This window comes from Mesorhizobium sp. M00.F.Ca.ET.216.01.1.1 (assembly GCF_004010325.2).
Classification (GTDB): domain Bacteria; phylum Pseudomonadota; class Alphaproteobacteria; order Rhizobiales; family Rhizobiaceae; genus Mesorhizobium.
On sequence record NZ_SADR02000018.1, the window covers coordinates 1 to 56459 of the forward strand.

Below are 56459 nucleotides of genomic sequence, written 5' to 3' on the forward strand. Positions count from 1 at the left end.
CAAGACGGATTACGGAAGTGCGGTAGCCAACCCGCGAATAAGAGCATGATCGACCGTCGTCTCAAGGGCTCATCCCGTCCCCGTGCTGTCCATCAACGGCAAACATCCTGTGGCAAAGACATGGGGCGGAAAAGTTCATCTACCACGCTTGACCACGGTCATAAGAGCTATGTGGCTGGGCAACGGCCCAACGCCCGACTCTAGACAAGGATAGCCCAAGACGGATTACGGAAGTGCGGTAGCCAACCCGCGAATAAGAGCATGATCGACCGTCGTCTCAAGGGCTCATCCCGTCCCCGTGCTGTCCATCAACGGCAAACATCCTGTGGCAAAGACATGGGGCAGAAAAGTTCATCTACCACGCTTGACCACGGTCATAAGAGCTAGCAGCGTCATGCCTCGCAGTGTCGACGATTGACAACCGCCGGCTTCAGTTCATCCTCTGCGACCATCTCTTGGGGGAGATTCGGGGCATGTGGGATTTCCAGATCGGCCGGTCGGTGTCCATCATGGTGCGGACATGGCCCTTTATCGTCTTTCGCATGATCGTCTATTTCGGCATCACCCTGGCCTACATCGTGGCGACCGGCACCGGCGCCAGCGTCGGTTATGGCGTCGGCCATATTTCCACCGATCCCGACGGCCCGTTGTCGTTTGCCCTGTGGGGCGGCGTGGTCGGAGTCGGCATCGTGTCGATCGCCGTCTACTGGATCCGCGAATATATCCTCTACATCGTCAAGGCCGGCCATATCGCGGTGATGGTCCATCTGATCGACGGCCAAGACGTTCCCGGCGGCCAGGACCAGATCTCCTACGCCAGGGATGTCGTGACCCAGCGTTTCGCTGAGGCCAACATCCTTTTCGTCGTAGACCAGTTGGTCAAGGGCGCCATCCGCGCCATCACCGGCCTGATCGGCGGCATTGCGGCGTTCCTGCCCATTCCCGGGCTCAGCGGCCTTGTCAGCTTCATCAACACGGTGATCCGCCTATCGCTGACCTATGTCGACGAGATCATTCTCGGCTACAACATCCGCATCAATTCGGCTTCGCCGTTCGAGACGGCGCGGCAGGGCGTCGTGCTCTACGCACAGAACGGCAAGACCATGGTCAAGAACGCCGTCTGGCTGGCGCTCATCATGTGGGGCGTGTCCTTCGTCATCTTCCTGCTGATGCTCGCGCCTGCCGGCGCCATCCTGTATGTCATGCCGGGGCAGCTCGGCGGCTGGGCCTTCGTGCTGGCCATCGTCTTCGCCTGGGCCTTCAAGGCGGCCTTCATCGAACCCTTCGCCATTGCTTCGCTGATGCAGGTCTATTTCAAGACCATCGAGGGCCAAGTGCCGGATCCGGACTGGGACCGGCGGCTGGCGGAGGCATCCTCGAAGTTCCGGGATCTCAGGGACAAGGCGCTGACCTCGCTCGGTGGCTCGCGCTGGACCCAGCCTTCGCCCAGCACCTGACTAAACCCTGTTGAACATCATGCGAGCGAGGCGTGAAAATATGGTCAAAGCGGCCGGGTGCGCCTATATCGGGGCATGGTCACAAGGCTTTACACCCATCCGATCTTCTTGGAGCACATAACCCCGCCCGGTCATCCGGAGCGGCCCGACCGCTTGCGCGCCATCGAACGAGCGCTCGACGACGAGGCCTTTGCGGGCCTCGATCGGGTCAAGGCACCGCAGGGTGACGAGGCGACCATTCTCTACGCACACCCGCAGGAATTCGTCGCGCATGTCCGCGCCGCTATTCCCGAGACTGGCATCGTCAGCATCGATGCCGACACCAGCGCCAGCCCGAAAAGCTGGCAGGCAGCTCTGACGGCGATCGGCGCCGCCAATGCCGCCGTCGACGACGTCTTCGATGGCCGCGCCGACAACGTCTTCGTTGCCGCCCGTCCGCCCGGCCATCATGCCGAAAAGACCACGGCGATGGGCTTCTGCCTCTTCAATACCGCTGCGATCGCGGCGCGCTACGCGCAACGGAAGCATCAGGCCGAGCGCGTCGCCATCGTCGACTGGGACGTGCATCACGGCAACGGCACGCAGGACATCTTCTGGGAAGATCCGTCGGTGCTCTACTGCTCGACGCATCAGATGCCGCTCTATCCCGGCACCGGAGCTGTGGGCGAAACCGGCGCCGGCAACATCGTCAACGCGCCGCTGGCGCCGCAGACCGGCAGCAAGGTCTTCCGCGACGCCTTTCTGTCGCGCGTCTTGCCGGCGATCGACAATTTCGTGCCCGACCTCATCATCATTTCCGCCGGCTTCGACGCGCACCACCGGGATCCGTTGGCCCAAATCAACCTGACCGAGGACGATTTCGACTGGGCCACCGGCCAGCTGTTGCAGCGTGCCGGGCGCCACAGCGACAACCGGGTCGTCAGCCTGCTCGAGGGCGGCTACGATCTGCAGGGATTGGCATTTTCAGTCGCCGCCCATGTCGGGCGGCTGATGAAAGGATAGACGATGGCTGGCGAATTGAACGAAGACGTCAAGGCGATGAGCTTCGAGCAGGCGCTCGACGCGCTGGAGAAGATCGTCGATGATCTGGAGCGCGGCGACGTACCGCTCGATCAGTCGATCCGCATCTACGAGCGCGGCGAGGCGCTGAAGGCGCATTGCGACCGGCTGCTGAAGGCGGCCGAGGACAAGGTCGAGAAGATCAGGCTGTCGCGTGACGGCAAGCCGGTGGGGACAGAGCCGCTGGACGCGGAATAAAATTAAGCCAAGCGCGTAAAAGGCGAGATAAGGAGGCTCGGAAGCGATGTGCCGAAACATCAAGACCCTGTTCAATTTTGATCCGCCGGCAACTGATGAGGAGATCCGCGACGCGGCGCTTCAATTCGTCCGCAAGCTGAGCGGATCGACCCGGCCCTCGAAGCGAAATCAGGAGCCATTCGACCGCGCCGTCGATGCCATTGCTGCATCGGCGCGCGAACTTCTCGATTCCCTCGAAACCACGCATCATCCGCGCAATCGCGAGGAAGTGGCGGCCAGGGCGCGTGAAAAAGCGGCGATCCGCTTCGCCTGATGCCCGGTTCGTGTCGTCTGCTGCCCGATCCGCTTGCCTGATGCGACGCGCGTTGCCCATTGACAAGGAGATCCCTTGAGCTTCTTCCCCGGAAACGATCCGCAGATGGGCGATGCCTTCGCCAGCGACCAGATCGAATTGATGGTCATTCCGAACGCCAAGGACATTGGCGGCTTCCAGGTTCGCCGCGCCTTGCCGACCGCCAGGCGCCGGCTGGTCGGACCCTTCATCTTCTTCGACCGCATGGGTCCGGCAATTTTGCGGGCCGGCCAGGCGCTCGATGTGCGGCCGCATCCACATATCGGCCTGTCGACCGTGACCTATTTGTTCGACGGCAAGATCAGGCATCGCGATTCGCTCGGCACCGAAATGGTCATCCAGCCCGGCGACGTGAATTTGATGACCGCCGGCCGCGGCATCGTCCATTCTGAACGCACGCCGGAGGAGTTGCGCGGTGCGCCGATGTCGGTCTCCGGCCTGCAGACATGGCTGGCGCTGCCGGACGGCAAGGAGGAGGTCGATCCGGTCTTCGAGAATACGACGGCCCTGCGTCTGCCCGAAATCGACGCCGAAGGCGTCAGCGGCCGCGTCATCATCGGTGCGTTTTCCGGGTTGCGGTCTCCAGTCGCGACTGCCTCGGAAACGCTTTATGCCGACCTCAGGCTGGCGCCGGGCGCCAGCCTGAAAATCCCGGCTGATGCCGAGGAGCGTGCTATCTATACGCTGGAGGGCGAGGTTTCGATCTCCGGCGACCGCTTTCCGGCAGAGCGGCTGCTGGTGTTCCGGCCCGGCGACGAAATTGTCGTGTCCTCGCAGGCTGGCGCCCATTTCATGCTGTTCGGCGGCGCGTCGCTTGGCTCGAAACGCTATATCTGGTGGAATTTCGTCTCATCGTCGAAGGAACGCATCGAACAGGCGAAAGAAGAATGGAAGACAGGCCGCTTCGATATCGTTCCTGGAGACGAAGATGAATTCATTCCACTGCCGGACAATTAGCGTTAGAACCTACCCGCGTCACTGACACGCATTTACATTCGCCGGCCAGCGGCATATTTCGCACATGAATAATAGGCAGGCCATTCCAACAGTGAACGCAAAGCTCCACACGCCACTTCTCGACAAGGTCCGCATTCCGGCCGACCTCAGGACGCTTGACGAAGGTGATCTGCCACGGCTGGCATCAGAGCTTCGCACCGAGCTGATCGACGCCGTATCCCACACAGGCGGACATCTCGGCGCCGGCCTCGGCGTGGTCGAACTGACCATAGCGCTGCACTACGTCTTCAACACGCCGGATGACCGCCTGATCTGGGATGTTGGCCATCAGGCCTATCCGCACAAGATCCTGACCGGCCGCCGCGACCGCATCCGCACGCTGCGGCAGGAGGGAGGCCTTTCCGGCTTCACCCGGCGCGTCGAGAGCGAATACGATCCGTTCGGCGCCGCACACTCCTCAACCTCGATTTCCGCCGGCCTCGGCATGGCGATGGCGCGCGACCTCTCCGGCGGCCGCAACAATGTCATCGCCGTCATAGGCGACGGCGCCATGTCGGCCGGCATGGCCTATGAGGCGATGAACAATGCCGGCGCGCTCGATGCCCGCCTCATCGTCATCCTCAACGATAACGACATGTCGATTGCCCCGCCGACCGGCGCCATGAGCGCCTACCTGGCGCGTCTGGCCTCAGGCAAGGCCTATCTGGGCCTGCGCGATTTCGGCAAGAAGCTGACCTCCTACCTCGGTGAGCGCGCCGATCGCGCCATCAAGCGGGCGGTTGAGCACGCGCGCGGCTACGTCACCGGCGGCACCTTGTTTGAGGAAATGGGCTTTTACCACATCGGGCCGATCGACGGGCACAATCTCGAGCACCTGATCCCTGTGCTGAAGAACGTCCGCGACAATGCCGACGGCCCGGTGCTGATCCATGTCGTCACCCAGAAGGGCAAGGGCTATGGGCCGGCCGAGGCGGCAGCCGACAAATATCACGGCGTCAACAAGTTCGATGTCATCACCGGCGCACAGGCCAAGGCGCCGGCCAACGCTCCAAGCTACACGAAGGTCTTTGCCGAAAGCCTGATCCAGGAGGCCCGGGAGGACGACCGCATTGTCGCCATCACCGCCGCCATGCCGAGCGGCACCGGCCTCGATCTCTTCGGCGAGGCATTCCCGTCGAGGACCTTCGACGTCGGTATTGCTGAGCAACATGCGGTGACTTTCGCCGCCGGTCTCGCAACGGAAGGCTACAAACCTTTCGCCGCGATCTACTCGACTTTCCTGCAGCGCGCCTATGACCAGGTCGTCCACGACGTGGCGATCCAGAAATTGCCGGTGCGCTTTCCGATCGACCGCGCCGGTTTCGTCGGTGCCGACGGTGCGACCCATTGCGGTGCCTTCGACACCACCTTCCTGGCGACACTGCCCGGCTTTGTCGTGATGGCAGCGGCCGACGAGGCGGAACTGCGCCACATGGTGCGCACGGCGGCAAGCTATGATGACGGCCCCATCGCCTTCCGCTATCCCCGCGGCAACGGCGTCGGCGTCGACATGCCGGCACGCGGCTCGGTGCTCGAGATCGGCAAGGGCCGCATCGTCAGGGAAGGCACCAAGGTCGCGCTGCTTTCCTTCGGCACGCGGCTGCAGGACTGCCTGGTGGCGGCCGAGGAGCTCGGCGCGGCCGGGCTTTCCACCACGGTTGCCGACGCTCGTTTCGCCAAGCCGCTCGACGAGGACCTGATCCGGCGGCTGGCCCGCTCGCATGAGGTACTGGTGACGGTGGAGGAGGGCGCGGTCGGCGGTTTCGCCAGCCACGTGCTGCAGTTCCTGGCCCATGAAGGACTGCTGGAAAACGGCCTGAAGGTACGTCCGCTGGTGCTGCCCGACGCCTTCGTCGATCACGCCAAGCCCGAAAAGATGTATGCCGATGCCGGGCTGGACAGCGCTGGCATCGTAGGCACCGTGTTCGTCGCGCTGGGGCATACAGCACAGGCCCAGCTCGCATAGGCTGAATCAAAAACTCAAGCCTCTGAATCGGTTTATCGCCCGACGGGTCGTAACGCATTGTTTACGTTGCCGTTTGGTGCTTTGCTTACCGTGTCCCTTGGCCGTATTTCAACGCCGCCCTGCTAGAAGCTCGTCCAAGCAGGGAGACAACAGCAATGAGAACGCTTCTGTGTGGCGTGGCCCTTGCGGCCGCCATTGTCGCGCCGGCAGCGGCCGAAACGCGCTACGACCGCAACCTCGAAAAAGCCGTGATGGGCATTGTCGCCGGCAGGATGGGCGATATCCGCGGCGGCTTTTCCTACACACAGGTGCCGCAGTTTGTCGTCTTGCCCGATGCCGTGTCGACGGCGTCTGTTCCCGAGCATCCACACAACGAAGTCTCTGGCGACAGCCGCGATGGTCTGGCGCCGGCCGTCGACCGGGAGGTTTCGCGAACCATCTTCTAAACTCGAAGAGTCCTTGCCTTCATCGCCGGCTTTCGCCAATGAAGGCCGATGAATTCCCCTATGCCAGCCAGCGCACGCCAGCGGCTCGACGAATTGCTCGTCCAGCGCGGTCTGTTCGCCAGCCGTTCTCGCGCTCGCGATGCGATCGAGCGCGGCACGGTGACGGTCGATGGCAACCTCGCCCGCAAGCCTGGCCAGAGCGTCTCGCCCGATTGTCTCATCACCATCGACGATCCAGCGCGAGGCTATGTCTCACGCGCGGCGCTGAAGCTGATCGCCGGGCTTGACCATTTCGGTCTCGATCCCGCCGGCAGCGAAGCGCTCGACATCGGCGCCTCGACCGGCGGCTTCACCCAGGTTTTGCTCGAACGCGGCGCCGCGCATGTCACGGCGATCGACGTCGGGCATGGCCAGATGCATCCGGACATCGCCGGCGATCCGCGCGTCACGGTCATCGAGGGCCTCAACGCACGCGACCTTTCGGCCAGGGATATCGGCCGGCGCACTCCGGATTTCATCGTCTCCGATGTCAGCTTCATTTCGCTTAGACTGGCGCTGCCGCCGGCGCTCGCCATTGCCAGGAGCGGCGCCCGCGCCGTGCTTCTGGTCAAGCCACAATTCGAGGCTGGCCGCGAGGCGATCGGCAAGGGCGGTTTGCTGAAAGACCCCTACGATGCGGCGCGTATCGCCGGCCTGCTGCAGGACTGGCTTGATGGCATCCCTGGCTGGCGCACGCTGGGGCTGCATCTGTCGCCGATCGAGGGCGGCGACGGCAACCGCGAGTTCCTGCTTGCCGGGATCAAGGACGCCGGAGTCGGGCTCCGATGAGCGCGCGTTTCACGATCGCGAGACTAGGCTCGCAGGGTGACGGCATTGCTGAAACCGAAGCTGGCGAGGTTTTCATCCCTTTCACGCTGCCCGGTGAAACCGTCACTGCCGCGCGCGAAAAGGACCGCGCCACGCTGATGTCGGTGCTGGAGGCCTCGCCGTTTCGCATAGATCCGGCCTGCCGGCATTTTGGCGTATGCGGTGGCTGCGCGCTCCAGCATCTCGAGACCGAAGCCTATCGCCAATGGAAGCGCGAGAAAGTGGTCCACGCGCTGAAGATCAAGGGCATCGTGTGCGACATTGGCGCCTTGGTGCCGTGCGCGCCGCAGACGCGCCGCCGTGTCGTGTTCTCCGCCCGTCGGACCGAGGCCGGGATGCAGCTCGGCTTCGTTCGCGCGCTGTCGTCTGAAATCATCCCCATTGAGGAATGCCCGATCTCGCTGCCCGAAATCGTCGCCGCGCTCGGCCGTCTGAAGGCGCTCGCCGGATTGATCTGCGCAACGACCAAATCGTTCCACATGACAGTCACGGTGACCGGCTCCGGCCTCGATGTCGCGGTTCACGAGTCCGGCAAGCTCGGCGAGAACCAGCGCCGCGTCGCCTCCAACTTCGTCATCGCCGAGGGTCTGGCAAGGCTTGCGATCGACGGCGAGATTATCGTCGAGCCGAAGAAGCCGGTGGTGCTGTTCGGCGGCGTCGCCGTCGCGGTGCCGCCGGGCGCCTTCCTGCAGGCGACCGCGGCCGCCGAGCAGGCGATGGCCGACATTGTCGGTCGGCATCTCGCGCGCGCCAAGAAGGTCGCCGATCTCTTCGCCGGCTGCGGCAGCTTTGCGCTGCGCCTGGCGGCGAAGTCGGAAGTCCATGCGGTGGAAGGGGATGCGGCAGCGCTTTCGGCGCTCGACCGGGCGTTCCGTTTTGCCAGCGGCCTGAGGCGGGTGACCAGCGAACGCCGCGACCTGTTCCGGCGGCCGCTCACTTTCAAGGAGTTGAATGCCTTCGATGGCCTTGTCTTCGATCCGCCCCGCGCCGGCGCTGAGGACCAATCCAAGCAGATCGCCCGTTCCGACGTGCCGTTTGTCGCCGCGGTCTCCTGCAATCCGGTGACGCTGGCGCGCGACCTGCGCATCCTCATCGACGGCGGCTATGCCCTGAAAAGCGTGACGCCGATCGACCAGTTCCTGTGGTCGCCGCATGTCGAGGCCGTGGCGCTGCTGGAGAAGCCGAAGCGACGGCGGTAAGGCGAGCCGGCAATTCCGGCTGACATCTCTCGTTGAGCTTGAACTGTGCGCGAAATGAGGACATCTTGGCCGTTCATCGAACTGTCCAAGAGAACGCCATGCGCGCCGAGGAGCAGATGCCTACTTCGGCGGGACAGGTCGCTGAATCCCTAGGCGTCAACCTGACCGAACTGGCGGGGCTGATTGGCGTCGAGCGCAACACGCTTGCCGCCAAGACCGGAGCTCGCGAGGTCGACGCAGCACTTGGCCCGATCTTCCGCATTCTGGCGATGGCGGTCGAAATGGCCGGCAATGAGCAGCGCGCGGCGATCTGGTTCAAGCATGAGCCGATCCCGGCTGGGGAGGAAAGACCGCCTACGATCTCGTCCGCAAGGGCAAGACCAACAAGGTGCTTGCCTATCTAGAGGCCGTCGGTTCCGGCATCTATGCCTGAGGCCAGTCTGATCCTGTGGCAGGCCTTCGTGGTTCGCTGAGCGGCATGAGAAAGTTGGCCGGAAGATCCCTATGCTTCTCGCACGCTGCCATGTCCAGCGGCCTTGGCGGCTTTGATGAACTTACGGTCAAAGGTCGCGAAGCCCTCACAGTGGGCGGACTTGCCCAGATGCAGCGCATCGGCGAAATCCATCCCTTTCTCCGCGAGGTCGAGCGCGGACGACACGATCGCTGCGTCCTCCACCTCCACTGTGGGGAGTCCACCAAACGCCCGCAGCGTACGGGCTATTTCGAGCGGCGCGTAATCATAGGTGCTACGCAACACCCATTCGACCTCTAGGATCACCGTGACGGCGACAAAGACCAGCTGGCCATCGATCAGCGCCCGGGCGCGGGGAGACTGCATTGGGGGATCGCCCGTCAGGTAGCGGACGATCAGGTCGGTATCAATCGCGAGCATGGCGACGCCGTGCTTCGGCGAGCACACCGGCATCCATTTCTTCCAGCGTCTTGGGCCTGCCTTTATGGGGCAGGGACCCAAACACCTCTTCTGGCCGTGTCTCGGCGAAGACCGGCGCTGGCTTCAGCAGCACGCCCTCCGGGGTATCCTCGACCAGAAGGCGCGTGCCTGCGTCCCATCCCCTGCGTTTGCGGATCGCGCTAGGCAGGATGACCTGTCCCTTGGTCGAGACGGTAGTTATGAGTTTTCCTGGGGCAGCCATCACTGCTTGTCCCCTTGATGTAAGACAAACGTAAGATAGATGGAGACCGCGCCGAGTTCAAGACTATGAAGCGAGGTATCCGCTCTTATCAAACCCTGGTGCCGCCGACCGTCATCTGGTTCATCCTGAGATGCGGCTGGCCGACGCCGACAGGCACACCCTGTCCGGCCTTGCCGCACATGCCGATGCCGGTGTCGAGCTTCATGTCGTTGCCGATCATCGAAACGCGATGCAAGGCGTCCGGCCCGTTGCCGATCAGCATGGCGCCCTTGATCGGCTGCGTCACCTTGCCGTTCTCGATCATGTAGGCCTCGGTGCAGCCGAACACGAATTTTCCCGAGGTGATGTCGACCTGGCCGCCGCCGAAGGAAACGGCATAGATGCCGTTCTTGACCGAGGCGATGATCTCGTCCGGCTCCATGTCGCCTGATGTCATATAGGTGTTGGTCATGCGCGGCATCGGCTGGTGCGCGTAGCCTTCGCGCCGCCCGTTGCCGGTAGCCTTCATGCCCATCAGCCGGGCGTTCTGGCGATCCTGCATGTAGCCGACCAGCTTGCCGTCGTCGATCAGCACGTTGCGGGCCGAAGGCGTGCCTTCGTCGTCGACCGTCAGCGAGCCGCGCCGCTCGGTCATGGTGCCGTCGTCGACGACGGTGACTCCCTTCGCCGCCACTTGCTGGCCCATCAGGCCGGCGAAGGCAGAGGTCTTCTTGCGGTTGAAGTCGCCTTCCAGCCCATGGCCGACCGCTTCGTGCAGCATGACGCCCGGCCAGCCGCTGGACAGCACGATGTCGAAGGTGCCGGCGGGCGCCGGAATGGCCTCGAGGTTGACCAGTGCCTGCCGCAGCGCCTCCTCGGCCGCATGCTTCCAGCTCTCCTCTACCAGGAATTCGCCAAAACCCTTGCGTCCGCCCATGCCGTAGGAGCCGCTCTCCTGGCGATCACCATTGCCGACCACCACCTGGACGTTGAGACGAACCAGCGGGCGGATGTCGCGCACCACCTGGCCGTCGGCGCGCACGATCTCGACATGCTGCCAGGAGGCGGCGAGCGAGGCTGTCACCTGGCGCACGCGCGGGTCCCTGGCGCGCAGCCAGGCGTCGATTTCCTGAAGCAGCTTGGCCTTGGTCTCGAAGGAGGGCGAGGGGATGGGGTTTTCGTCGCCATAGAGATAGCGGTTGGTGCGGGCGGGCGCCGCGGCAAGCGTGCCGGAGTAACCGCCCTTGACCGTCGAGACGGCATCGGCCGCACGCAGCAGCGATGCTTCGGAAAGATCGCTGGAATGCGCGTAGCCGCTGGCCTCGCCGGCGACGGCGCGCAGCCCAAAGCCCTGGTCGGTGTTGAAGTTGGCGGTCTTCAGCCGGCCATTGTCGAACATCAGCGCCTCGCTCTCGCTGTATTCGAGGAACAATTCGCCGTCGTCGGCGCCGTTGATGGTCTCGGCGACGATCTGCTTGATGCGATCGTCGGAAATGTCGAATTGGCCGATCAGGCTGTTCATAGCGGGTCCGTCCGTGGCAAAGGTGATTGTCCCTGACGATGTAGGCGCGAAGCCGCGCCCAGACAATCGGCAATGACAATTGTCATCACCGGAGGGCCGATCAACAACCGTTTTCGTTGGAAAGGATTTGGGGTTTGGACGCGGTTTCAGGGCAGGGCGGCGAAACCGTCAGCAAAGCCCTTGAGGTCGACGGGAATGCCGATGCCTTCTTCCGGCGTCTGGAAGACGATGAAGGTGGCCGACGTTCCGGTCTTCAGCGTGTCGAGCAGCGGCTTTTCGAGAATGACCTCGGCGTAGCAGCCGTCCTGGAAGCAGCGCACGAAATAGGCGCGGCCGATGTCCTTGCCGTCGACGTTGAGGCCAAGCCCGTTGGGCAGCAGCACGCCGAGCGGCGCCAGCACGCGCAGGATCTCGGCCTTGTTGTCGGCGGTGCGCAGCACGACGACGGAAAGACCCATCTCGGGACGGTCCTCGGCGACGACATTCTGCATCATCACGCATTGTTCGGACGTGGCGCCGGCCGGCGTATCGCAGATGATCGACCACGCCCCATGCGTCGACTTGACCGTGCCGCTTGGCTGCCCGGCGTTGGACAGGCCGATGCCAGACAAGCCGACACCAAATACGGCGGCCAGAAAGATGACCTTCGCCAAGGGTCTCGAAAGCCAAGAGTTCATGACGGCTCCATTGCGAATCACGGCACTTTAAGCCGCGCCAAAGCCAAGTAAAGGACGAGACCGTCGCCGGTCTGCCCCGACGGCGGCGATAATGCGCTTTTCCGTGTCAAATTCGCCCGAATTGCGACCGCTCGGCGCATTGCGCCACGCATTCGGCTGCGATAGAGCCGTCGCCCGGACTGCGATGATCCTCAAGGACGCGCTCACCGCAAAAGCCGCAACGACGCCTGCGCGCAAAAATGCCGCACGGTTTCCTCCGCTCCTTTCTTGCGGAGGCAAATAGAGTATGGTTTGAACCAGCCTCGGGACTGTCCGGGATTCCCGTCCCGGCTTGGTTCGATATTCTTGCGGTTCGATCGCGAGGAACTGGGAGATGATGAGGGCGATGAGAAAATTCCTAGCAAGCGCCAATTTTCTAGCAGGGGCCGCCGCTACAGTCTTCGCTGGTGGATCCGCCCATGCAGCCCAGCCGGCGCCCTGGGAGATAAACTTCCAGCCTGCCGCGACCGACATCATGCGGCAGATCACGTGGTTCGAGCAATACACGCTGTGGTTCGTCGTGCCGATCACGCTTTTGGTGCTGGTCCTTCTCGCCTATTGCATCTGGAAATTCCGCGCCAGCGTCAACCCGACCCCGTCGCGCACCAGCCACAACACGCTGATCGAGGTGATCTGGACCGTTGGACCGGTCGTCATCCTGCTCTGTCTCGCCATTCCCTCGTTCCAGCTGCTGACCTCGCAATACACGCCGCCGGAAGAGGCCAAGCTGACCATCAAGGCGACCGGCAACCAGTGGAACTGGGACTACGAGTACCAGACCGGCGACACGCTTTCCTTCAATTCGGCGATCCTGCCGGATTCTGACCGCGCAGCAGCCGGCAAGGAAGATCGCGCCGTCTATCCGCGCCTGCTTGCCGTCGACAACGAGATGGTGGTGCCGGTCAACACCATGACCCGCGTGCTGGTAACGGCGACCGACGTGATCCACGCCTTTGCCATGCCGTCCTTCGGCATCAAGACCGATGCGGTCCCGGGCCGCATCAACGAGGTCTGGTTCAAGGCCGAGAAGGAAGGCCTCTATTACGGCCAGTGCTCGGAGTTGTGCGGCAAGGACCACGCCTTCATGCCGATCGCGATCCGCGTCGTCTCCGACGCACAGTACAAGGCCTGGGCGGCGGCAGCCAAGAACGACCTCCCCGGCGCCAACAAAGCGCTGATGGCCGAGGTCGACGGCACAAACAAGGTAGCGGCCGCCGGCAACTGATGCCGCGGCCAACAAAGATCAGGGAACGGAGCGAACATGGCAGACGCTGCAGCTCACGAGGCTCATGACCACAAGCCATATCACGGCTGGGTCCGGTGGGTGTATTCGACCAACCACAAGGACATCGGCACGCTCTATCTGATCTTCGCGATCATCGCAGGCTGCATCGGCGGTGCCCTTTCGGTGGTTATGCGCATGGAATTGCAGGAGCCGGGCATCCAGATATTCACCGGGCTGGCGCAGATGGTCTACGGCATGAACGCCGATGCCGCGCTCGACGGCGGCAAGAGCATGTACAACGCCTTCACCACCGCGCATGCGCTGATCATGATCTTCTTCATGGTCATGCCGGCGCTGATCGGCGGCTTTGCCAATTGGATGGTGCCGATCATGATCGGCGCGCCGGACATGGCCTTCCCGCGCATGAACAACGTCTCGTTCTGGCTGCTGCCTCCGGCCTTCATCCTGCTGATCGCCTCAGCCTTCATGCCGAGCGCGCCCGGCGCCTACGGTGTCGGCGGCGGCTGGACGCTCTATCCGCCGCTATCGACCTCGGGCCAGCCCGGACCGGCTATGGATATGGCGATCCTTTCGGTCCACATCGCCGGCGCGTCCTCGATCCTCGGCGCCATCAACTTCATCACCACCATCTTCAACATGCGCGCGCCCGGCATGACCATGCACAAGATGCCGCTGTTTGCCTGGTCGGTGCTGATCACCGCCTTCCTGCTGCTCCTGTCGCTGCCGGTTCTGGCCGGCGGCATCACCATGCTTTTGACCGACCGCAATTTCGGCACCACCTTCTTCACGCCGGACGGCGGCGGTGATCCGATCCTGTTCCAGCATCTGTTCTGGTTCTTCGGCCATCCGGAAGTCTACATCCTGATCCTGCCGGGCTTCGGCATCATCAGCCACATCGTCTCGACCTTCTCGAAGAAGCCCGTGTTCGGCTATCTCGGCATGGCCTATGCGATGGTTGCCATCGGCGCGGTAGGCTTCATCGTCTGGGCGCACCACATGTACACGACCGGCCTGTCGCTCGACACGCAGCGCTATTTCGTCTTCGCCACCATGGTCATCGCGGTGCCGACGGGCGTGAAGATCTTCTCCTGGATCGCCACCATGTGGGGCGGGTCGATTTCGCTGAAGACCCCGATGCTGTGGGCGATCGGCTTCATCTTCCTGTTCACCGTCGGCGGCGTCACCGGCGTGCAACTCGCCAATGCCGGTCTCGACCGCCCGCTGCACGACACCTATTTCGTGGTGGCGCACTTCCACTACGTGCTGTCGCTGGGCGCGGTCTTCGCCATCTTCGCCGGCTGGTACTACTGGTTCCCGAAGATGACCGGCTACATGTACTCGCCGGTGATCGCTAACACCCACTTCTGGGTCACCTTCGTCGGCGTCAACCTCGTCTTCTTCCCGCAGCATTTCCTTGGCCTCTCCGGCATGCCGCGCCGCTACATCGACTACCCCGATGCCTTTGCCGGCTGGAACATGGTGTCGTCCTATGGTTCGTATATTTCGGCCATCGGCGTCGTGATTTTCCTCTACGGCGTGTTCGAAGCCTTCCAGAAGAAGCGGGTGGCTGGCGCCAATCCATGGGGCGAGGGAGCGACGACGCTCGAATGGCAACTGCCTTCGCCGCCGCCCTTCCACCAGTGGGAAAAGCTGCCGAAGATCAAATAGGCGGCTGCCCGCACGAATACGAAGCCGCCGGCCGTCCGGCGGTTTCGGCCAACGGAATGATGGACTTGAAGTACGCATGGCCCTTGCCGACAACACATTGATTGACGAGCCGCGCTTTCGCATGTCGGAAGCCACGGCGGGCGATTTCTTCGCCCTGCTGAAGCCGCGCGTCATGTCGCTGGTGGTGTTCACCGCCTTTGTCGGCCTGGTGGCGGCGCCGGTGACTATCAATCCGCTGCTGGCGGTGATCGCCGTCCTGGCTATTGCCATAGGTGCTGGCGCCTCCGGCGCGCTCAACATGTGGTATGACGCCGACATCGATGCGGTGATGACCAGAACCGCAAGCCGCCCGGTGCCCGCCGGCCGCATCCTGCCGGGCGAGGCGCTGAGCTTCGGCCTGGTGCTGTCGGTGCTGTCGGTGATGACGCTCGGCGTCCTCGTCAATTGGCTGTCGGCGGCGCTTCTCGCCTTCACCATCTTCTTCTATGCCGTCGTCTATACGATGTGGCTGAAGCGCTGGACGCCGCAGAACATCGTCATCGGCGGCGCCGCCGGCGCCATCCCTCCTGTCATCGGCTGGGCGGCGGTGACCGGATCGGTCAGCCTGGAAAGCCTTGTGCTGTTCCTGATCATCTTCCTGTGGACGCCGCCGCATTTCTGGGCGCTCGCGCTGTTCAAGTCCGACGACTATGCCAGGGCCGGCATCCCGATGATGCCGAATGTCGCCGGCCAGGCTTCGACCAGGCGCCAGATCTTTTCCTATGCGCTGATCCTTGCGCCGGTCGGTGTGCTGCCGTGGGCGCTTGGCTTCACCACGCCAGCCTATGGTGTGGTCGCGCTGCTGCTCGGCACCGGCTTCGTCTGGTATGCGTGGAAGGTGCTGCGGATGGCGGATGACGACCGTGCCATGCAGCCGGCCAAGGCCTTGTTCGGCTATTCGCTGCTCTACCTCTTCGCCATCTTCGCCGCCTACCTCGGCGACTGCGTCGTCGGTCGCGCGCTCGCCATGGGGGGAGCATGATCGTGGCCGACAAGAAGCTTGAACTGGTAACGCTGACGGAACGCCAGCAGAAGGCACGGCGCAATCGTTCGGTCGCTATCGGAGTGGCGCTGGCGGTGCTTGTTGCCATCTTCTATGTCGCCACCATCGTGAAATTCGGTCACAACCTCCCCGGGGCGATGTGAGGCCGACGATGAACCGCGTGACAGTCACCGATCCCACCAAGAAGAACACCAACCGCATCGTCGCTGGCGTCTGCATTGCCTTTTTCGGCGGCATGATCGGCATGGCCTACGCCGCGGTGCCGCTCTACACGATGTTCTGCCAGGCCACCGGCTATGGCGGCACGGTGAAGCGCGCGACGCAGCAATATGCCGACCGCGTGCTCGACCGCGACATCACCATTCGCTTCGATGCCAACACCGCCGGCGTCCCCTGGCAGTTCCAGCCGGCCGCGCGCTCGATCACCATCAAGATCGGCGAGACAGCGCAGGCGCATTACAGCGCGACCAACAAGTTCGACCGCGCCATCACCGGCCGCGCGACCTTCAACGTGCAACCGGAGATGGCCGGCCCATACTTCAACAAGGTCGAGTGCTTCTGCTTCACCGACACCACGCTGAAGCCCGGCGAGACGCTGGACATGCCGGTCGTGTTCTATGTGGATCCCGACATCGTCAACGTGCCGGAACTGAAGGACCTGAAGACGATCACGCTGTCCTACACGATGTTCCCGGTCGAGAACAACAAGCCGGTCGCGTCGTCAGGGCCGGTCAAAGGCAAGAGCAACAAAGTTTCACATACCGAAGGAAGCCTCGGGGGTTGATATGGCAGACGCGCACGCAAAACCACAACATGACTACCATCTCGTCGACCCGAGCCCTTGGCCTTTCCTGGGCTCTGTAGGGGCGCTGGTGACCGCGATCGGCGGCGTCTGCCTAATGCAATATCTAAAGGCCGGCAACGTCCCGATCTTCGGTTTCAACGTCGCCAATCCGTGGCTGTTCTTCATTGGCCTGCTGATCGTCCTCTACACGATGTATGCCTGGTGGTCGGATACCATCAAGGAAGCACATGAGGGCCACCATACCCGCGTCGTGTCGCTGCATCTGCGCTACGGCATGATTATGTTCATCGCCTCCGAGGTGATGTTCTTCGTCGCGTGGTTCTGGGCCTTCTTCGACGCCAGCCTGTTTCCCGGCGAGGCGCAGCAATACGCCCGCACCGCCTTTACCGGCGGCGTCTGGCCGCCGAAGGGCCTCGAGGTTCTCGATCCTTTCCACCTGCCGCTCTACAATACCATTATCCTGCTTCTGTCGGGCACGACGGTCACCTGGGCACACCACTCGCTCATCCACGGCGACCGCAAGGGGCTGGTCAACGGCCTGGTGCTGACCGTCGCCCTCGGCATGCTGTTCACCATGGTGCAGGCCTACGAGTACATGCACGCGCCGTTCGGCTTCAAGGATTCCATCTACGGCGCAACCTTCTTCATGGCGACCGGCTTCCATGGTTTCCATGTCATCATCGGCACCATCTTCCTGCTGGTCTGCCTGGTCCGCGCCATGAAGGGTGATTTCACGCCCAAGCAGCATTTCGGCTTCGAGGCGGCGGCCTGGTACTGGCACTTCGTCGACGTGGTCTGGCTGTTCCTGTTCACGTCGATCTATGTTTGGGCATCGAGCGGCGCGATGATCGAACCGCACTGACGTCAATCCGAGGAAAGCGATGAGGCGGCTGCGGCGACGTGGCCGCCTTATCTTTTGCGGTCAATGGTTCTAAGGTTCCGAAGCATGATCCCGAAAAGTGGGATCCGGTTTTCGGGCAAGATCATGCTTCAAGGGAAATGGTTGCATGAGCGACGACAAGGCGATCTGGCCACCCATCGATCCGATTTCGGCCGGCCTGCACGGGCGCTGCCCGCGCTGCGGCGAGGGACGGCTGTTTTCGGGATTTCTCAGCGTCGGCAACCGCTGCACCAATTGCGGCCTCGACTATTCCTTCGCCGATGCAGGCGATGGACCTGCAGTGTTCGTCATCCTCATCATCGGCTTCATCGTTGTCGGGCTGGCATTGTGGATGGAGGTGACGCTGAACCCGCCGCTTTGGCTGCATCTGGTGCTGTGGATACCACTGACACTGGTGCTGTGCCTGACCGCACTGAGGCTGATCAAGGGCGTGCTTTTGACGCTGCAATACCGCAACAAGGCGGCCGAGGGCAGGCTGGACAGCGGCGAATGAGCGAGGCATCCGGTTTGGTTGCAGGCCGTTCGCGGCCGAAGACGGCATTGATGCTCGGCCTCGGCCTTGTGCTGTTCTTCGTCCTGCTGGGGCTCGGCACCTGGCAGGTCCAGCGCCTTTACTGGAAGGAAGGCCTCCTCCAGACCATCGACCAGCGCACGCATTCCGCGCCGCGGCCGCTGGCCGATGTCGAAAGAGAGTTCACGTCCACCGGCGACGTTGACTACACGCCTGTGACGGTGACCGGCACGTTCCTGCACCGTGGCGAGCGGCATTTCTTCGCCACCTGGGAAGGCGCCTCCGGCTTCGATGTCTTCACGCCGCTGCAGCTGGACGACGGCCGCTTTGTTCTCATTAACCGCGGCTTCGTACCCTACGACCTCAAGGACGCTGCCAGGCGTCCTCAGGGGCAGGTGGCGGGCAAGGTGACGGTGACCGGGCTCGCCCGCAATCCGCTGCCGGCGAAGCCCTCGATGATGCTTCCCGACAATGATGCGCAAAAGAACATCTTCTACTGGAAGGACCGCGACGCGATGGCGACGAGCGCCGGCCTGCCGGCCGGCGCCGGCCTGGTGCCGTTCTTCATCGACGTAAATGCCGCGCCGAACCCCGGCGGTTTGCCGGTCGGCGGCGTCACCGTCATCGACCTGCCGAACAGCCATTTGCAATATGCGATAACCTGGTACGGCCTTGCCGCAGCACTTGCCGGCGTTTTGGTCTTCAGGCTTCGCCGGCCGGCGAAACAGGCATGATCGCCACCACCGCCCTTGACATGGCAGGTGTGCGCACCTCATTTCGGCTTTGATCAACCGGCTCGGAATCATGCTTCATACGACCACGAAGCCACCACTGATGATACGGCTCTGCCAGCCGCGCGGCTTCTGCGCCGGCGTCGACCGCGCCATCCAGATCGTCGTGCTGGCGTTGAAGAAATACGGCGCGCCGGTCTATGTCCGCCACGAGATCGTGCACAACCGCTATGTCGTCGAAGGGCTGCAGAGCCTCGGCGCGGTGTTCATCGAGGAACTGTCCGAGATCCCGGCTGAGCACCGCCAGAGCCCGGTCGTCTTTTCGGCGCATGGCGTGCCGAAATCGGTGCCCGCGGATGCTCAGGCGCGCAATCTCTTTTATCTCGATGCCACCTGTCCGCTGGTCTCGAAGGTCCACAAGCAGGCGATGCGCCATCAGCGGCTCGGCCGTCATGTGCTTTTGATCGGCCATGCCGGCCATCCGGAAGTCATCGGTACGATGGGCCAACTGCCGGACGGCGCGGTCACGCTGATCGAGACCGAAGCCGATGCCGCGACCTTTGTGCCCGCCGACCCGGCAGCGCTCGGCTTCGTCACCCAGACGACGCTGTCGGTCGAGGATACCGCCGGCATCATCCGCGCTTTGCAGGATCGTTTCCCCGAATTGCATGCGCCGGCCGCCGAATCGATCTGCTATGCCACCACCAATCGCCAGGAAGCGGTCAAGGAGACCGCCGCGGGCGCTGATCTCTTCCTGGTCGTCGGCGCCCCCAATTCCTCCAACTCGCGGCGTCTTGTCGAAGTGGCGGAACGCGCCGGCGCCTCGATGTCGCTTCTCGTACAGCGCGCCTCCGAGATTCCATGGAATGATATCGCCGGCATCTCGACGCTCGGCCTGTCGGCGGGCGCGTCGGCGCCGGAAATCATCGTCGACGAGATCGTCGATGCGTTCCGGCAGCGCTTCGACGTGACGATCGAGTTGGCGGTCACGGCGACGGAAACGGAGGATTTTCCGGTCATGCGGGTTCTGCGCGATGTCGAACTGACGGCGGCCGACATGGCCTTCGTCAACGGGGCCGCGTAACGCGCATGGCGGTCTACACCGACGTCAATGAAGGCGAACTCGGCGCGTTCCTGAAGGCCTACCCAGTCGGCGATCTCCTGTCCTACAAGGGCATCGCCGAAGGCACCGAGAACTCGAACTTTCTGCTGCACACCACCAGTGGCGCCTACATACTGACGCTCTATGAAAAGCGCGTCGACAAGGCGGACCTGCCGTTCTTCCTCGGCCTCATGGGCCATCTCGCGAGGAAGGGCATTTCCTGCCCGCTTCCAGTGACCGCGCATGATGGCGGCGTCATCGGCACGCTGGCCGGCCGGCCGGCGGTCATCATCACCTTCCTCGAAGGCCTTTCGCTGCGGCGGCCGACGGCAGCGCATTGCGGTGAGGTCGGCAAGGCGCTGGCGGCACTGCATCTTGCCGGCCAGGACTTTCCGATGACGCGTCCGAACGCCCTCGCCATCGATGGCTGGCGCAAGCTTTGGGACGCGTCGCACGCCCGCGCCGACGAGGTCGAGCCAGGACTGGCGGCCGAGGTCGACGCCGATTTCGCCGATTTCGAGCGGAACTGGCCGAAAGACCTGCCACAAGGCATCATCCATGCCGATCTTTTCCCGGACAATGTCTTCTTCCTCGGCGAAAAACTATCCGGGCTGATCGACTTCTATTTCGCCTGCAACGATCTTTACGCCTATGATGTCGCCACTTGCCTCAACGCCTGGTGCTTCGAGAAGGATTTCTCCTTCAACCTGACCAAGGGCACAGCGCTGCTTGCCGGCTATCAGGGCGTGCGGCCCTTGAGCGGTGACGAGAAGGCAGCGCTGCCGATGCTGGCGCGCGGTTCGGCGCTGCGCTTCATGCTGACCCGGCTCTATGACTGGTTGACCATTCCCGACGGTGGGCTGGTCATGAAACGCGACCCGACCGAATACATCCGCAGGATGCGCTTCCATCGGGCGATCAGATCTCCTTCGGAATACGGGCTGACATGACCAAGCGTGTTGAAATCTTTACTGATGGCGCCTGTTCGGGCAATCCCGGGCCCGGCGGCTGGGGCGCGGTGCTGCGCTTCAACGACGTCATCAAGGAGTTGTCGGGAGGCGAGGCCCATACCACCAACAACCGCATGGAACTGCTGGCCGCCATCTCGGCGCTCAATGCGCTCAAGGAGCCCTGCGCGGTCGATCTTTATACCGACAGCAACTACGTCAAGGACGGCATTTTCGGCTGGATCGACGGCTGGAAGCGCAATGGCTGGAAGACCGCCGCCAAGCAGCCGGTGAAGAATGCCGAGATGTGGCAGGCGCTCGACGAGGCCCGCAATCGCCATCAGGTCACCTGGCACTGGGTCAAGGGCCATGCCGGCCACCCGGAAAACGAGCGCGCCGACGAACTGGCGCGGCTGGGCATGGCGCCGTTCAAGAACAAGCTGGCAAGGCCGGTGCCCGCTGCTGCTGCGGAGGAAGGCGCTCAGGCTCAGGCCAGAAAGCCGGCGTCAAAAGCCGTCCGGCGTTCGACCCAGAGCTATTGACCGGGCTCCACGGTATTCAGCGGATCAGCAAGGCTGTGCCGAAAAGTCCGAGCGCGAACACCGTATGCGATATGAGGTTGAGGGCGCGGATCTGCATGGGATTGGGGCGCTTTGATGCTGCCCAGCCGGCCCCCATGCCGGGCGCCAGCAGAAACCAGCCGGCGCCGACGGTCACCATGCCGAGGATGAAGGCCGGCAGGAAGGTCGGCGCGGCCAGCCACGCCGTTCCCGCCAGTGCTACCAGGATGATGCCGTAGACGATGCCGACGAGATAGTGGAAGGCCCAGCCCAGGGCCGTTTCATGTGCGTAAGGCGTGGCCTCGCCGATGTCTTCATGAAAGATCTTGTTCCTGAGATGCCAGACCCAGCGGCCGACCAGTCCCCAATTCGACCGCGGCTGGGCAAATGCCGCGTTCAGGAAAATCGCCCAGACATCCATCAGCACCGTGGCGCCGATGCCGATCACCACACTGCGCCATAAAATGTCAAACATCATAGAGGTCCAGAAAGAGAGCAGCCCTGCAGAGCCGATGCAAACATGTCATGTCAGGTCAGAGGAATACAACATCCTTGGCCCGCCGCGCCGGCATCGCCAAAATCTAAAGCTGTCCCAGAATGTGGGCGGCGCCGGACTCGTCGACGCCGGGCTTGGTCTCGACGTTGAGCGCGGTCACCTTGCCGTCGTCGACGATCATCGAAAAGCGCTTCGAACGCAGCCCCATACCACCGCTGGAGAAGTCGGCATCGAGGCCGATCGACTTGGCGAAATCGCCATTGCCATCGGCAAGGTAGAGCATCTTGCCCTCACCACCGGTGAAGCGGGCCCACGCTCCCATGACGTGAACATCGTTGACCGAGACGACGGCGATGGTGTCGACGCCGCGCGCCAGGATGGCGTCGTGGTTCTCGAGATAGCTGGGCAGATGGTTGTTGCTGCAGGTCGGCGTGAAAGCGCCGGGAACGCCGAACAGCACGACCTTCTTTCCCGAGAAGATCTCAGCCGTCGTGATCGCCTTTGCGCCGTCGGCGGTCATCGTCTTGAAGGTCGCATCGGGCAGTTTGTCGCCAACGGAAATCGTCATGAAGTTCCTCTCTTTGAAAGAATGGCAGGAAGTATCCTTGCGATAGCGAACCGGGACAGCTCCCGCAACCCGCCGAGACGCCTGGAGCAAAAGGATGTTCGACCTGAACATCCTTTGCTAGGGCATCAAGGGAAAGGCAGCAGGCCTTCGACCGCGCCTTCGGCACTTGTCAGCGTGTAATACAGCCCGCCATCCGTCGGCGTTGTCGACGGCCGGTCGAGGATCGGCACCGTAAAGACCAGCTTGCCGTCCTTTTCGCTGCGAACCGGGGCGCCGAACATGTAGTCCCGTTCGCCGGCAACGAAGAAATCCGCCGCCTCCGGATTGCCCGGAAAGCTTGCCTCGACAACCAGTGTCTCATGGTCGCCGGGCAGGACATTGATGCCGAAATCTGGCTTTGCGGGAGCGGGCAGGGTCGCAAGCGCCGCCTTCACCAGTGCTACGTCCTTGGCATTGTCCGGATCGGAGCCGGGATCCAGGGTCAGCCTGGTCTGCACCGGGATGCAGATCGTCTCGCAGATGCCGAGGAAAATATTGGCGTCGATGACGGCCGGCTCTCCCGGATCCGACAGCGTAAATGTCACCGGCAGCGAAACCGGATGGTCGTAACCGGCCCATTTGCTGTAGCCGTCATCGTGGCGTTGCGGCGCCGGAAACGAAAACGTCGCATCGGAGATGTTGGTGCTGGCCGAGATATCGAGCTGCGGCGGCACGCCGGCGTCGCCCGGGTCGCGCCAATAGGTCTTCCAGCCGGGCTTGAGTGCAATGTCGAGGACGCCGTGGAGGCGTCCGGCCTCGTCGGGCTTACCGCTGGTCACAAGCCGCACCTTGCCACCTTCGCTGTTGTACCAGACCGAGGAGGAGGCTGCGGCGGGAAGGCATGGTCCCAATCCAACAGCGGCGCCGAGCAGCAGGATTTTCAAGCTTTGCATGACGGTGATTTGATCGTCAGTTCATGGCTGTGCAATGATTTCATGGCGTCGCTGGTATCATATTTGCGTGACTTTCGGGCTGTAACCTTGGTCAAATCAAACATAGCGCATCTTTTCGACGCCTTGGAAACGCGTTAGGCTCCCTGTCATGGACTTGCTGCGCCACAAGAAGACGGCTGCCAGACGCGGCTTTCTCGACGACCAGTTCCTGATTGCCATGCCCGGCATGAAGGACGACCGCTTCACGCGCTCCGTCATCTACGTTTGCGCGCATAGCGACGAAGGCGCGATGGGCATCATCATCAACCAGACGCAGCAGATGCTGTTTCCGGACCTGCTTGTGCAACTCGGCATCATGAACGAGCAGGAGGCGATCCGCCTGCCGGCGCAGACCCGCGATTTCGTCGTGCGCAATGGCGGGCCGGTGGATCGCAGCCGCGGCTTTGTCCTGCATTCGGGCGACTACCGAGTGGAATCGTCGCTGAGCGTTTCCGACGACATCTGCCTGACCGCGACCGTCGACATATTGCGCGCCATTTCGTCGGGGCGCGGGCCCCGGCACGCGCTGATGGCGCTCGGCTATTCGGGCTGGGGCGCCGGCCAGCTGGAGAGCGAGATCGCCGAGAACGGCTGGCTGACCTGCCCGGCAACTCCCGAGCTTCTGTTCGACACCGACATCGAGCGCAAATACGACCGCATCCTCGCCTCGATCGGCATCGATCTGGCGCATCTCAGCGTAGCTGCAGGTCACGCCTAGCGCATAACCCCGAAAATCGGAACGATTTTCGGAAAGGATCATGCGCAGAATCAAAATTTTACAGCGTCCTTTGCGCGTCCGAAAGGATGCGCGGCGCTGTAATGCATGTCGCCCAAAGTGCGTAGCGGTTTTGGGACGACGACATGCACAAAATCAAGCCTGAGTCAGCGGATACTGTTCCTTCAGCGTCTTCAATACGTGATCGCCGGGCATCGGCGCGCCGAACATGAAGCTCTGCACGTATTCGCAGCCCATCTGGCGCAGTTCCAGGGCATCGCTTTCGTCGGAGATGCCTTCGGCCACCACCGAGAGACCGAGTTCATGCGCCATGTTGACCATGGATTTGAGCAGCACCGCGCGCTTCGGCGTCGCATCGTCGACGAAACTCTTGTCGATCTTGATGGTGTCGAACGGGAAACGCGTCAAATAGGCCAGCGATGAATAGCCGGTGCCGAAATCGTCCAGCGACAGGCCGATGCCGAGCTGCTTCAGCTTGTTCAGCACATGCGATGTCTGCTCGGGATTGTCCATCACCAGCGATTCGGTGAGCTCCAGCCGGAAGCAGCGCGGCTTCAGATTGGCCCGCGCGATGACCGAGCGAACATCGCTGACCAGATCGCGGCGGATAAGCTGGCGGCTCGACAAATTGACCGAAACCGACAAAGGCGCATCGCCGATCTGCTTTTGCCAAGTTGCGAGGTCTTCGGCGGCCTGCTGCATGGCGAACAGGCCAAGCTGCACGATCAGGCCGCAATTTTCGGCGACCGGGATGAAATCCGCCGGCGGGATCATGCCACGGCGCGGATGGTCCCAGCGCAGCAGCGCCTCGAATCCGGCGACGCTGCCGTCCTCCAGCCGCACGATCGGCTGGTAGGCGAGCGTGAACTCGCGCCGTTCGATGGCGCGACGCAAGTCGGACTCGAACTGCAGTCGATCGGTACCGACGGTGCGGAAGGCGGGCCGGAACGGCTCGATCCTGTCACCGCCGAATCGTTTGGATTGGTGCATGGCAAGCTCGGCGTCCTTGACCATGTCCTCGGCCGAGCTCTGCGCCGTGGTCCAGGTGATCAGCCCAATCGAAGCGGTCAGCACGATCTCGCGCTTGGCGAAGGTGATCGGGTTGTTGATCGCATGCTTGATGGCATCGGCGACTGCCGCGATACGAGCCGGGTCCTGCTCCGACAGAAGCATCAGCGCGAACTGGTCGCCGGCAAAGCGCGACAGCGAATCCTTCGGCTTCAGCAGGCGGTGCAGCCGGCGTGCAATGGTCAAGAGGATGGTGTCGCCGGCCGAGATGCCGAGCCCGTCATTGACCTGCTTGAAGCGGTCGATGTCGATGACGAAGACGGTCGGGCGCACCTTGTCTTCGGTGCGGGCGATCGAGATGATCGCTTCCAGCCGGTTCATGAACAATTCGCGGTTCGGCAGGCCGGTCAGATTGTCGTGCACCGCATCGTGCAGCAATCTTTCCTCTGACTTCTTCTGCTCCGTCACGTCGACCATGGTGCCGACGCAGCGGATGACCTCGCCGTCCGAGCCGATCACCGGCCGCGCGCGCAGCGAGAACCAGTGATAGTGCCCGTCGGCCCCGCGCAGTCGGAAATTCTGCGAGACCCTGCCGCGCCGGTGCTCAAGCACCACGTCGAGCGTGGTGCGGAACGTATCGCGATCGTCAGCATGCAGCACCGGCAGCCAGTTGCGGGCAGCCCCGCCGAGGCTGTTGGGCGCAAGCCCGAGCTGCAGGCTGACATCCGGTCTGGTGACGACGCGGTCGCGCAACACGTCCCAGTCCCACACCGTGTCGCCCGATCCGGCAACGGCCAGCGCCTGCCGTTCGAGGTCAGAGAACAGGCCTTGATGCAGCGCGCCGCCGGCAAAGGCATGCTGCATGACGGTGAAGCCGATCAACAGGATGATGAGGATAAGCCCGCCGCCCAGCGCCGGCTGGGCGATGTCGTTGTCGAGCATGCCGGTGATAGCCATCCACGACCCGCATAGCCACAAAAGCACCATCACCCAACTGGGCACTAGCATGATGGCGCGGTCGTAGCCGCGTATGCCGAGGAAGATGATCAGGCCGAGCCCGGTCAGCGCAGTGGCGGCAAAGGACAGCCGGGCGATGCCGGCTGCAACCGCCGGGTCGATGATGGCGACGCCGGCGATCAGCACCAGCCCCAGGATCCAGACCAGCGCGCCATAGCTGAAATGGCCGTGCCAGCGATTGAGGTTGAGATAGGCGAACAGGAACACCACGAAGGTAGCTGCAAGTGCCACCTCGGTTCCTGCCCGCCACATCTGCTCATTGCCTGGCGATATCTCTATGATCTTGTTGAGAAAGCCGAAATCGACGCAGATATAGGCCAGCACCGCCCAGGCGAGCGCTGCCGTTGCCGGGAACATGGAGGTTCCCTTGACGACGAAAAGGATGGTCAGGAACAGCGCCAGCAGGCCGGCGATGCCGATGACGATGCCGCGAAACAGCGTGTAGGAGTTGACCGAATCCTTGTAGGATTCGGGATCCCACAGATAGACCTGCGGCAGTTTGGGCGAGGCGAGCTCGGCTATGAAGGTGATCACCGTGCCGGGGTTCAGCGTCACCCGGAACACGTCGGCGTCGGGGCTGGTCTGGCGGTCGAGCGCGAAGCCCTCGCTGGGCGTGATCGCCGCGATGCGGGTCGAGCCGAGATCGGGCCAGAACAGGCCGGAGTTCACCAGCCGGAAATGTGGTGCGACGATCAGCCTGTCGAGCTGTTGGTCGGTGGTGTTGGCAAGCGCGAACACCGCCCAGTCGCCGGTCGAGCGCGCGTCATTGGCCTCGACCTCGATGCGCCGCACGATGCCGTCGGGGCCAGGTGCGGTCGACACCTGGAAGTTCTCGCCCTGGTTCCGGTAGATCTCGACGGCGCCAGAAAGGTCGAGCGCCACATCGTCGCGGGCGATCTTGATCGGTTCGACGGCGAAGGCGGACGACGCGGCGCAGAGCGTGACGATTGCCGCCAGGACAAAAGCGAACAGCCACCCGATTCGCAGGAAATTAGTCAAAAATCAGTCCTTCGTTCCAACGCCCGGCGGATCGTCCGCGATCCGGGCGTAGAGGTAGTGATCCTGCCAGATGCCGTTGATCCTGAGATAGGATCGCAGAAGTCCTTCGCGCTGGAATCCGGCTTTTTCAAGCACGCGGATCGACCGGGCGTTGTCGGGAATACAGGCAGCTTCGATCCGGTGCAACCGCAGCGTATCGAAGGCAAATCGCGTCACCACCTTGACCGCGTCGGTCATCAGACCGCGGCCGCTGTAGCGTTCGCCGATCCAGTAGCCGATGTGGCCGCTTTGCGCGACGCCGTGGCGGATGTTGCCAAGCGTTATACCGCCGACAAGCTTGCCGCTGCTTTTTTCGAAGATGAAAAAGGCGATCGCCGTGCCCTGCGCGTAGTCCTCGCGGTAGCGGCTGATGCGATGGCGCCATGCCGTGCGGTCGAGCTCGTCAGGGGTCCAGCGCGGCTCCCAGGGCTCCAGGAAGGCGCGGCTTTCCCCGCGCAGCGCCGACCATTCGCGGTAGTCGTTGGTCAGCGGCACGCGCAGCGTGACCCGGTCGCCCTTCAATGCCGGCAGGTCACGGCGAAAGAAAGGGAGCGCGAACACGGCGCTTTGGTTGATCTAGACGGCGAGCTTTCGGGCCGTGGTCTGCGTGCCCGAAAGCGAGTCGAGGATCGCCTCGTAGGGCGCTAACGTACCCACTGGACCGACGGCGGTGAGCGTCGGCCTGGTCGAAAACAGCCGTGACGACAGGTCCGTCAGCCGCTCGACCGTCAGTGCAGCCAACCGCTCCATCAGCTCTTCCTTGGCGATCGGACGGCCGAACAGCAGCAGTTGGCGGGCGATCTGCGAGGCACGGCTGGCCGGGCTTTCAGCAGACATGATCAGCCCGGCGCGGTACTGCGCGCGTGCCCGGTCGAGTTCGTCCTGCTTGATGCTCTCACCGGCCTTCTGCAGCTCGTCGATGATCACCGGCACAAGTTCGGCGATGTCGCTCTGCCCGGTCGCGGCATGGACGCCGAATATCCCGGTGTCGGAAAAGCCCCAGTGGAAGGCATAGACCGAATAGCACAGCCCGCGCTTTTCGCGGACCTCCTGGAAAAGACGAGACGACATGCCGCCGCCAAGGATCATCGACAGGACCTGCGAGGCGTAAAAATCGCGGACATGGTAGGCGCGGCCTTCGAATCCCAGCACGATCTGCGCGTCCATCAGGTCGCGATCCTCGCGGAAATCGCCGCCGACATACTGCGCATATTGCGGAATGTTGCTCTCCGCCTTGGTGCGGAAGCCGCCGAGATGCTTTTCGACCTCGCGCACGAAATTGTCATGCTTGATGTCGCCGGCGGCGACGATCACCATGCGCTCGGCGCCGTATTGCCGTTCGATGAAATTGTGCAGCTGCTTGGAGGTGAAGGATTTGACCGTATCCGGCGTGCCGAGGATGGAGCGGCCGATCGTCTGGTGGCGAAAGGCCGTCTCGGTGAAACGGTCGAAGACGATATCGTCAGGCGTATCGTGCGCAGCGCCGATCTCCTGCAGGATCACATGCTGCTCGCGCTCCAGCTCCTGCGGGTCGAACTCGGACTCCTGCAGGATATCGGAGAGGATGTCGACCGCCAGCGGCACGTCGTCGCTCAGCACCCTTGCATAGTAAGAGGTCGTCTCGACGCTGGTGGCGGCGTTGATCTCGCCGCCGACATCCTCGATTTCCGAGGCGATCTCGAAGGCGGTTCGCCTTTTGGTTCCCTTGAACGCCATGTGCTCAAGCAGGTGGGCCATTCCGTGCTCTTCGTCACGTTCGTTTCGGGCGCCTGACTTGACCCAGGCACCAAGAGCAACGGATTCGAGGCTTGGAAGGGTTTCGGTGGCGACTGTCAGGCCGTTCGACAGACGGCTTACCTCAACACCCATATAGCTAGTACTCCTCAACGTGCCGCCCGCGTGTGGTGGCTAACATAATCTTCCACCATTTTCAGGTCGGATGGAAGTACCGTGTATTTTTCCTCGGAAGTCATCAACCCGCCTAGCCATGCGGGCAGGGCGGGCAACACGCCGCTGGCGGCCTCGACGGCGGCCGGAAACTTTGCCGGATGGGCAGTGCCCAGCACCACCATCGGTACGGCATCGGCGGCCTTCGAGGCGGCGACATGCATGGCCGCCGCCGTGTGCGGGTCGAGCAGATAGTCGCTGGCTGCGAGCGTCGAGCGGATGGTGGCGGCGACTTCATCCATGGTCGAGCGGCCGGCGTCGAATTCTGAGCGGATCCTTGCGATTTCATCGGCCTCGATGGTGAAGGCGCCGGATTGCTTGAGGCCGCTCATGTAGCGCCGCACGGTCGTCGCATCGCGGCCGGACGTCTCGAACAGCAAGCGTTCGAAATTCGACGACACCTGGATGTCCATTGACGGCGAGGTTGTCGGCAAGACGCCCTTCGTGCGGTATTCGCCGGTCGCCAGCGTGCGCGCCAAAATGTCGTTGTCGTTGGTGGCAATGATCAGCCGCTCGATCGGCAGGCCCATCTTCTTGGCGGCGTAACCAGCAAAGATGTCGCCGAAATTGCCGGTCGGAACGGTGAAGGAAACCGGCCGGTCGGGTGCGCCGAGCGACAGCGCCGACGAAAAATAATAGACGATCTGGGCCATGATGCGGGCCCAGTTGATCGAATTGACGCCGGACAGCGACACTTGGTCGCGAAATCCGTGATCGTTGAACATGTCCTTCACCAGACCCTGGCAATCATCGAAATTGCCTTCGATCGCCAGCGCATGGACGTTGGCGGCGGTGGATGTCGTCATCTGCCGCTGCTGCACCGGCGAGACGCGGCCGTGCGGGAAAAGCACGAAGATGTCGGTGCGGTTGCGCCCGGCAAAGGCATCGATGGCAGCCCCGCCGGTATCGCCGGAGGTGGCGCCGACGATGCTGGCGCGCTGGTCGCGTTCGGCCAGCACATGGTCCATCAGCCGGGCAAGAAGCTGCATCGCCACGTCCTTGAAGGCGAGCGTCGGACCGTGGAAGAGCTCCAGGATGAAGCTGTTCGAGCCGGTCTGCACCAGCGGGCAGACGGCCTCGTGGCGGAAGGTCGCATAGGCTTCACGCACCAGACGCTCGAACACCGGCATTGCGATCTCGCCGCCGACAAACGGTGACAGCAGCCGGATGGCAAGATCGGGATAGGCAAGGCCGCGCATGGCGCGGATCTCGGACGCCGAAAACTGCGGCCAGCTGCTCGGCACGTAAAGTCCGCCGTCGCGCCCCAGTCCCGCCAGTACCGCGTCGGAAAATCCCAGCACGGGCGCTTCCCCGCGGGTACTCACATATTGCATCGTCGCATATCCATTGCTGCCGGGCGTCTTTGTTCGCGGCCAGGTGGTTAATTTCTATGCTTGCCTCAGTCGCATTTTTGCCGCGCGGTTGATATACGTCACCGGCTTTGCGAGAGGGAAGAGCAGTTCATGACGTTTCATTCATTCAAGGGTCGTTTTGTCGCGGGTCTGGCGCTCACTGGCTTTATGCTTGCCGCCGCCGGCTGCCAATCAAGCGACAATGGCATTCTCGGCTTCGGCAAGAAGGACACGACACCGCCACCGCCGCCAGATCCCAAGGTCCTTGCCAGCCAGTTGCAGGCCTATTGTCCGAAAGTGACGCTGCGCGATGGCACAGCCTTCTTCAACACCTATGCCAAGGGCAGCCAGAAGCCCAGGAAAAAGGCCGACGCCGCCCAGGATGCACTGGCCACCCCGGCGGCCCAGCCCGCGCCGAACGGCGCCATCGTCGATCCGGATCGCGACCCGACAAAGATCATCTATCAGGCCTCGATCACCGATGTGACCCGCGATTGCAGCCGCGCCAATGGCCAGCTGGCGATGAAGATCGCAGTCGCCGGCAAGGTCGTGCCGGGACCGATGTTCACCCCCGGCACCATCACCATGCCGATCCGTGTCGCCGTGATGCACGGCACCGAGGTGCTTTACTCGCAGCTTCACTCGTATCAGGTCCAGGTTAGCGACCCTTCGACGGCCACGCAGTTCGTCTTCACCGACTCCAATGTCGCCGTCCCGGAGCCCACTGCGCAGGATTACCAGGCCTTTGCCGGATATGACGAGAGCGCGCCGAAAGGCATGACGGACAAGCCGAGGAAGAAGAAGACCGTCGCGACGAATTAGGCGGGCCAGCATCGAAGCCGTGCATCTGCTCGGAGAACCGCGCCTCAAGCGTCCGCTGACCATTCCGACAGGGCTGCAATCACGCTTTTCAGCTCCGCCCAGCGGCGGATGACGGTTTCGGCGCCGGCTTCGGTCAGCGCATCGGCATGGCCGGGATAGCTGTGTGCCGCGCCGGTGAAGCCGATCACCCGCATGCCGGCCGTCCTGGCGCCGGTAACGCCGTGCACGGAATCCTCGATGACGAAGGTGTTCGCCGGATCTGCCTTGAGCTTTTCCGCGGCAAACAGGAACACGTCGGGCGCCGGCTTGGTTTTGCCGGACGGTGTTTCCAGCGCCGAAAAAATGCGGCCAGCAAAAAACGGCAGCAGCTGCACCTTCTCCAGCATGAATTCGATCCGCTCCGAGCGAGAATTCGAGCAGACACAGCGCGGAGCGGTGACCGCGGCAGCCGCCTCGCGTGCCCCATCGACGACGCGCACGTCGTTGCGCAGCCTGCGGTCGACCAGGCTTTCGGCACGGTCGATCAGCGAGGCCTGGAAGGGGATGCGCGACTTTTCCTCGATCCGCATCATGATGTCCTTGAAGGTCAGCCCGGCATAGGTTTCGAAAATCTCTTCGGCCGATATCTCGTATCCCGCAGAGGTCAAAAGTTCGGCTTCGACGCGTGCGGCGATGATTTCGGAATCGACGAGCACGCCGTCGCAATCGAAGATGACAAGGTCTGGCTGGGGCATGGTGATCCGGAACGTGGGGTGAAAGGATTGGCCAGCAGGACATGGTCCAAAACGGCTCAGGCGGGCGCGACATACACCAACAGCCAGGGCTTCGCAAATTGCAGCGGTTGCGGACCCACGACCTTCACCGAATATTTACGCTGATCGGTAACCATAACGGACAGTAAACAGTAACGCGTGCCTTGGGTGTAACAATGTCTGCCGTGCGTCTTCTCGACGAGCTTTCCCACGCTCCCCAGCAATCCGAGTGGCTGGATACGATCCTGAAGGGCGACTGCGTTGCCGCGCTCGACCGGCTGCCGGAAAAGTCCATCGACGTGATCTTTGCCGACCCGCCCTACAATCTGCAGCTCGACGGCGACCTGCACCGGCCGGACCAGTCCAAGGTCGACGCTGTCGATGACGACTGGGACCAGTTCGAGAGTTTCGAGGCCTACGACGCCTTCACCCGCGCCTGGCTGCTGGCGGCGCGGCGGGTGCTGAAGCCAAACGGCACCATCTGGGTCATCGGTTCCTATCACAACATCTTCAGGGTCGGCGCCAAGATGCAGGATCTCGGCTACTGGATCCTCAACGACGTTGTCTGGCGTAAGACCAACCCGATGCCGAATTTTCGCGGCCGCCGCTTCCAGAACGCCCATGAGACGATGATCTGGGCCTCGCGCGACCAGAAGGGCAAGGGTTACACCTTCAACTACGAGGCACTGAAGGCATCGAACGACGATATCCAGATGCGCTCCGATTGGCTGTTTCCGATCTGCACTGGTGGCGAGCGGCTGAAGAACGACAATGGCGACAAGCTGCATCCGACGCAGAAGCCGGAAGCACTGCTCGCCCGCGTCATGATGGCCTCGACCAGGCCCGGCGACATCGTGCTCGATCCCTTCTTCGGTTCCGGCACCACCGGCGCGGTGGCCAAGCGGCTCGGCCGCCACTTCGTTGGCATCGAGCGCGAGCAGGCCTATATCGACGCCGCCAATGAGCGTATCGATTCGGTCAAGCCGCTGGACGGCGCCGACCTGATAGTGCTTTCGGGCAAGCGCGCCGAGCCGCGCATCGCCTTTGTCAGCCTCATCGATACCGGGCTGATGGTGCCGGGCGCCACGCTTTATGACGCCAAGAAGCGCTGGGCGGCCAAGGTGCGCGCCGACGGCACACTGGCGATCGGCGACAGCGCCGGCTCGATCCACAAGATCGGCGCCGAAGTGCAGGGACTGGACGCCTGCAACGGCTGGACCTTCTGGCACTATGAGCGCAGCGGTGGCCTGACCCCGATCGATGAGCTTCGCCGTATCGCACGGCTCGGCATGGAGCGGGCAGGGGCCTGATCAGGCTTCAGACCACACCTTGATTCCCAGCCGATCGAGATCCGCCTCGAGCGTCTTGGCGCCGGTGAACAGCACGGCTTGCCAGCCGGCCGCTTTGGCACCGTCGACATTCTTCTGGCTATCGTCGATGAACAGCGAAGCCGCCGGATCGAGGCCAAACGACGCGACATGGTGGTCGTAGATTCTGTGATCCGGCTTGATCAGGCCGATCTCGGCGGACACGGTTATGCCGCGCGGACGATCAAGAAACGGAAAACGGCCGCGGGCTTCGCTGAACGTGTCGGCCGCCCAGTTGGTCAGCAGCGTCACGTCGTGGCCCGTGTCGATCAGGCGCTCCATCAGGGCAACGCTGTCATCATAGGCATGCGGTGCCATTTCGTGCCAATGGCGGCGGAAATTGCGAATGTTTTCAGCGTGATCGGGATGCGCCGCGATTGCCAGCGCCTCGGCCTCTTCCCAGGTCCGGCCGCGATCCTGCTCGATGTTCCAGTCATGCGTGCAGACATTGTCGAAGAACCACTTCCGCTCCTCGGCATCGGGAATGAGGCGGCTGAACGGAATGTCCGGGTCGTAGTGGATCAGCACCTTGCCGATGTCGAAAACGATGTGGCGGATTTCAGTCATTTTAGTCCTCATTCAATGCGGGTGCTGCTTCTTCATTGCGCCCGGTATCGCCGCTTCGATTACCTTTTTCATGACAGTCGGCAGCGCTTCCCCGGAAATTTCATGGACCAGCGACCAGAAATACCCCCTCGGCGCATCACCGTTGACATGGGCATGAAAGACGTCGAGTTCGAGCGCGAAATGGGTGAAGACGTGCGCGATCCGCCCGGCGCGCCGCCAGTCGCCCGCCATGGGCGCCGCGGCATCCGTGGTGGCGCCGTCGACACGCGCCGTCCAGCCGGTGGTCGGCACCTCGGTCATGCCGCCGAGCAGGCCTTTTTCCGAGCGCTTGCGCAAAAGAATGGCGCCGTCGCTCCTGACCGCCACAAAAGCAGCGCCGCGCCGCAATGGTTTCTCGCCCTTCGGCAGCCGGACTGGGAAACGCTCGGGATCGCCGGACGCTGTCGCGCTGCAATCCTCGCGCAGCGGGCACAGCATGCAGCGCGGCCGGCGCGGCGTGCAGATCGTCGCGCCGAGATCCATCATCGCCTGGGCGAAGTCGCCCGGCCTTGTCCTGGGAACCACGCGCCCGACCAGAGCGCGTATCTCGCCCTTGGCTTCGCTCAGCGGCGTGGCGACTGAAAACAGCCGTGAGACCACTCGCTCGACATTGCCGTCGACGACCGCGGCGCGCTGGTCGAAGGCGATCGCCGCGATCGCAGCCGCCGTGTAGGTGCCGATGCCCGGCAACTCTTTGAGGCCGGCTTCGGTCTCCGGAAACCTGCCGCCACCAAGTGCGACGAGATCGGCACAGGCCTTGAGATTGCGCGCGCGGGAATAGTAACCAAGCCCGGCCCAGGCCTTCATGACATCTTCGGTTGCTGCCGCAGCCAGCGCCTCGACCGTCGGCCATCTTTCGACAAAGGCGCGAAAATAGGCTTTTACCGCTTCGACTGTCGTCTGCTGCAGCATGACCTCGGAGAGCCAGACACGGTAGGGATCGGGTTTTCCGCCACCAGCCAGCACGCGCGGCGGCATGCGCCACGGCAGGTCGCGGTGATGTGCATCGTACCAGCCAAGCAGGCGGGACCTGATCTCGCCGCTACCGTTATCCCCGGATGCAGCTTTGCTGCTATCCCCGGATGCAGCTCTGCCACTGTCTGTGGATACGGCCTTGCGGGTCTGGTCGTGCAGTGCCATTGATCGAGGACTGGCCTTAATACGTTCGCGGTGACGGTGCTGACTGGAGAACGCACATGGCAGGGAAAAGGCCCTTCGGCAATCCCGTTCCGGTGAGCGATCTCGCAACAGAGATCCTCGATCCGGTGCTGCGCAAGCGAGCCGGGATTTCGATCGGGCTCGTCCAATCGTGGGAAGAGATTGCCGGACCTCGGCTCGCCAGCCACTCGCGCCCTGAAAAGATCCAGTGGCCGCGCCGCATGCATGAGGATGACCCGTTCGAGCCGGCGGTGCTGGTCATCGCCTGTGAAGGCATGGCTGCGCTGCATTTGCAGCACGAGACCGGCGAGATCATCAACCGGGTCAACGCCTTCCTCGGTTTCACCGCCATCGGCCGCATCAGGATCGTGCAGAAGCCGGTGACGAGCGACAAAGGACGGGCCAAACCAAGCTTCAGGCCACTAACCGCGGCCGAGAAGGCAAAACTGTCTGATACCGTCGGGCAGATCGAGGATGAGGGCTTGCGCGCCTCGCTGGAGCGGCTCGGTGCCAGCATTCTTGGCGAAAGGAAGCGGTAATCCTGGTGAAATGGCCGCGCTGATCTCGCGCTTTCGTGATAGCGCCCCTAAATTTGGCGATTGGAATGGGGACGGCAATGCCTTAATTCGCGCCAACTCTCGCCTTTTCTAGCCTTTGCGTTGCAAAATCCAACCATTGTCAGGTGATTCGTATGATCCGTTCGTTGTCTCGCAGAAACCTCCTGTCTTCGCTGGCCGCCATTCCGGCGGTGGCTCTGCTCGCTGCATGCAGCGACTCGGGCGAGGAAGCCAAGGCGGCGAATACAAAGCCGGCGGATACGAAGCCTGCGGCTCCCGCCGATCCTGCGAAGCCGGCCAAGCCGGCCCCCGAGGCACAAGGCACGGTGGATATGGCGGAATTGTTGAAGCCGGGCGCATTGCCCGACAAGCAGCTCGGCAAGGACGACGCCAAGGTCACCATCGTCGAGTATGCCTCGATGACCTGCCCGCATTGTGCACATTTCGCCGCAACTACCTTCCCGGAGCTGAAGACCAAATATATCGACACCGGCAAGGCCCGTTACATCCTGCGCGAATTTCCGTTCGACCCCAGCGCCGAGGCCGGTTTCATGCTGGCGCGCTGCGCCAAGGACAATTACTTCCCGATGGTCGACGTGCTGTTCAAGCAGCAGGCGAACTGGGTCGGCGTCGCAAATACCAAGGATGCGCTGCTACAAATCTCCAAGCTTGCCGGTTTTACACAGGAGTCCTTCGAGGCCTGCTTGACGGACCAGAAACTTCTGGACGATGTGAGATCGGTCCAGAAGCGTGGCGCCGATGAATTCAAGGTCGACTCGACGCCAACTTTCTTCATCAATGGAAAGACCTACAAAGGGGCGATGTCGATTGAGGAAATGTCGGCCATCATCGACCCTCTGCTCTGACGCTCCAGCAGCGCCGAAGCGGCTGCGCTTCGGCGTACGTGCCCGTTTGTCTTGCCGCGGGTTCTTATCGCAAAACCGCGGAACACTTTTGCCGAACCCGCTTGTGGGGTGGCGCGAATGAAGTTCTCGCGCCTTCGCCTGCTCGGTTTCAAGTCCTTCGTCGAACCCGGTGAGTTCGTCATCGAGCGCGGTCTGACCGGCATCGTCGGGCCGAACGGCTGCGGCAAGTCGAACCTGGTCGAGGCGCTGCGCTGGGTTATGGGCGAAAGCTCGTACAAGAACATGCGTGCGTCCGGCATGGACGACGTGATCTTTTCCGGCTCAGGAACGCGTCCGGCCCGCAACACCGCCGAAGTGACACTTTTCCTCGACAACAGCGACCGCTCCGCGCCCGCCGCCTTCAACGACGCCGACGAGTTGCAGGTCTCGCGCCGCATCGAGCGCGAGGCCGGCTCGCTCTACCGCATCAATGGCAAGGAGGCCCGCGCCAAGGACGTGCAGCTGCTTTTCGCCGACCAGTCGACCGGCGCGCGCTCGCCATCGATGGTCGGGCAGGGGCGCATCGGCGAGCTGATCCAGGCAAAGCCGCAGGCCCGACGTGCGCTTTTGGAAGAAGCGGCCGGCATTTCGGGCCTGCACACGCGCCGCCATGAAGCCGAATTGCGCCTCAAGGCTGCCGAACAGAATCTCGAACGGCTGGACGACGTCGTCGGCGAGTTGGAAAGCCAGATCGAAAGCCTGAGGCGCCAGGCGCGCCAGGCGTCGCGCTTCAAGAACCTGTCGGCAGATATCCGCAAGGCCGAAGCGACGCTGCTGCATCTGCGCTGGACGCTGGCCAAGACGCAGGAAGGCGAAGCGCGCTCGGCGCTGGCGGTTGCCACGGCACTAGTCGGCGACCGCGCCGCGGCCCAGATGGCTGCCGCCAGGGAGCAAGGCATCGGCGCCCACCGGCTGCCGGACCTGCGCGACGCGGAAGCCGCCGCCGCCGCCGCTTTCCAGCGCCTGTCGATCGCCAAGGCGCAGATCGAGGAGGAAGCGGGCCGCGTCCGCGCCCGCCAGGCGGAACTTGACCGCCGGCTGCAGCAGCTCGACGGCGACATCGCCCGCGAGGAGCGCATGGTGCGCGACAATGCGGATATCCTCGAACGCCTTGCCGCCGAAGAAGCCGCGCTCAATGCTGAAAATGCCGGCGCCGCCGAGCGCGAAGCTGCCACCCGGGCGGCTTTCGAACAGGCAGCAGCGACGCTGGCCGCGAGCGAAGCCAAGCTGGCCGCGCTGACCGCCGAACGGGCGGAGGCGGCCGCCTCGCGCAACCAGATCGAACGGACGCTGCGCGATACCGCCGAGCGCCGCGACCGTTTCGCCCGCCAGCTTGCCGATGTCGACCGGGAATTGTCCGAGATTGCCTCCAGGGTTGCCGGCCTGCCCGACCCCGCCGAGAAGCGGCTTCTGGTCGAACAGGCGCAGGCGCTGCTTGAGGAGACCGAGGCCGCTGCGATTGCGGCTGAACAGGCGGTCGCCGAGGCGCGTGCGGCGGAAAGTGCCGCTCGCCCGCCGCTCCAGGACGCCAAGGCTGAGCTGGCGCGGATCGAAACCGAGGCTCGCACGCTGGCCAAGATCCTGAACGCGGCCAGTGGTGACCTCTTCCCGTCCGTCCTCGAGCAGATCAGCGTCGAGCGCGGCTATGAGACCGCACTCGGTGCCGCCCTTGGTGAAGACCTCGACGTGCCTCTCGACCGCAGCGCGCCGGTGCATTGGGGCCAGAGCGAAATCCAGCCCGGCGATGCCGCTTTGCCCGAAGGCATCAGAAGCCTTGCCAGCGTAGTACGTGCGCCGGCACAGCTCGCCCGCCGGCTGGCTCAGATCGGCATTGTCGAGAGCGCTGACGGAAGGCGGCTGCAAGCGCTGCTTTCGCCGGGACAACGGCTGGTCGGCCGCGAAGGGGCGCTCTGGCGCTGGGACGGCTTCACCGCCAGTGCCGACGCGCCGACCGCTGCGGCGCAGCGGCTGGCGCAGAAGAACCGGCTGGCCGAGCTCGATGCCGAGGCGGTGCATGCGACGCGGGTCCTGCGCGAAGCCGAAGAGGCACTTGCCCGTGCCGAACAAGCGCTTGCCCGGAGCAGCGAAGCTGAACGCAATGCCCGCCAGGCCGGGCGCGATGCTCAGCATGGGCTGGATGCCGCCCGCAACGCGCTGGCCGAAGCGGAAAAGGCAGGCGGCGAACTGGTAAGCCGGCGCGCCGCGCTCGACGAGGCGCGTGCGCGCATCGTCGACAGCCACGAGGAGACGGCGGCCGCCTTCGCCGAGGCGGAAATGCTGCTGCAAAACGCTCCCGACCTTGGTGATCTGCAATTGCAGCTCGAACAGTCGGCCGCCAATGTTGCCCGCGACCGCGCCACGCTTGCCGATGCACGTGCCGTTCACGACGGTCTGAAGCGGGAAGCCGAGGCGCGGACGCGCCGCCTCGAAGCCATCGGCGTCGAACGCCGCAACTGGCTGGAGCGCGCCGAAAACGCGTCGACGCAGATCGCCGCCCTTGGTGAGCGCAAGGCAGAGGCCGAGGCCGAGCGCGAAAGGCTTGCCGACGCACCCGACGAGATCGACGCCAAGCGGCGGGCGCTGCTGTCGCAGCTTGCCGAAGCGGAAAGCCTGCGCCAGGCGGCGGGCGACCGCCTGCAGGAGGCGGAGAACAGGCAGGCCGAGCTCGACAAGGCTGCGACCGCCGCGATCCAGTTTCTGGCCGAGGCGCGCGAATCGCGCGTCCGCGCCGAAGAGCGGCTGACGGCCGCCGACGAGCGGCGGCTGGAAGTCGAGGCGCGCATCCAGGAGACGTTGAACACGCCGCCGCATCTGGTCATCCGCCATACCGGACTTGAAGCCGACAGCCCGATGCCGGAGATGGCCGAGGTCGAGCGTCAGCTCGACCGTCTGAAGATCGAGCGCGAGCGGCTTGGCGCCGTCAACCTGCGCGCCGAGGAAGAACAGAAGGAACTGTCCGACCGGCTGGAGACCATTGTTTCCGAGCGCGAGGACATCATCGAGGCCATTCGCAAGCTGAGGCAGGCGATCCAGAGCCTGAACCGCGAGGGCCGCGAGCGACTGCTTTCCGCCTTCGACGTGGTCAACGGTCATTTCCAGCGGCTGTTTTCGCATCTGTTCGGCGGCGGCACCGCGGAACTGCAGCTGATCGAATCCGACGATCCGCTCGAAGCCGGACTGGAAATCCTTGCGCGCCCGCCCGGCAAGAAGCCGCAGACCATGACGCTGCTGTCCGGCGGCGAGCAGGCATTGACGGCGATGTCGCTGATCTTCGCCGTGTTCCTGACCAATCCGGCGCCGATCTGCGTGCTCGATGAGGTCGATGCACCGCTCGACGACCACAATGTCGAGCGTTTCTGCAATCTGATGGACGAAATGGCCGCCACCACCGAAACGCGCTTCGTCATCATCACCCACAACCCGATCACCATGGCGCGCATGAACCGGCTGTTCGGGGTGACCATGGCCGAGCAAGGCGTCAGCCAGCTGGTGTCGGTCGACCTGCAGGCGGCCGAGGCGATGCGCGAGGCAAGCTGAAGTCTCGCAAGGTGTGGCCGTTGGCTCGCATTTCGGCTATAGCACGACCTGAAACTGATCGGCTCTGGTTCCTTTCGACAGAGCCCGCTAAGCCTGTGGGGGGCCTCATTGCCTGTACTCGTCACCGGAGCTGCGGGGTTCATCGGCAGCCACGTTTGCCACCACCTCCTCGACAGGGGGGAGGCGGTTGTCGGCGTCGACAACATGAACGACTATTACGACCTGTCGCTTAAAAAAGGCCGGCTCGCCCGCCTTCAACCCCACAAGGATTTTTCATTTCACCAGATCGACATCGCTGAACAGGGTGCGCTCGCCGCCGCTCTGGCCGGGCAAGGCATAAGCAGGATTGTCCACCTCGCCGCGCAGGCGGGCGTACGCCATTCGCTCGACAATCCGCGCGTCTATGTCCGTTCCAATGTGGTGGGCCACCTCGAAGTGCTCGAATTCTGCCGCGCTGAGCCGGCGTTCGAGCATCTGGTCTATGCCTCGTCGAGCTCGGTCTATGGCGGCAACCGCAAAGTGCCGTTCAGCGAGACCGATCAGGTCGACAGGCCTGTTTCTCTCTACGCCGCGACCAAGAAAGCCGATGAATTGATGAGCCATACCTACGCCCATCTGTTCGGCATACCGCAGACAGGCTTGCGATTTTTCACCGTCTACGGTCCATGGGGCCGGCCCGACATGGCCTATTGGATCTTCACCAAGGCGATGCTTGAGGGCAAGCCGATCCGGGTGTTCAACAATGGCGAGATGTGGCGCGATTTCACCTACGTAGACGATGTGGTGAGGGCGGTCGTTGCCGTGCTCGACAAGCCGCCTGCGACCGAGGTTCCGCCCAGCAGGCTTTACAATGTCGGCAACAACCGGCCGGTGCGGCTCGGCGATTTCATCGACACTCTGGAGAAGCTGCTTGGCGTGAAAGCGATCCGCCACAGCGAGCCGATGCAGACCAGCGATGTCGAGCGGACCTATGCCGACATGACGGCGCTGGAGCGGGATTTCGGCTTCAAGCCGAGCGTTTCGACCGAAGATGGGCTGAAGAAATTCGTCGACTGGTACCGGTCGGAATGGTTGGCGGGATCGGGAAGAGGCTGACGACAAAAAAGCGGCTGGTCTTCAGCCGTCGAGCCGACCGGATCCCGGTACGGTCCGTAACCCATGTCTTCGACATGGACCGTTACCCATGTGTCCAGAATGGACCCATCAGCGCTTGGCTGGGGCGCCAGGATTCGAACCTGGGATGTCGGTACCAAAAACCGATGCCTTACCACTTGGCGACGCCCCAACAGCCGGAACGTGCCCGCTGCGCGCGGCCTTATAGGACGCGCCGACGGAAAGCTCAATGCCGAGATTGTGACTATGCGCGACTGATCCACTGGTCAGATACGCGTGTTGTCTGGGACTATCATCTCGATGCGAGGTTGTTTGCGTCTACTCTCCCCAGACCGCAAGCTCGTTGCCGGCCGGGTCGACGAAATGGAAGCGCCTGCCGCCGGGGAATGAAAAGATCGGCTTGACGATCGTGCCGCCGGCGCTCTCGACGGCGGCAAGGGTTTCTTCCAGATCCTCGGAATAAAGCACAGGGAGCGGCTTTGCGGGCGCTTCGCCGGCGTCGGCCTGAAAGCCGCCGTCAAGCCCTTCGGCAAAGGCCGAATAGGTCGGCCCGTAGTCTGTGAATGACCAGGAAAAGGCGGTGCTGTAGAAAGCCTTCAGCCTGTCCAGCGTTCCGCCGGTAGCCGGCATTTCCAGATAATCGAGTTTTCCGGTCAGTCTCATCGCTCTGCCTTACGTTCTTGTTATGTTCTATCCCCGAGATGCCTGGTCCACAAGTCTTTTTGCCATCGCTTTTTCTTAATCGATTGTAGAAGCCGCCCGGCTTTGCCGACGCCTTGCCTTTCGCAGTGCAGCATAATATCGCTCGGGTTAGGCTGGCGAGACCTTGGTTTCACCAATCTTTTCTTCCAATCTCCGACCAACTGGAGAGCAAGCATGATCAAATGGGTCTACACCTTCGGCGACGGTGCTGCGGAAGGCCGCGCCGGCGACAGGAACCTCTTGGGCGGCAAGGGAGCCAACCTGGCTGAGATGTGCAGCCTGGGCCTGCCGGTGCCGCCGGGCTTCACCATCACCACCGAAGTCTGCAACGCCTATTATGCCAACGGCCGCTCCTATCCGGCCTCGCTGGAAGCGGATGTCGTGGTCGCTCTCGACCATATCGGCAAGCTGACCGGGCGCCGTTTCGGCGACCCGTCGAGATTGCTGCTGGTGTCGGTGCGTTCAGGCGCCCGCGCGTCGATGCCCGGCATGATGGACACTGTGCTCAATCTCGGCCTGAACGACGAGACGGTCGAGGCGCTTGCGGCCGATTCAGGCGATGCCCGCTTTGCCTATGACAGCTACCGCCGTTTCATCCAGATGTATTCCGATGTCGTCATGGGCCTCGACCATGAGGTGTTCGAGGAAATCCTCGAGGACCAGAAGGCCGGGCTCGGCCATGAGCTCGACACCGAGCTGACGGCCATCGAGTGGCAGGGCGTGATCGCGCTCTACAAGGCAAAAGTCGAGGAGGAGCTCGGCAAGCCGTTCCCTCAGGATCCCCACGAGCAGCTCTGGGGCGCGATCGGCGCCGTGTTTTCGAGCTGGATGAACAATCGCGCCATCACCTATCGGCGCCTGCACGACATTCCTGAAAGCTGGGGCACGGCGGTCAATGTCCAGGCCATGGTCTTCGGCAATATGGGCGACACCTCGGCCACCGGCGTCGCCTTCACCCGCAATCCGTCGACCGGCGAAAAGCAGCTCTATGGCGAGTTCCTGGTGAACGCGCAGGGCGAGGACGTCGTCGCCGGCATCCGCACGCCGCAAAACATCACCGAGGCGGCGCGCATTGCCGCCGGTTCCGACAAGCCCTCGCTGCAGAAGCTGATGCCGGACGCGTTCCAGGCTTTCGTCACCATCTCCGACCGCCTGGAAACCCACTACCGCGACATGCAGGATCTCGAATTCACCATCGAGCGCGGCAAGTTGTGGATGCTGCAGACCAGGTCCGGCAAGCGCACCGCCAAGGCGGCGCTCAGGATCGCCGTCGAGATGGCGCGGGACAAGCTGATTTCGAAAGAAGAAGCCGTCGCCCGCATCGACCCCGCCTCGCTCGACCAGTTGCTGCATCCGACCATCGATCCGAAGGCAGCGCGCGACGTGATCGGCATCGGCCTGCCGGCCTCTCCCGGAGCAGCCACCGGCGAGATCGTCTTTTCCTCCAACGATGCCGAAGAGGCGAAGACGCAAGGGCGCAAGGCGATCCTCGTGCGCATCGAGACCAGCCCCGAAGACATCCACGGCATGCATGCGGCCGAAGGCATCCTGACGACGCGTGGCGGCATGACCAGCCATGCGGCGGTGGTGGCGCGCGGCATGGGCAAGCCTTGCGTGTCCGGAGCCGGCTCGCTGCGTGTCGACTACAAAGCCGGCACGCTGATGGCGATGGGATCGACGTTTCGTAAGGGCGACATCATTACCATCGATGGCGGCAACGGCCAGGTGCTGAAAGGTGCCGTGCCGATGCTGCAGCCGGAACTCTCGGGCGATTTCGCCGCCATCATGGAATGGGCCGATGCCGCGCGTCGCATGAAGGTGCGCACCAACGCCGAAACGCCGCTCGACGCGCGCATGGCCCGCTCCTTCGGCGCCGAAGGCATCGGGCTTTGCCGCACCGAGCACATGTTCTTCGACGGTGACCGCATCGTTGCGATGCGCGAGATGATCCTGGCCGACACCGAGAAGGACCGGCGCGCCGCTTTGGACAAGCTCTTGCCGATGCAGCGCTCCGATTTCCTCGAACTGTTCGAGATCATGGCCGGCCTGCCGGTGACGATCCGCCTGCTCGATCCGCCGCTGCACGAGTTCCTGCCCAAGACCGAGGAGGAGGTGGCCGAAGTCGCCGCCGCCATGAAGGTGTCGCCGGACAAGCTCAGGCAGCGCACCGAAGCACTGCATGAGTTCAACCCGATGCTCGGCCATCGCGGCTGCCGGCTCGCCATTTCCTATCCCGAAATCGCCGAAATGCAGGCGCGCGCCATTTTCGAGGCCGCCGTCGAGGCCGGCAGGAAAGCCGGTGCGCTGGTGGTTCCCGAGATCATGGTGCCGCTGGTCGGTCTGGTGAAGGAACTCGACTACGTCAAGGCGCGGATCGATGCCGTCGCTAAAAGCGTGATGAAGGAAACCGGCGTCAAGATCAATTATCTGACCGGCACCATGATCGAACTGCCGCGCGCCGCGATCCGCGCCCATGTCATCGCCGAGGCGGCCGAATTCTTCTCTTTCGGCACCAACGACCTGACCCAGACCACCTTCGGCATCTCACGTGACGATGCCGCCTCGTTCCTGGAGAGCTACCGGCAGAAGGGCATCATCGAACAGGATCCGTTCGTGTCGCTCGACATAGAGGGCGTCGGCGAACTGGTGCGGATAGCGGCCGAAAAGGGCAGGGCGACGCGGCCGGACATCAAGCTCGGCATTTGCGGCGAACACGGCGGCGATCCGGCATCGATCCGCTTTTGCGAAGAGGTTGGCCTCGACTACGTGTCGTGCTCGCCCTACCGCGTGCCGATCGCCAGGCTGGCTGCCGCGCAGGCGGCGGTGCAAGTTGCAAGGGCTGCGGCGCCACGCGTCCTGGCGATCGCAAGGGAGGCTGTAGCACTTTGATTTTGCGTTTGCCCGCGACCCTTCCGACCCGAAGGTTCGCGCGCAAAACCGATTCCGGTTTTCGCTGACGCGGACCCTCGGTTCGGGTCTTTGCGCGGTAGCGCGCAGATTTGACGATAGCTCGGCTTCGCAAAAGCCGGGAGCAACGAACGATCCCGTGTGAGTGCCGCCGCTCTGCGTTCACGCGCGAGTTCACGCGAACGTGCTTTGGCACCTCGCAATGTCGACACCGTCCCTTTCCAATTTGCGGCCGCCTCGCAACCCGCCCGATCGCCCAGATGTTGCAGATTTCGCCCGCCCAGTTGCGCTCTATCCTGATCCTTCAGATGAAATTCATCGGCGACATTGTTCTCGCCTCCACACTCGCGAAGAACCTGCAACTCGAATATCCCGGCGTCCGCATCGTGTTCCTCTGCGAGGCTCGTTTCGCCAGTTTCCTGACCGCTCACGGTATCGCCTCGGAGGTTGTCGCGTTCAGGCGTGCCCGCATGCGAGGCAGCCCGCTGGAGCGCGGCAGCGAGCTCTATATGATGGTGCGGACGCTGCGCCGGTTTCGTTTCGATCTGACGATCGACCTGACCGATTCAAAAACCTCGCGGATCATCGTCGGGTTCGTCAATGCCAAGACCCGGGTGGGCTATGATCCTCCCGAGAGGCCGTTGCGCCGGCTAGAGCGTCAGCCCGCCAATGTTCCGGCCAAGCCGTTTGGCTTCGGCGAACGGCACTATCTGTACCGCTATCTTTCGCCGCTCGAGGCGCTCGGCGTGGACCTGCGCGTCAGAGTGCCATCTATTCGGCCGCTGCCGCTTGAAACGGCGAGAGCACTGGCGTTGCTGGACAGGCACCATCTCAGGCGCAAGGCCTTCATCGCCGTGCATGCGGGCGCAAGCTTTCAGGGGAGGCGGTGGCAGCCGGAACGCTTTGCCGCCGTGGTCGACGAGATTTCACGGGAGTCCGGATTGGACTTCGTGCTTGTCGGCGGGCCCGATGAGCACAAGCCGGCCGAGCAGATCCTCGCCAGAGCCGCCTCGCCGGTCGTCGACCTCGTCGGGGCGTTGTCGCTCGAAACGCTGCTGGCGTTCCTGAGACAGGCGCGCCTGTTTCTCGGCAACGAGAGCGGCCCGATGCACATGGCTGCGGCCGCGGGATCTCCGGTTGTCGGGCTCTTCGGGCTGACCAGTCCAATCAATTGGGGGCCGGTGGGCGTACTCAGCGTTGCCCTGCAACCGTTCATGCCTTGCGAGTGCGTGGTAGGGAATCTGTGCCGGTGGCCGGACCCCAGCAAGGCTTGCTGGGTCTGGCGTCTGGCCGTCGAACCCGTCGTTGGCGCGGTGCGCGAAATCCTCTCCAGAACGGAAGTGGGCCTGGAGCACGCTCTCTGATCCGATCGTTTGGCCGAAGCAGAAGGCAAATTGTCGCGGTGAACGCTTTTCGCCTTCGCGCGGTCCCGATTTTCGCCTTGATGACGGCCTTGGGATGACGCGCTTTGACGTGCCGGACGGGGGAAATCAGATATGCGCCTGCTGCAAAAACATCTCTGCGCGATCGCGATGTCGCTATGGGCGGTCTCGGCAGGTCATGCCGCGCCGCTCGTCCAGCCGACGCTGCACATCAAGCCGGATGCAAGCGGCAGCGGCCGCGTTGCGCTGACGCTCGATGCCTGCGGCGGCAAGACCGACACAAGGATACTCTCGGCGCTGGTCGAAAACGGGATTCCCGCCACCATTTTTGTCACCGGCATCTGGCTGAAGCGCAACGCCGACGCCGTTGCCATCATGCTGGCGCATCCCGATTTGTTTGAGCTGGAAAACCATGGCGGCCGTCACGTCCCGGCCGTCGACACGCCGCAAAAGATCTATGGTATCCGCAGCGCCGGCAGCGCGGACGCCGTGCTGGCCGAGGTCGAGTCGGGTGCCGCCGCTCTTGCCGGGACCGGCGAGCCGGCGCCGAAATGGTTTCGCGGCGCGACCGCCGAGTACAGCCCGTCCGCCATCGCCATGATCCGCAAGCTTGGCTTCAAGGTCGCCGGCTTCTCGATAAACGGTGATGGCGGCTCATTGCTGGGCGCCAGGGAGACCGCCCGGCGCATTGCCGCCGCCAAGGACGGTGACGTCATCATCGCTCATATCAATCAGCCGACCCACGCGGCCGGCGAAGGCGTGGTGCAGGGGCTTCTGGCGCTCAAGCAGAAAGGCCTGACCTTCGTGCGCCTCGATGATGTCGATGATGTCGGCGACGACGGCACCACCGACTAGGCCGCCTCGCTGGGTGCCATTTCCAGGGGCATTGTCTTTCCTGCCTATCACCTGAGAAGATTTCTGACCCGCACCGATGATTTCCGCCCGCCTGCGTTGTCCTGATCAATAGGCGCGCCTGGATGGTCCAGCGGCCCGGATAGCGAGGTGGTCCATGGGATCGTTGCAAGGTCAGAATGTCGTCGTCGTCGGAGGCAGCCGTGGTGTCGGCCGCTCAATTGCAGAAGCTGCCCTCGGCGAGGGAGCGACTGTGCTCGCCGTCGCTCGCGGCGAACAGGCGCTGGCGGAATTTGCCTGGGAGACTTCGGGCATAAAGACGTTAGCGGTCGATGCAACTGTGGACTCCGCCCCCGATCAGGTCTTCGCCGCGCTGGAGCCGGACGTCCTGGTGATCTGCGCAGGCGCACTCCCGCCCGCCGCGCCCGTGCATGAACTGAGCTGGGAGGCGTTCTCGGCGAACTGGGAAACGGACGTCAAGGCGTCGTTCCTGTTTTGCAGGGCCGCGCTGCGACGTCCGCTCAAGCCGGGGAGCCGGATCGTTCTGATCTCCAGTGGCGCGGCCTTGAGCGGGGGGCCACCGTTTTGCGGCGGCTATGCCGGCGCAAAACGCATGCAGATGTTCCTGGCAGGCTACAGCCAGAAAGAATCGGATCGGCTTGGACTGGACCTGCGCTTCATGGACCTCGCGCCTATGCGCATCATGCCCGGCACCGGCGTGGGCAAGGCCGGCATCGATGGCTTTGAGAACTATGCAGGCATCCGGCCCGCGGACTTCATCGCGGCCATGACCGACATGCAAACGCCGGCCGATGTGGGAAGAGCGGTGGTCGCACTCGCCACCGGGAAATCACAAGGCAGTTCCTTCATGGTGAGCGGGAGCGGGCTTGCGCCGGCCGCCTGAGGCGCGCGTAATGCAAACCAGACTAAAAGAGCTGCAGATCCGCATGACAAACCCTCAGGCACCTCTCGAGCCAGCACCCCAGCAGGGCCAGCCGATCCTCGACCGGCTGGCCTTCGAGAAGCTCACGGCGGCCCACCGCCGCGAGCTCAAGCTCCACTGCTATCGCATGATGGGCTCGCTGCACGAGGCGGACGACCTCGTCCAGGACACGCTTCTTCGCGCCTGGCGTGCAAGGTCGGAGTTCGACGGGCGGGGTTCGGTCCGCGGTTGGCTCTACACGATCGCCACCAACAGTTGCCTCAACGCCCTCAAGGCGCGGGCCAGGGGACGTCGCATTCTCCAGCAGCCGGGACAGCCTCCCTCCCACGGGCCGGCCACAGGCGGGCCCGAAGCCGAGGTCACCTGGCTTGAGCCTTACCCGGATATGGAGCTTCCAGGCCTCGCTGACAGCGAGCCAGGTCCGGAAGCGCGGTACGAGACCCGCGAAGCCGTCCAGCTCGCCTTCGTCGCCGCGATCCAGGATCTGCCGCCCAGGCAGCGCGCCGCCCTGCTGCTTGCCGACGTCCTCGGGTGGTCGGCTGCCGAGACGGCGCAATTGCTGGGCGGATCGACAGCTTCGATCAACAGCGCATTGCAGCGGGCCCGCGCAACTCTGGCGGCGCGATATCCTCGGGGACGTCCCGCGGGTCGATCGCAGCCCAGCTCCGAACAAGGCCTGCTGCTCGAACGTTACATGCAAGCCTGGCAGGCCGCCAATCTCGACGGCTTGATCGAACTCCTGCGCGAGGACGCCACCTATCGCATGCCGCCCTGGCGTGAATGGTACCAGGGACGCGAGGCGATCCGCGGTTTCTTCGAGACCATCTGGAGCAAATTTGGCGGCTTCCGCACGGTGGCCATCGGGGCCAATGCCCAGCCGGCGGTCGGGGTCTATTCCCGCAGCCATCATGACCTTGGGTGGCGAGCCCATTCCCTGCATGTGATCGAACCCGCCGAGGGTGGGATCGCCGCGCTGACGGTCTATGTGGGGCCGCTCGGCCCCAGCTTGTTTCCGGCCTTCGGCCTGCCGCCAACCTGGCAGGGCGCGTACCTATAAATCTGACTGAAATGGTGCGGGGCCATCGGCGCCGGCCTAGTCCGGCGTGGCTTCGATCGTCACCTTGTTGGGATAGAACGCGCCGTGATTGCGGATTTCCGCCATCTCGTCGAAAGGCTGCTCATAGGCCCACATCGCGTCCTTGCCTGCTTCCGCCGCGGGCAGCACGCTCCAGTAGCTCGCATCGCCCTTGTAGGGGCAATGGGTCGTAAGGTCGGTTTTGCCCAGCTGGCCGAAATCGATGTCTTCGAACGGAATGTAGAATACAGGAGAGTAGGGCGGTTCGGACAACAGCTTTGCTTTCGTCGAGGAAGCGACGACCGTCTCACCGGCGCGCACCACGACGGTGCCGCGATAGGCCTCGACGGTGATCACCTTGTCGGGATTGCGTTGAAAGCCGGGCGAACGGTTTGCGATCTGATCCATGACTGGTTCTCCTTGGTCCGGTACCAGGACGTGCGTCCGCTATAGGTATGTCGGGTATAGGTGTGTCGGACGGGCGCATTGCGCAAGGCCGCCGCCGCAAGCAAAAGCGACCAGACGAGGTTTCGCTGGTCTGGTCGGGCCGTCCCGCCTATCAACAATCAGGCAGCAGTCTGGAACGCGTCCATCAGCCCGGCATAGGCAGCGGCAATGCCAGCCACCGGGTTGGTGCTTCTCGAAGCGGTTTCGACCTTCAGCGCGCCGCCGCCGGTCGGCAACGTCAGCAGCAGGAACTGGCGATTGCCGCCGTCGCCAACGCATGCCGCGGCGACATGCTGGGCTTCGCCTTCGTTTGGAACGCACATCTTGAACAGCAGCGTGCCGCCGACGGCTTCAAGGGCGCCGCCGACGACCTCGACGAATTCATCTTCGGAAACGGTTTTGGTCTCCGGCACCAAATCGGTCAGGCTTTCGGCAAGCGTATTTTCGAGGGTTTTGTCGTCGAGCTGCGCGTCCATGCGAACCTCTTTCATTCGCCAATCGCGCCCCGCCAGCGAACAGATTTCACGCCGACGATGGCCGGATTGTGGCGGCTTTCCCATCATTTCGATCAATACTGGACAATCCGTCGGTTCGCTCCACAATGGAAAGAAAAACCAATGGGAGGAACGACATGCTTGGACTGATGCAGGAATGGCCGCTGCTTTGCCACAAGCTGATCGACAATGCGGAGCGGCAGCATGGCAAACGCGAGATCGTGTCGCGCTCGATCGAGGGGCCGATCGTCCGCACCACTTACGCCGAAATTCACCGCCGCGCCTTGAAGGTCGCCCAGCGGCTCGAACGCGACGGCTTTGGGCTGGGCGACCGCATCGCGACGCTGGCCTGGAATACCGCGCGCCACATCGAGGCCTGGTACGGCATCATGGGGGTTGGCGCGATCTATCATACGCTCAATCCGCGCCTCTTTCCCGAGCAGATCGTCTGGATCATGAACAATGCCGAAGACAAGGCGATCTTCGTCGACCTGACATTCATGCCGCTGCTTGAAAAGATCGCCGGCGCGGTCAAATCGCTGACCAAGGTGATCGTGCTGACCGACAAGGCGCACATGCCGCAAACGGCGCTGCCGAACGTCGTCGCCTATGAAGAATGGCTTGACGAAGCCGATGGCGATTTCGCCTGGATGACGTTCGATGAAAATACCGCCGCCGGCATGTGCTACACATCGGGCACCACAGGCGATCCGAAAGGCGTCGTCTACAGCCATCGATCAAACGTGCTTCATGCCATGATTGCTGCGATGCCCGACGCGATGGGACTGTCGTCGCGCGATACGATACTGCCGGTCGTGCCGATGTTCCACGCCAATGCCTGGGGGCTTGGCCAGAGCGCGCCGATGATCGGCGCCAAGCTGGTCATGCCGGGCTGCAAGATGGACGGCGCCTCGATCTACGAATTGCTCGATACCGAGAAGGTGAGCTTCAGCGCCGCCGTGCCGACGGTGTGGATGATGCTGCTGCAATATCTGGAGGAGACCGGCAAGAAGCTTCCCTATCTGCAGAAAGTCGTCATCGGCGGCTCGTCCTGCCCGCGCGCCATCACCACGAAGTTCCAGGACAATTACGATGTCCAGGTCGTCCATGCCTGGGGCATGACCGAGATGTCGCCGCTCGGCACGCTGTGCACCATGAAACCGGAATATGCCGAACTCAAGGGCGAAGCCCGGCTCGATCTCCAGTGCAAGCAAGGCTATCCACCCTTCGGCGTCGAAATGAAGGTGACCGACGACGACAACAACGAACTGCCTTGGGACGGCAAGACCTTCGGGCGGCTGAAAGTGCGCGGGCCGGCTATCGCCCGCGCCTATTATGGCGGCGTCGGGTCCGAGCAGTTCGATGAAGACGGCTGGTTCGATACCGGTGATGTCGCCCATATCGACCTGGGCGGCTACATGCAGATCACCGATCGCGCCAAGGACGTCATCAAGTCGGGCGGCGAATGGATCTCGACCATCGATCTCGAAAACCTCGCGGTCGGTCATCCCGATGTCGCCGAGGCAGCCGCAATCGGTGTTCCCCATTCGAAATGGGGCGAGCGGCCCTTGCTTGTCGTCGTCCGCAAGCCGGGCAAGGAGCCGACCAAAACCGATATCCTGGCCTTCATGAGCGGCAAGGTGGCGAAGTGGTGGATGCCGGACGATATCGCTTTCGTCGGCGAAATCCCCCACACCGCGACCGGCAAGATCCAGAAGATCACCTTGCGCCAGCAATTCAAGGATTATCGGCTGCCGACGGATTGACGCAGATGGCAAGACTTTTCGCCTTCAAGCCGCCTGCAAAAGGCTCTAAGTGTCGGATCGGGTTGGGGTGGTGCTGAAAATATTGGAAATTTCCGAGCGACAGACGTCGAGGGCGGCCGGCTGGTCGCGGCGGACAGGGGCTTTTTCGGCGGTCCTGCTGCTCACCGTCCTCATCGGCCATCGATACGACCTTGTCGAAACGCCGGCCTTCCTGTGGGTGCTGGCCATCGTCGCGCTGCTTGCCGCCTTGGCGCTGCTGTTCGCCGGATTTGCCTTCTCCAGGCTATGGAATTTCGGCGACCGCGGCGGTCGCGATCTCAGCGTCGGCGCCCTGTTGGCGCTTCTGGTGCTCACTCCCTACGGCGTTGCTGCCTACTGGGCGGCGACCTACCCGCCGCTCCGCGACATCTCGACGGATTTCGACGATCCACCGGCGCTCGACATATCCACCCGGACCAGGGATATGAATCTGCTTTCGCCGCCGACGCCCGGGGCGCAGCGCCTGCAGACCGAAACCTATCCGCTCGTCACCGGGCGCAGCTACAATCTGCCCTTCGACAGCGTGCTCGACGCGGTCGAGACCGTGCTCGGCCGGCGCGACTGGCAATTTGCGGCGCCGTTTCCCGACGCGGAAGGGCAAAGTGAGGTGACGATCAACGCCGTGGCCAAGAGCTTCGTTCTTGGCCTGCCTGCCGATGTCGCGATTCGTGTGAGCAACGACGGCGATGCGATCATCGTCGACATGCGCTCGGCCTCGCGCTACGGCCGCTACGACCTTGGCGACAACGCAGCCCGCATTGTTGATTTCCTCGCCGAGCTCGATCAGCAAGTCGCTGGCCAGGTCGGCGTCGCGCCGACCGAGTGATATCGCTTGGCACCGCAAAAAAATGCGGCTTGAGTCTACGGACAGACTATTCGGCCGGGTGGAATCTGGCTTGCAGCAAGACTGTCGCGACCGGCCCAAGCGGATTGGCGATCCGGCTCTCCAGGACCTCGATAAGTTTGTGCCCGACGTCTGCCATGTCTACGGAATGAACGCCGATCTTCGCTGGCAGGAAGCGCGCCAGACGTGTGCTGTCACGGGCGACGATGTGGACGTCGCGGCCCGGTGCAAGACCTCTTCTGCCAAGAGCGTGTAACGCCCCCAGAAGGCCCAGTTCGTTGGCGCATGCCAAGCCTGTCGGCGGATCTGACGACGCCAGCAAGCGATCGAACCAGGCTGCGCTCGATTCCATGGTGAACATGCCATGACCGATCAGCGATTGATCGATCGGAATACCGGCCTCGGCCATTGCCCTTCCATACCCGGAAAGACGCATGGCGCTCGCCTGATCCTCCGGAACGAGAAGTTGCAGCGCAATGCGTCGACAGCCCTTATCCATGAGCTGTCGGGTCGCATCGTAGGCAATCTGCTCATTGTCGATATCGACATAGGGATACGCGATGTCCAGGTCGGTTCTTCCAAACGCGACGAACGGTATGCGTTGGTCCAGCAGCAGCTTGACGCGCGGATCACCCGAGACCATGCGTGTGATGATCAGGCCGTCTGCGCTGCGCGCCTGAAGCAGGCGCCGCACACTTTCGACAGGATCGTCGTCGGGTGTGGTGGAATAGATGGACAGGCTATAACCTGCTTGCCGCGCCGCCAGGGTCATGCCTTCGATCAAAGGAAGCTTCGCCAGATCGCACAGATAGTCGCGCGTTTCCATCGGCAGCACTGCCGTTAGCGTCAGGGTTTGTCCGGTTTTGAGCGCCCGGCCGTGATGATTTGGTACATAGCCGACCCGCTGCGCCACCTCCTTGACGCGCGCCACGGTTGAGGGATGCACTTCCGGCCCTTCCTTCAGAGCGCGGGATACGGTGGTCACCGAAAGGGAAAGTTCCGCCGCGATTTGTTTCAGATTGGCCATATCGCCCGACTTCATTTGCGAAAGCGCCGGCTGTTTTTGCTGAGCGTCGTAACGTTACCGGATTCGACCGAACGGTCAAATCCAAGCGCACTGCAAATGAACGGACCCGCTTGGAAGGAGCTTGACTCCGAGGCGTTTCGCAGTAATCGTAACGTTACGATTAAAAAAAATGCCCATCTAAGCGACATTTTGATGAATCCGGAGGAGGAGAACCTATGTCCTGGCTACGCATTTCCTTGGCAGTGGTCGCAGTCTCGGCCGCCTTGCCCGTCCATGCCCAAACAGTCACCATCACGACCGCAGGCGGCGACTATGGCAACGCCATCAAGGAGGCCATGTGGGGCCCCGCCGCAAAAGAGCTTGGCTATGATGTCCGCGAGGAGACGCAGAGCGACGGCCTGGCCGCCCTGAAGATGCAGGTCACTTCGGGTGCAGTCACCACCGACATCATCCATCTGGGTTCGCCGGAAGGCGCGCAGGCGGCCGCACAGTCGCTGCTGGAGCCACTCGACTACAAGATCATCGATCCCAAATCCGTGCCGGACGGCGCAAAGTCCGACTACTGCTATCCGTTCGATTCCTATGGCACCGTCATGTCGTGGAATACCAAGACCTATGGCGAGAACCCGCCGAAGACCTGGGCGGAATTCTGGGACGTTGCCAAATTCTCGGGCAGCCGCGCCCTGCGCGCCAACGCGCAAGACCTGATTGAGATCGCGCTTCTCTCCGATGGCGTGACGCCGGCGGACGTCTATCCCGTGCTCAGCACGCCGGAAGGTCTGGAGCGCGCTATCAAGCGGCTTGAAGCGATCAAACCAAATGTCTCGGTGTGGTGGACATCGGGAGCTCAGTCCGCGCAGTTGCTGAAAGACGGCGAAGCGGATTTGGTCGTTACCTGGAACGGACGGGCCCAAACCGTGAAAGCGGATGGCGGCGCGGTTGACTACACGTTTAAGGGTTCCGTCATCGGCACGGACTGCCTTGGGGTGCCGAAGGGAGCTGCGAACAAGGAAGCGGCCATGAAGCTCATCGCAGGGATGACGCAGCCCGCGCGCGTCGCGAGGCTGACCGATTTCATCGCCTATGGCCCGGTCAATCCCGCGGCATATAAGGGTGGCCTTATCCCCGAAGACCGTCTGAAGACCTTGGCGACCGCGCCTGAGAATGCTGGCACTTCGGTGTTTTCGAATGCGGACTGGTGGGTCAGGAACGGCGAGGCCGCCCAAAAAGCCTTCGATGAAATGATGAACCGCTGAGTCTCGAGTTCATCAGCTCTAAGGCTGGGGCACATGATGAAGTCGCTCTCGATCACCATCGACAGCGTGCGTAAGGCCTATGGGTCCTACGTCGCGCTGGACGACGTTTCGCTCGGCATTCAAGCTGGCGAATTCCTCACGCTGCTGGGGCCGTCCGGATCGGGTAAGACCACGTTGCTCATGGCTCTGGCCGGTTTTGTCCGGCCCGATTCCGGTAAAGTCTTGTTGGGTGATCGGGACATCACCCGTCTGGCCCCCAACAAGCGGGACATCGGCATAGTATTCCAGAACTACGCCCTATTTCCCCACATGAACGTCCTGGCGAATGTCGAATATCCGCTGGCGCTGCGCAAGACGCCGAGAGCGGAGGCCCGTCAGCGGGCGTTTGACACCTTGGCCCGCGTGAAGCTGGAAGGTCTGTCGGAGCGCAGCATTGCCGCACTGTCCGGCGGCCAGCGCCAGCGAGTGGCACTAGCGCGGGCGATCGTATTCGAACCACGCGTGATGTTGATGGACGAGCCGCTGTCGGCGCTCGACAAGAATCTGCGCGAAACCATGCAGTACGAAATTCGGCGTCTGCACGATGATCTGGGGATAACCACAATTTATGTGACCCATGACCAGCGCGAAGCGTTGATCATGTCTGATCGGATTGCGGTGATGAATTGCGGCCGCATCCAGCAGATCGATACGCCGCAGCGAATTTATGATCGTCCATCGACCCGCTTCGTCGCGGAGTTCATGGGCGAGGCCAACATTATGGCCCCGGGTTCAGTGCGCAGAATCGACGGCTCCGAAGCGTTACGCGAAACTTTGATGATTCGCGCCGAAAGCTTCCATCTTGATGCGAAGCTCGTCGGGCGAGACGGAGTGGCTCTCGAAGGAATACTGCGCGCCAAGGCGTTTCGCGGCGAAAACTGGCTTTTGACGCTGACGCTTGACGGTGGGCAAGAGGTTCTTGTCTGCATTCCGGCAGCGCTGGCCGGCGGCTGCGCCGAACTCGCCGTCGACCAGCGGCTGACCGCATATGCACCGGCGGCGAAAGTTCACGCGATACCGGGAGCGATCGCGTGACCGTCGCCGTGGATCCCGCGCTCGCCGCAGATGCGCGACGCGAGCGGCGGTTCTTCCTTTCGCTTTCGCTCCCAGCGCTGTTCATCGTTGGACTGGCGGCGATACTGCCCATCCTCTGGATCATCCGGCAATCCTTCCTGACCACCGGAGGTGAGTATACCGTCGGCAATTACGAGAAGGTGCTTTCGAGCGGACTGACATGGTCGGCGCTCGCAACGACCGTTGAGCTGTCCTTGGGGACGCTGGCGGTCTGCATTCTTCTCGGCACCCCCCTGGC

Annotated in this window: 55 protein-coding genes, 1 tRNA gene and 1 pseudogene (1 of these 57 running past the window's edge); 38 read left to right on the plus strand and 19 right to left on the minus strand. The window is 63.0% G+C overall.

The window, feature by feature from the left end; all coding sequences use genetic code 11:
• The first annotated feature begins 473 nt into the window (after nt 1-473).
• The 10 genes and pseudogenes from EN859_RS22050 (at nt 474) to EN859_RS22095 (ending at nt 8973) form a co-directional block, all read left to right on the plus strand.
• Entirely contained in the window at nt 474-1457 is a 984-nt protein-coding gene (locus tag EN859_RS22050) for a hypothetical protein (protein ID WP_127854972.1), read from the plus strand.
• A 75-nt stretch (nt 1458-1532) separates the two neighbouring features.
• Nucleotides 1533-2459: a histone deacetylase family protein gene (locus tag EN859_RS22055; protein WP_127854971.1), complete on the plus strand. Its 927-nt coding sequence runs from the start codon at nt 1533-1535 to the stop codon at nt 2457-2459.
• Between the two features lie 3 nt (nt 2460-2462).
• Nucleotides 2463-2714: an exodeoxyribonuclease VII small subunit gene (locus tag EN859_RS22060; protein ID WP_127854970.1), complete on the plus strand. Its 252-nt coding sequence runs from the start codon at nt 2463-2465 to the stop codon at nt 2712-2714.
• 46 nt (nt 2715-2760) lie between these two features.
• The gene (locus EN859_RS22065; protein WP_127854969.1) at nt 2761-3027 is read left to right on the plus strand and encodes a DUF2277 domain-containing protein; all 267 of its coding nucleotides are present in this window, start codon (nt 2761-2763) and stop codon (nt 3025-3027) included.
• A gap of 75 nt (nt 3028-3102) precedes the next feature.
• Nucleotides 3103-4023 carry a pirin family protein gene (locus tag EN859_RS22070; protein ID WP_127854968.1) on the plus strand — a complete coding sequence of 307 codons (921 nt, stop codon included), beginning with the start codon at nt 3103-3105 and terminating at the stop codon, nt 4021-4023.
• A gap of 64 nt (nt 4024-4087) precedes the next feature.
• On the plus strand, nt 4088-6028 hold the full coding sequence (gene dxs / locus EN859_RS22075) for a 1-deoxy-D-xylulose-5-phosphate synthase (RefSeq protein ID WP_189502152.1): 1941 nt from the start codon (nt 4088-4090) through the stop codon (nt 6026-6028).
• Nucleotides 6029-6183: 155 nt separating this feature from the next.
• Nucleotides 6184-6474: a hypothetical protein gene (locus EN859_RS22080; RefSeq protein WP_127854966.1), complete on the plus strand. Its 291-nt coding sequence runs from the start codon at nt 6184-6186 to the stop codon at nt 6472-6474.
• 48 nt (nt 6475-6522) lie between these two features.
• Complete coding sequence (locus EN859_RS22085) at nt 6523-7302, plus strand: TlyA family RNA methyltransferase (RefSeq protein WP_127854965.1); 780 nt, start codon at nt 6523-6525, stop codon at nt 7300-7302.
• Nucleotides 7299-8540, plus strand: coding sequence for a class I SAM-dependent RNA methyltransferase (locus EN859_RS22090; protein WP_127854964.1), 1242 nt, complete (start codon nt 7299-7301; stop codon nt 8538-8540). The genes EN859_RS22085 and EN859_RS22090 overlap by 4 nt, the downstream gene beginning before the upstream one ends.
• A 98-nt stretch (nt 8541-8638) precedes the next feature.
• Nucleotides 8639-8973, plus strand: a pseudogene (locus EN859_RS22095) (antitoxin Xre/MbcA/ParS toxin-binding domain-containing protein).
• 69 nt (nt 8974-9042) lie between these two features.
• Here the strand turns inward: EN859_RS22095 and EN859_RS22100 are convergent.
• From EN859_RS22100 to EN859_RS22115, 4 genes are all read right to left on the minus strand, one after another.
• On the minus strand, nt 9043-9432 hold the full coding sequence (locus EN859_RS22100) for a type II toxin-antitoxin system VapC family toxin (protein WP_127854963.1): 390 nt from the start codon (nt 9430-9432) through the stop codon (nt 9043-9045).
• Complete coding sequence (locus EN859_RS22105) at nt 9419-9694, minus strand: AbrB/MazE/SpoVT family DNA-binding domain-containing protein (RefSeq protein WP_127854962.1); 276 nt, start codon at nt 9692-9694, stop codon at nt 9419-9421. Before EN859_RS22105 ends, EN859_RS22100 begins: the two co-directional genes overlap by 14 nt.
• A gap of 88 nt (nt 9695-9782) precedes the next feature.
• The gene (tldD, locus tag EN859_RS22110) at nt 9783-11195 is read right to left on the minus strand and encodes a metalloprotease TldD (RefSeq protein WP_127854961.1); all 1413 of its coding nucleotides are present in this window, start codon (nt 11193-11195) and stop codon (nt 9783-9785) included.
• A 146-nt stretch (nt 11196-11341) separates the two neighbouring features.
• Nucleotides 11342-11872 carry an invasion associated locus B family protein gene (locus EN859_RS22115; protein WP_127854960.1) on the minus strand — a complete coding sequence of 177 codons (531 nt, stop codon included), beginning with the start codon at nt 11870-11872 and terminating at the stop codon, nt 11342-11344.
• Nucleotides 11873-12248: 376 nt separating this feature from the next.
• Between EN859_RS22115 and coxB the strand changes: the two genes are divergently transcribed.
• From coxB to rnhA, 11 genes are all read left to right on the plus strand, one after another.
• Nucleotides 12249-13136, plus strand: coding sequence for a cytochrome c oxidase subunit II (coxB, locus tag EN859_RS22120; RefSeq protein ID WP_245525660.1), 888 nt, complete (start codon nt 12249-12251; stop codon nt 13134-13136).
• Between the two features lie 36 nt (nt 13137-13172).
• Nucleotides 13173-14825: a cytochrome c oxidase subunit I gene (gene ctaD / locus EN859_RS22125; RefSeq protein WP_127854958.1), complete on the plus strand. Its 1653-nt coding sequence runs from the start codon at nt 13173-13175 to the stop codon at nt 14823-14825.
• Nucleotides 14826-14901: 76 nt separating this feature from the next.
• Nucleotides 14902-15846 carry a heme o synthase gene (locus tag EN859_RS22130; RefSeq protein ID WP_127854957.1) on the plus strand — a complete coding sequence of 315 codons (945 nt, stop codon included), beginning with the start codon at nt 14902-14904 and terminating at the stop codon, nt 15844-15846.
• 2 nt (nt 15847-15848) lie between these two features.
• Nucleotides 15849-16010: a hypothetical protein gene (locus tag EN859_RS22135; RefSeq protein WP_127854956.1), complete on the plus strand. Its 162-nt coding sequence runs from the start codon at nt 15849-15851 to the stop codon at nt 16008-16010.
• Nucleotides 16011-16018: 8 nt separating this feature from the next.
• Entirely contained in the window at nt 16019-16651 is a 633-nt protein-coding gene (locus EN859_RS22140) for a cytochrome c oxidase assembly protein (RefSeq protein WP_127854955.1), read from the plus strand.
• A gap of 1 nt (nt 16652) precedes the next feature.
• Nucleotides 16653-17534 (plus strand): cytochrome c oxidase subunit 3, encoded by an 882-nt coding sequence (locus tag EN859_RS22145; RefSeq protein WP_127854954.1) that lies wholly within the window; start codon nt 16653-16655, stop codon nt 17532-17534.
• 145 nt (nt 17535-17679) lie between these two features.
• Complete coding sequence (locus tag EN859_RS22150) at nt 17680-18066, plus strand: DUF983 domain-containing protein (protein ID WP_127854953.1); 387 nt, start codon at nt 17680-17682, stop codon at nt 18064-18066.
• A complete protein-coding gene (locus EN859_RS22155; protein WP_189502154.1) occupies nt 18063-18818 on the plus strand; it encodes an SURF1 family protein in 756 nt (251 codons plus the stop codon). The genes EN859_RS22150 and EN859_RS22155 overlap by 4 nt, the downstream gene beginning before the upstream one ends.
• A gap of 70 nt (nt 18819-18888) precedes the next feature.
• Nucleotides 18889-19899, plus strand: a complete 1011-nt coding sequence (ispH, locus tag EN859_RS22160) for a 4-hydroxy-3-methylbut-2-enyl diphosphate reductase (protein WP_127854952.1) — start codon at nt 18889-18891, stop codon at nt 19897-19899.
• A 5-nt stretch (nt 19900-19904) separates the two neighbouring features.
• Entirely contained in the window at nt 19905-20867 is a 963-nt protein-coding gene (locus EN859_RS22165; protein ID WP_127854951.1) for a homoserine kinase, read from the plus strand.
• A complete protein-coding gene (rnhA, locus tag EN859_RS22170) occupies nt 20864-21406 on the plus strand; it encodes a ribonuclease HI (protein WP_127854950.1) in 543 nt (180 codons plus the stop codon). The genes EN859_RS22165 and rnhA overlap by 4 nt, the downstream gene beginning before the upstream one ends.
• A 16-nt stretch (nt 21407-21422) precedes the next feature.
• Here the strand turns inward: rnhA and EN859_RS22175 are convergent, their stop codons facing one another.
• The 3 genes from EN859_RS22175 to EN859_RS22185 all read right to left on the minus strand — a co-directional run bounded on the left by EN859_RS22175 (nt 21423) and on the right by EN859_RS22185 (nt 23420).
• Entirely contained in the window at nt 21423-21899 is a 477-nt protein-coding gene (locus EN859_RS22175; protein WP_127854949.1) for a DUF2938 domain-containing protein, read from the minus strand.
• 106 nt (nt 21900-22005) lie between these two features.
• Nucleotides 22006-22488: a peroxiredoxin gene (locus EN859_RS22180; protein ID WP_127854948.1), complete on the minus strand. Its 483-nt coding sequence runs from the start codon at nt 22486-22488 to the stop codon at nt 22006-22008.
• 125 nt (nt 22489-22613) lie between these two features.
• On the minus strand, nt 22614-23420 hold the full coding sequence (locus EN859_RS22185; protein ID WP_127854947.1) for a protein-disulfide reductase DsbD domain-containing protein: 807 nt from the start codon (nt 23418-23420) through the stop codon (nt 22614-22616).
• Nucleotides 23421-23568: 148 nt separating this feature from the next.
• Between EN859_RS22185 and EN859_RS22190 the strand changes: the two genes are divergently transcribed.
• Nucleotides 23569-24177, plus strand: a complete 609-nt coding sequence (locus EN859_RS22190) for a YqgE/AlgH family protein (RefSeq protein WP_127854946.1) — start codon at nt 23569-23571, stop codon at nt 24175-24177.
• A 153-nt stretch (nt 24178-24330) separates the two neighbouring features.
• Here EN859_RS22190 and EN859_RS22195 read toward each other — a convergent pair whose 3' ends face one another.
• Genes EN859_RS22195 through thrC form a run of 4 tightly spaced genes read right to left on the minus strand, consistent with a single transcriptional unit; the run spans nt 24331 to nt 30539 of the window.
• Entirely contained in the window at nt 24331-27219 is a 2889-nt protein-coding gene (locus EN859_RS22195; RefSeq protein WP_127854945.1) for an EAL domain-containing protein, read from the minus strand.
• A 3-nt stretch (nt 27220-27222) separates the two neighbouring features.
• The gene (locus EN859_RS22200; RefSeq protein WP_127854944.1) at nt 27223-27819 is read right to left on the minus strand and encodes a GNAT family protein; all 597 of its coding nucleotides are present in this window, start codon (nt 27817-27819) and stop codon (nt 27223-27225) included.
• A 15-nt stretch (nt 27820-27834) separates the two neighbouring features.
• On the minus strand, nt 27835-29127 hold the full coding sequence (locus tag EN859_RS22205) for a pitrilysin family protein (RefSeq protein WP_127854943.1): 1293 nt from the start codon (nt 29125-29127) through the stop codon (nt 27835-27837).
• A 14-nt stretch (nt 29128-29141) separates the two neighbouring features.
• Nucleotides 29142-30539, minus strand: a complete 1398-nt coding sequence (gene thrC, locus EN859_RS22210) for a threonine synthase (protein WP_127854942.1) — start codon at nt 30537-30539, stop codon at nt 29142-29144.
• Nucleotides 30540-30668: 129 nt separating this feature from the next.
• Here thrC and EN859_RS22215 point away from each other — a divergent pair, with 129 nt between their 5' ends.
• On the plus strand, nt 30669-31379 hold the full coding sequence (locus EN859_RS22215; RefSeq protein WP_127854941.1) for a hypothetical protein: 711 nt from the start codon (nt 30669-30671) through the stop codon (nt 31377-31379).
• A gap of 44 nt (nt 31380-31423) precedes the next feature.
• Here EN859_RS22215 and EN859_RS22220 read toward each other — a convergent pair whose 3' ends face one another.
• The gene (locus tag EN859_RS22220; RefSeq protein ID WP_127854940.1) at nt 31424-32113 is read right to left on the minus strand and encodes an HAD family phosphatase; all 690 of its coding nucleotides are present in this window, start codon (nt 32111-32113) and stop codon (nt 31424-31426) included.
• A gap of 194 nt (nt 32114-32307) precedes the next feature.
• Between EN859_RS22220 and EN859_RS22225 the strand changes: the two genes are divergently transcribed.
• The gene (locus EN859_RS22225) at nt 32308-33441 is read left to right on the plus strand and encodes a site-specific DNA-methyltransferase (RefSeq protein WP_127854939.1); all 1134 of its coding nucleotides are present in this window, start codon (nt 32308-32310) and stop codon (nt 33439-33441) included.
• Here EN859_RS22225 and EN859_RS22230 read toward each other — a convergent pair whose 3' ends face one another.
• Entirely contained in the window at nt 33442-34065 is a 624-nt protein-coding gene (locus EN859_RS22230) for an HAD family phosphatase (RefSeq protein WP_127854938.1), read from the minus strand.
• Nucleotides 34066-34077: 12 nt separating this feature from the next.
• Nucleotides 34078-35244 carry an A/G-specific adenine glycosylase gene (gene mutY / locus EN859_RS22235; protein ID WP_127854937.1) on the minus strand — a complete coding sequence of 389 codons (1167 nt, stop codon included), beginning with the start codon at nt 35242-35244 and terminating at the stop codon, nt 34078-34080.
• A 56-nt stretch (nt 35245-35300) separates the two neighbouring features.
• Here mutY and EN859_RS22240 point away from each other — a divergent pair, with 56 nt between their 5' ends.
• The 4 genes from EN859_RS22240 to EN859_RS22255 all read left to right on the plus strand — a co-directional run bounded on the left by EN859_RS22240 (nt 35301) and on the right by EN859_RS22255 (nt 41356).
• Nucleotides 35301-35801: a DUF721 domain-containing protein gene (locus EN859_RS22240; RefSeq protein ID WP_127854936.1), complete on the plus strand. Its 501-nt coding sequence runs from the start codon at nt 35301-35303 to the stop codon at nt 35799-35801.
• A 152-nt stretch (nt 35802-35953) separates the two neighbouring features.
• Nucleotides 35954-36685, plus strand: a complete 732-nt coding sequence (locus tag EN859_RS22245; protein ID WP_127854935.1) for a DsbA family protein — start codon at nt 35954-35956, stop codon at nt 36683-36685.
• A 117-nt stretch (nt 36686-36802) separates the two neighbouring features.
• Nucleotides 36803-40261 carry a chromosome segregation protein SMC gene (smc, locus tag EN859_RS22250; protein ID WP_127854934.1) on the plus strand — a complete coding sequence of 1153 codons (3459 nt, stop codon included), beginning with the start codon at nt 36803-36805 and terminating at the stop codon, nt 40259-40261.
• A 108-nt stretch (nt 40262-40369) separates the two neighbouring features.
• On the plus strand, nt 40370-41356 hold the full coding sequence (locus EN859_RS22255) for an NAD-dependent epimerase/dehydratase family protein (RefSeq protein WP_127854933.1): 987 nt from the start codon (nt 40370-40372) through the stop codon (nt 41354-41356).
• A 116-nt stretch (nt 41357-41472) separates the two neighbouring features.
• On the opposite strand, the gene EN859_RS22260 is transcribed toward EN859_RS22255, so the two are convergent.
• Together EN859_RS22260 and EN859_RS22265 are read right to left on the minus strand one after the other, a co-directional pair.
• Nucleotides 41473-41546 (minus strand) — tRNA-Gln (locus EN859_RS22260).
• 146 nt (nt 41547-41692) lie between these two features.
• A complete protein-coding gene (locus EN859_RS22265) occupies nt 41693-42037 on the minus strand; it encodes a VOC family protein (RefSeq protein WP_127854932.1) in 345 nt (114 codons plus the stop codon).
• Between the two features lie 213 nt (nt 42038-42250).
• Between EN859_RS22265 and ppdK the strand changes: the two genes are divergently transcribed.
• From ppdK to EN859_RS22290, 5 genes are all read left to right on the plus strand, one after another.
• Nucleotides 42251-44965, plus strand: a complete 2715-nt coding sequence (gene ppdK / locus EN859_RS22270) for a pyruvate, phosphate dikinase (RefSeq protein WP_127854931.1) — start codon at nt 42251-42253, stop codon at nt 44963-44965.
• Between the two features lie 278 nt (nt 44966-45243).
• Nucleotides 45244-46347, plus strand: a complete 1104-nt coding sequence (locus EN859_RS22275) for a glycosyltransferase family 9 protein (RefSeq protein ID WP_127854930.1) — start codon at nt 45244-45246, stop codon at nt 46345-46347.
• A gap of 132 nt (nt 46348-46479) precedes the next feature.
• Nucleotides 46480-47220 (plus strand): polysaccharide deacetylase family protein, encoded by a 741-nt coding sequence (locus EN859_RS22280; RefSeq protein WP_127854929.1) that lies wholly within the window; start codon nt 46480-46482, stop codon nt 47218-47220.
• 154 nt (nt 47221-47374) lie between these two features.
• Nucleotides 47375-48121: an SDR family oxidoreductase gene (locus EN859_RS22285; RefSeq protein WP_127854928.1), complete on the plus strand. Its 747-nt coding sequence runs from the start codon at nt 47375-47377 to the stop codon at nt 48119-48121.
• Between the two features lie 10 nt (nt 48122-48131).
• A complete protein-coding gene (locus EN859_RS22290; protein WP_245525652.1) occupies nt 48132-49217 on the plus strand; it encodes a sigma-70 family RNA polymerase sigma factor in 1086 nt (361 codons plus the stop codon).
• Nucleotides 49218-49253: 36 nt separating this feature from the next.
• On the opposite strand, the gene EN859_RS22295 is transcribed toward EN859_RS22290, so the two are convergent.
• Both EN859_RS22295 and EN859_RS22300 read right to left on the minus strand, forming a co-directional pair.
• On the minus strand, nt 49254-49643 hold the full coding sequence (locus EN859_RS22295; protein WP_127854927.1) for a DUF427 domain-containing protein: 390 nt from the start codon (nt 49641-49643) through the stop codon (nt 49254-49256).
• Between the two features lie 158 nt (nt 49644-49801).
• Nucleotides 49802-50158: a hypothetical protein gene (locus EN859_RS22300; protein ID WP_127854926.1), complete on the minus strand. Its 357-nt coding sequence runs from the start codon at nt 50156-50158 to the stop codon at nt 49802-49804.
• Between the two features lie 155 nt (nt 50159-50313).
• Between EN859_RS22300 and EN859_RS22305 the strand changes: the two genes are divergently transcribed.
• Both EN859_RS22305 and EN859_RS22310 read left to right on the plus strand, forming a co-directional pair.
• Nucleotides 50314-51942, plus strand: a complete 1629-nt coding sequence (locus EN859_RS22305) for a fatty-acid--CoA ligase (protein ID WP_127854925.1) — start codon at nt 50314-50316, stop codon at nt 51940-51942.
• A 79-nt stretch (nt 51943-52021) separates the two neighbouring features.
• Nucleotides 52022-52807, plus strand: a complete 786-nt coding sequence (locus EN859_RS22310) for a DUF1499 domain-containing protein (protein WP_127854982.1) — start codon at nt 52022-52024, stop codon at nt 52805-52807.
• 46 nt (nt 52808-52853) lie between these two features.
• Here EN859_RS22310 and EN859_RS22315 read toward each other — a convergent pair whose 3' ends face one another.
• Nucleotides 52854-53867 (minus strand): LacI family DNA-binding transcriptional regulator, encoded by a 1014-nt coding sequence (locus tag EN859_RS22315; RefSeq protein ID WP_245525653.1) that lies wholly within the window; start codon nt 53865-53867, stop codon nt 52854-52856.
• A gap of 200 nt (nt 53868-54067) precedes the next feature.
• On the opposite strand from EN859_RS22315, the gene EN859_RS22320 reads away from it, so the two are divergent.
• The 3 genes in view from EN859_RS22320 to EN859_RS22330 are tightly spaced (at most 36 nt apart) and all read left to right on the plus strand, a layout consistent with a single transcriptional unit that may run on beyond the window.
• Entirely contained in the window at nt 54068-55108 is a 1041-nt protein-coding gene (locus tag EN859_RS22320) for an ABC transporter substrate-binding protein (protein ID WP_127854924.1), read from the plus strand.
• A 36-nt stretch (nt 55109-55144) separates the two neighbouring features.
• Complete coding sequence (locus EN859_RS22325) at nt 55145-56182, plus strand: ABC transporter ATP-binding protein (protein ID WP_127854980.1); 1038 nt, start codon at nt 55145-55147, stop codon at nt 56180-56182.
• Nucleotides 56179-56459: the 5' end (the start) of an ABC transporter permease gene (locus EN859_RS22330; RefSeq protein ID WP_127854923.1), read on the plus strand. 607 nt of this gene lie beyond the right edge of the window; only the first 281 of its 888 coding nucleotides appear in the window; it begins with the start codon at nt 56179-56181; the stop codon falls past the right edge of the window. Before EN859_RS22325 ends, EN859_RS22330 begins: the two co-directional genes overlap by 4 nt.

Excerpts from the sequence above, each read along its gene's own strand:
- EN859_RS22225 (WP_127854939.1), top strand. The coding sequence starts at position 32,308 with ATGTCTGCCGTGCGTCTTCTCGACGAGCTTTCCCACGCTCCCCAGCAA.
- EN859_RS22325 (WP_127854980.1), top strand. The coding sequence starts at position 55,145 with ATGAAGTCGCTCTCGATCACCATCGACAGCGTGCGTAAGGCCTATGGG.
- coxB (WP_245525660.1), top strand. The coding sequence starts at position 12,249 with ATGAGGGCGATGAGAAAATTCCTAGCAAGCGCCAATTTTCTAGCAGGG.
- EN859_RS22130 (WP_127854957.1), top strand. The coding sequence starts at position 14,902 with ATGGCCCTTGCCGACAACACATTGATTGACGAGCCGCGCTTTCGCATG.
- EN859_RS22285 (WP_127854928.1), top strand. The coding sequence starts at position 47,375 with ATGGGATCGTTGCAAGGTCAGAATGTCGTCGTCGTCGGAGGCAGCCGT.
- EN859_RS22105 (WP_127854962.1), bottom strand. The coding sequence starts at position 9,694 with ATGGCTGCCCCAGGAAAACTCATAACTACCGTCTCGACCAAGGGACAG.
- EN859_RS22050 (WP_127854972.1), top strand. The coding sequence starts at position 474 with ATGTGGGATTTCCAGATCGGCCGGTCGGTGTCCATCATGGTGCGGACA.
- EN859_RS22230 (WP_127854938.1), bottom strand. The coding sequence starts at position 34,065 with ATGACTGAAATCCGCCACATCGTTTTCGACATCGGCAAGGTGCTGATC.
- EN859_RS22100 (WP_127854963.1), bottom strand. The coding sequence starts at position 9,432 with ATGCTCGCGATTGATACCGACCTGATCGTCCGCTACCTGACGGGCGAT.
- smc (WP_127854934.1), top strand. The coding sequence starts at position 36,803 with ATGAAGTTCTCGCGCCTTCGCCTGCTCGGTTTCAAGTCCTTCGTCGAA.
- EN859_RS22290 (WP_245525652.1), top strand. The coding sequence starts at position 48,132 with ATGCAAACCAGACTAAAAGAGCTGCAGATCCGCATGACAAACCCTCAG.
- tldD (WP_127854961.1), bottom strand. The coding sequence starts at position 11,195 with ATGAACAGCCTGATCGGCCAATTCGACATTTCCGACGATCGCATCAAG.
- EN859_RS22245 (WP_127854935.1), top strand. The coding sequence starts at position 35,954 with ATGATCCGTTCGTTGTCTCGCAGAAACCTCCTGTCTTCGCTGGCCGCC.
- EN859_RS22205 (WP_127854943.1), bottom strand. The coding sequence starts at position 29,127 with ATGGGTGTTGAGGTAAGCCGTCTGTCGAACGGCCTGACAGTCGCCACC.
- EN859_RS22085 (WP_127854965.1), top strand. The coding sequence starts at position 6,523 with ATGAATTCCCCTATGCCAGCCAGCGCACGCCAGCGGCTCGACGAATTG.
- EN859_RS22240 (WP_127854936.1), top strand. The coding sequence starts at position 35,301 with ATGGCAGGGAAAAGGCCCTTCGGCAATCCCGTTCCGGTGAGCGATCTC.
- EN859_RS22315 (WP_245525653.1), bottom strand. The coding sequence starts at position 53,867 with ATGAAGTCGGGCGATATGGCCAATCTGAAACAAATCGCGGCGGAACTT.
- EN859_RS22150 (WP_127854953.1), top strand. The coding sequence starts at position 17,680 with ATGAGCGACGACAAGGCGATCTGGCCACCCATCGATCCGATTTCGGCC.
- EN859_RS22155 (WP_189502154.1), top strand. The coding sequence starts at position 18,063 with ATGAGCGAGGCATCCGGTTTGGTTGCAGGCCGTTCGCGGCCGAAGACG.
- dxs (WP_189502152.1), top strand. The coding sequence starts at position 4,088 with ATGAATAATAGGCAGGCCATTCCAACAGTGAACGCAAAGCTCCACACG.
- ispH (WP_127854952.1), top strand. The coding sequence starts at position 18,889 with ATGCTTCATACGACCACGAAGCCACCACTGATGATACGGCTCTGCCAG.
- EN859_RS22320 (WP_127854924.1), top strand. The coding sequence starts at position 54,068 with ATGTCCTGGCTACGCATTTCCTTGGCAGTGGTCGCAGTCTCGGCCGCC.
- EN859_RS22145 (WP_127854954.1), top strand. The coding sequence starts at position 16,653 with ATGGCAGACGCGCACGCAAAACCACAACATGACTACCATCTCGTCGAC.
- EN859_RS22215 (WP_127854941.1), top strand. The coding sequence starts at position 30,669 with ATGACGTTTCATTCATTCAAGGGTCGTTTTGTCGCGGGTCTGGCGCTC.
- ctaD (WP_127854958.1), top strand. The coding sequence starts at position 13,173 with ATGGCAGACGCTGCAGCTCACGAGGCTCATGACCACAAGCCATATCAC.
- EN859_RS22265 (WP_127854932.1), bottom strand. The coding sequence starts at position 42,037 with ATGAGACTGACCGGAAAACTCGATTATCTGGAAATGCCGGCTACCGGC.
- EN859_RS22180 (WP_127854948.1), bottom strand. The coding sequence starts at position 22,488 with ATGACGATTTCCGTTGGCGACAAACTGCCCGATGCGACCTTCAAGACG.
- mutY (WP_127854937.1), bottom strand. The coding sequence starts at position 35,244 with ATGGCACTGCACGACCAGACCCGCAAGGCCGTATCCACAGACAGTGGC.
- EN859_RS22140 (WP_127854955.1), top strand. The coding sequence starts at position 16,019 with ATGAACCGCGTGACAGTCACCGATCCCACCAAGAAGAACACCAACCGC.
- EN859_RS22220 (WP_127854940.1), bottom strand. The coding sequence starts at position 32,113 with ATGCCCCAGCCAGACCTTGTCATCTTCGATTGCGACGGCGTGCTCGTC.
- EN859_RS22115 (WP_127854960.1), bottom strand. The coding sequence starts at position 11,872 with ATGAACTCTTGGCTTTCGAGACCCTTGGCGAAGGTCATCTTTCTGGCC.
- EN859_RS22060 (WP_127854970.1), top strand. The coding sequence starts at position 2,463 with ATGGCTGGCGAATTGAACGAAGACGTCAAGGCGATGAGCTTCGAGCAG.
- EN859_RS22185 (WP_127854947.1), bottom strand. The coding sequence starts at position 23,420 with ATGCAAAGCTTGAAAATCCTGCTGCTCGGCGCCGCTGTTGGATTGGGA.
- EN859_RS22090 (WP_127854964.1), top strand. The coding sequence starts at position 7,299 with ATGAGCGCGCGTTTCACGATCGCGAGACTAGGCTCGCAGGGTGACGGC.
- EN859_RS22280 (WP_127854929.1), top strand. The coding sequence starts at position 46,480 with ATGCGCCTGCTGCAAAAACATCTCTGCGCGATCGCGATGTCGCTATGG.
- EN859_RS22080 (WP_127854966.1), top strand. The coding sequence starts at position 6,184 with ATGAGAACGCTTCTGTGTGGCGTGGCCCTTGCGGCCGCCATTGTCGCG.
- EN859_RS22300 (WP_127854926.1), bottom strand. The coding sequence starts at position 50,158 with ATGGACGCGCAGCTCGACGACAAAACCCTCGAAAATACGCTTGCCGAA.
- EN859_RS22305 (WP_127854925.1), top strand. The coding sequence starts at position 50,314 with ATGCTTGGACTGATGCAGGAATGGCCGCTGCTTTGCCACAAGCTGATC.
- EN859_RS22275 (WP_127854930.1), top strand. The coding sequence starts at position 45,244 with ATGTTGCAGATTTCGCCCGCCCAGTTGCGCTCTATCCTGATCCTTCAG.
- EN859_RS22055 (WP_127854971.1), top strand. The coding sequence starts at position 1,533 with ATGGTCACAAGGCTTTACACCCATCCGATCTTCTTGGAGCACATAACC.
- thrC (WP_127854942.1), bottom strand. The coding sequence starts at position 30,539 with ATGCAATATGTGAGTACCCGCGGGGAAGCGCCCGTGCTGGGATTTTCC.
- EN859_RS22295 (WP_127854927.1), bottom strand. The coding sequence starts at position 49,643 with ATGGATCAGATCGCAAACCGTTCGCCCGGCTTTCAACGCAATCCCGAC.
- EN859_RS22175 (WP_127854949.1), bottom strand. The coding sequence starts at position 21,899 with ATGTTTGACATTTTATGGCGCAGTGTGGTGATCGGCATCGGCGCCACG.
- EN859_RS22065 (WP_127854969.1), top strand. The coding sequence starts at position 2,761 with ATGTGCCGAAACATCAAGACCCTGTTCAATTTTGATCCGCCGGCAACT.
- EN859_RS22190 (WP_127854946.1), top strand. The coding sequence starts at position 23,569 with ATGGACTTGCTGCGCCACAAGAAGACGGCTGCCAGACGCGGCTTTCTC.
- rnhA (WP_127854950.1), top strand. The coding sequence starts at position 20,864 with ATGACCAAGCGTGTTGAAATCTTTACTGATGGCGCCTGTTCGGGCAAT.
- ppdK (WP_127854931.1), top strand. The coding sequence starts at position 42,251 with ATGATCAAATGGGTCTACACCTTCGGCGACGGTGCTGCGGAAGGCCGC.
- EN859_RS22165 (WP_127854951.1), top strand. The coding sequence starts at position 19,905 with ATGGCGGTCTACACCGACGTCAATGAAGGCGAACTCGGCGCGTTCCTG.